Origin of the sequence: Brevibacillus panacihumi W25, from assembly GCF_000503775.1 — a bacterium.
In the GTDB taxonomy this organism is placed as follows: domain Bacteria; phylum Bacillota; class Bacilli; order Brevibacillales; family Brevibacillaceae; genus Brevibacillus; species Brevibacillus panacihumi_A.
Genome location: NZ_KI629782.1, coordinates 1979265 through 2036935, shown reverse-complemented (window position 1 = coordinate 2036935; position 57671 = coordinate 1979265). Strand labels below are relative to the sequence as shown.

Annotated in this window: 50 protein-coding genes, 1 pseudogene and 1 riboswitch (2 of these 52 cut by a window edge); of the genes and pseudogenes, 45 read left to right on the top strand and 6 right to left on the bottom strand. The window is 45.6% G+C overall.

Annotated elements, in window-relative coordinates; genetic code table 11:
- From T458_RS39065 to T458_RS38935, 28 genes are all read left to right on the top strand, one after another.
- Window positions 1-103, top strand: the final stretch of a protein-coding gene (locus tag T458_RS39065) for a hypothetical protein (RefSeq protein WP_023556489.1). Its footprint begins 1355 nt before the window's first position; only the last 103 of its 1458 coding nucleotides appear in the window; its start codon lies beyond the left edge, outside the window; it ends in the stop codon at window positions 101-103.
- Window positions 100-1893 carry an Hsp70 family protein gene (locus tag T458_RS39060; protein WP_023556488.1) on the top strand — a complete coding sequence of 598 codons (1794 nt, stop codon included), beginning with the start codon at window positions 100-102 and terminating at the stop codon, window positions 1891-1893. Before T458_RS39065 ends, T458_RS39060 begins: the two co-directional genes overlap by 4 nt.
- 6 nt (window positions 1894-1899) lie before the next feature.
- Window positions 1900-3621, top strand: coding sequence for a HEAT repeat domain-containing protein (locus T458_RS39055; RefSeq protein WP_023556487.1), 1722 nt, complete (start codon window positions 1900-1902; stop codon window positions 3619-3621).
- On the top strand, window positions 3618-4949 hold the full coding sequence (locus tag T458_RS39050; protein ID WP_023556486.1) for a coiled-coil domain-containing protein: 1332 nt from the start codon (window positions 3618-3620) through the stop codon (window positions 4947-4949). Before T458_RS39055 ends, T458_RS39050 begins: the two co-directional genes overlap by 4 nt.
- A 90-nt stretch (window positions 4950-5039) precedes the next feature.
- Window positions 5040-6878 (top strand): nuclease-related domain-containing DEAD/DEAH box helicase, encoded by a 1839-nt coding sequence (locus T458_RS39045; RefSeq protein ID WP_023556485.1) that lies wholly within the window; start codon window positions 5040-5042, stop codon window positions 6876-6878.
- Window positions 6879-7139: 261 nt separating this feature from the next.
- Window positions 7140-8435 carry an IS110 family RNA-guided transposase gene (locus tag T458_RS39040; protein WP_023555147.1) on the top strand — a complete coding sequence of 432 codons (1296 nt, stop codon included), beginning with the start codon at window positions 7140-7142 and terminating at the stop codon, window positions 8433-8435.
- A gap of 407 nt (window positions 8436-8842) precedes the next feature.
- A complete protein-coding gene (locus T458_RS39035; protein ID WP_023556484.1) occupies window positions 8843-11659 on the top strand; it encodes an AAA family ATPase in 2817 nt (938 codons plus the stop codon).
- Window positions 11660-12171: 512 nt separating this feature from the next.
- Window positions 12172-12942: a formylglycine-generating enzyme family protein gene (locus tag T458_RS39030; RefSeq protein WP_023556483.1), complete on the top strand. Its 771-nt coding sequence runs from the start codon at window positions 12172-12174 to the stop codon at window positions 12940-12942.
- Between the two features lie 136 nt (window positions 12943-13078).
- Window positions 13079-13555, top strand: coding sequence for a MarR family winged helix-turn-helix transcriptional regulator (locus T458_RS39025; RefSeq protein WP_023556482.1), 477 nt, complete (start codon window positions 13079-13081; stop codon window positions 13553-13555).
- A gap of 64 nt (window positions 13556-13619) precedes the next feature.
- Window positions 13620-14813: an ArsA family ATPase gene (locus T458_RS39020; protein ID WP_023556481.1), complete on the top strand. Its 1194-nt coding sequence runs from the start codon at window positions 13620-13622 to the stop codon at window positions 14811-14813.
- Window positions 14810-14995, top strand: coding sequence for a hypothetical protein (locus T458_RS39015; protein WP_023556480.1), 186 nt, complete (start codon window positions 14810-14812; stop codon window positions 14993-14995). The genes T458_RS39020 and T458_RS39015 overlap by 4 nt, the downstream gene beginning before the upstream one ends.
- Before the next feature lie 22 nt (window positions 14996-15017).
- Entirely contained in the window at window positions 15018-15377 is a 360-nt protein-coding gene (locus tag T458_RS39010; RefSeq protein WP_023556479.1) for a DUF6463 family protein, read from the top strand.
- Window positions 15378-15420: 43 nt separating this feature from the next.
- Window positions 15421-16101, top strand: a complete 681-nt coding sequence (locus T458_RS39005; protein WP_031305655.1) for a hypothetical protein — start codon at window positions 15421-15423, stop codon at window positions 16099-16101.
- A 96-nt stretch (window positions 16102-16197) separates the two neighbouring features.
- Window positions 16198-16581 carry a hypothetical protein gene (locus T458_RS39000; RefSeq protein ID WP_023556477.1) on the top strand — a complete coding sequence of 128 codons (384 nt, stop codon included), beginning with the start codon at window positions 16198-16200 and terminating at the stop codon, window positions 16579-16581.
- 100 nt (window positions 16582-16681) lie between these two features.
- Complete coding sequence (locus tag T458_RS38995) at window positions 16682-18007, top strand: phytoene desaturase family protein (RefSeq protein ID WP_023556476.1); 1326 nt, start codon at window positions 16682-16684, stop codon at window positions 18005-18007.
- Window positions 17907-18911: an RNA polymerase sigma-70 factor gene (locus T458_RS38990; RefSeq protein ID WP_354702683.1), complete on the top strand. Its 1005-nt coding sequence runs from the start codon at window positions 17907-17909 to the stop codon at window positions 18909-18911. The genes T458_RS38995 and T458_RS38990 overlap by 101 nt, the downstream gene beginning before the upstream one ends.
- Before the next feature lie 261 nt (window positions 18912-19172).
- The gene (codB, locus tag T458_RS38985) at window positions 19173-20447 is read left to right on the top strand and encodes a cytosine permease (protein WP_023556474.1); all 1275 of its coding nucleotides are present in this window, start codon (window positions 19173-19175) and stop codon (window positions 20445-20447) included.
- On the top strand, window positions 20437-21705 hold the full coding sequence (locus tag T458_RS38980; protein ID WP_023556473.1) for a cytosine deaminase: 1269 nt from the start codon (window positions 20437-20439) through the stop codon (window positions 21703-21705). Before codB ends, T458_RS38980 begins: the two co-directional genes overlap by 11 nt.
- 202 nt (window positions 21706-21907) lie before the next feature.
- Window positions 21908-22063, top strand: coding sequence for a YezD family protein (locus T458_RS56445; RefSeq protein WP_290367273.1), 156 nt, complete (start codon window positions 21908-21910; stop codon window positions 22061-22063).
- 81 nt (window positions 22064-22144) lie between these two features.
- Complete coding sequence (locus tag T458_RS38975; RefSeq protein ID WP_023556472.1) at window positions 22145-22861, top strand: phosphoadenylyl-sulfate reductase; 717 nt, start codon at window positions 22145-22147, stop codon at window positions 22859-22861.
- Window positions 22862-22876: 15 nt separating this feature from the next.
- Window positions 22877-23944 carry an inorganic phosphate transporter gene (locus T458_RS38970; protein ID WP_023556471.1) on the top strand — a complete coding sequence of 356 codons (1068 nt, stop codon included), beginning with the start codon at window positions 22877-22879 and terminating at the stop codon, window positions 23942-23944.
- A 29-nt stretch (window positions 23945-23973) separates the two neighbouring features.
- A complete protein-coding gene (gene sat, locus T458_RS38965) occupies window positions 23974-25122 on the top strand; it encodes a sulfate adenylyltransferase (protein ID WP_023556470.1) in 1149 nt (382 codons plus the stop codon).
- 12 nt (window positions 25123-25134) lie between these two features.
- On the top strand, window positions 25135-25734 hold the full coding sequence (cysC, locus tag T458_RS38960) for an adenylyl-sulfate kinase (RefSeq protein ID WP_023556469.1): 600 nt from the start codon (window positions 25135-25137) through the stop codon (window positions 25732-25734).
- Window positions 25735-25763: 29 nt separating this feature from the next.
- Window positions 25764-26540, top strand: a complete 777-nt coding sequence (gene cobA, locus T458_RS38955) for a uroporphyrinogen-III C-methyltransferase (RefSeq protein ID WP_023556468.1) — start codon at window positions 25764-25766, stop codon at window positions 26538-26540.
- Window positions 26541-26561: 21 nt separating this feature from the next.
- Complete coding sequence (locus T458_RS38950; protein WP_023556467.1) at window positions 26562-27293, top strand: sirohydrochlorin chelatase; 732 nt, start codon at window positions 26562-26564, stop codon at window positions 27291-27293.
- A gap of 21 nt (window positions 27294-27314) precedes the next feature.
- Window positions 27315-29105, top strand: a complete 1791-nt coding sequence (locus T458_RS38945) for an assimilatory sulfite reductase (NADPH) flavoprotein subunit (protein ID WP_023556466.1) — start codon at window positions 27315-27317, stop codon at window positions 29103-29105.
- Window positions 29106-29131: 26 nt separating this feature from the next.
- Window positions 29132-30850, top strand: coding sequence for an assimilatory sulfite reductase (NADPH) hemoprotein subunit (cysI, locus tag T458_RS38940; RefSeq protein ID WP_023556465.1), 1719 nt, complete (start codon window positions 29132-29134; stop codon window positions 30848-30850).
- 185 nt (window positions 30851-31035) lie between these two features.
- Window positions 31036-31788 carry a metallophosphoesterase family protein gene (locus T458_RS38935; protein WP_031305651.1) on the top strand — a complete coding sequence of 251 codons (753 nt, stop codon included), beginning with the start codon at window positions 31036-31038 and terminating at the stop codon, window positions 31786-31788.
- A gap of 118 nt (window positions 31789-31906) precedes the next feature.
- Here T458_RS38935 and T458_RS38930 read toward each other — a convergent pair whose 3' ends face one another.
- Window positions 31907-32089: a small acid-soluble spore protein H gene (locus tag T458_RS38930; RefSeq protein ID WP_023556463.1), complete on the bottom strand. Its 183-nt coding sequence runs from the start codon at window positions 32087-32089 to the stop codon at window positions 31907-31909.
- A 437-nt stretch (window positions 32090-32526) separates the two neighbouring features.
- Here T458_RS38930 and ppsA point away from each other — a divergent pair, with 437 nt between their 5' ends.
- On the top strand, window positions 32527-35142 hold the full coding sequence (ppsA, locus tag T458_RS38925; RefSeq protein ID WP_023556462.1) for a phosphoenolpyruvate synthase: 2616 nt from the start codon (window positions 32527-32529) through the stop codon (window positions 35140-35142).
- Between the two features lie 63 nt (window positions 35143-35205).
- Here the strand turns inward: ppsA and T458_RS38920 are convergent, their stop codons facing one another.
- Window positions 35206-36093, bottom strand: a complete 888-nt coding sequence (locus tag T458_RS38920) for a LysR family transcriptional regulator (protein WP_023556461.1) — start codon at window positions 36091-36093, stop codon at window positions 35206-35208.
- Between the two features lie 309 nt (window positions 36094-36402).
- Between T458_RS38920 and T458_RS38915 the strand changes: the two genes are divergently transcribed.
- The 4 genes from T458_RS38915 to T458_RS38900 all read left to right on the top strand — a co-directional run bounded on the left by T458_RS38915 (window position 36403) and on the right by T458_RS38900 (window position 40901).
- Window positions 36403-37707 carry an FAD-dependent oxidoreductase gene (locus T458_RS38915; protein ID WP_023556460.1) on the top strand — a complete coding sequence of 435 codons (1305 nt, stop codon included), beginning with the start codon at window positions 36403-36405 and terminating at the stop codon, window positions 37705-37707.
- 24 nt (window positions 37708-37731) lie between these two features.
- Complete coding sequence (locus tag T458_RS38910) at window positions 37732-38793, top strand: tripartite tricarboxylate transporter substrate binding protein (RefSeq protein ID WP_023556459.1); 1062 nt, start codon at window positions 37732-37734, stop codon at window positions 38791-38793.
- A gap of 123 nt (window positions 38794-38916) precedes the next feature.
- Window positions 38917-39360, top strand: a complete 444-nt coding sequence (locus T458_RS38905; protein ID WP_023556458.1) for a tripartite tricarboxylate transporter TctB family protein — start codon at window positions 38917-38919, stop codon at window positions 39358-39360.
- Window positions 39361-39380: 20 nt separating this feature from the next.
- Window positions 39381-40901 (top strand): tripartite tricarboxylate transporter permease, encoded by a 1521-nt coding sequence (locus tag T458_RS38900; protein ID WP_023556457.1) that lies wholly within the window; start codon window positions 39381-39383, stop codon window positions 40899-40901.
- Window positions 40902-40985: 84 nt separating this feature from the next.
- Here T458_RS38900 and T458_RS38895 read toward each other — a convergent pair.
- Window positions 40986-41679, bottom strand: a pseudogene (locus T458_RS38895) (HTH domain-containing protein).
- A 111-nt stretch (window positions 41680-41790) separates the two neighbouring features.
- Here T458_RS38895 and T458_RS38890 point away from each other — a divergent pair.
- From T458_RS38890 to T458_RS38870, 5 genes are all read left to right on the top strand, one after another.
- The gene (locus tag T458_RS38890) at window positions 41791-42270 is read left to right on the top strand and encodes a GyrI-like domain-containing protein (RefSeq protein WP_023556456.1); all 480 of its coding nucleotides are present in this window, start codon (window positions 41791-41793) and stop codon (window positions 42268-42270) included.
- An 86-nt stretch (window positions 42271-42356) separates the two neighbouring features.
- Entirely contained in the window at window positions 42357-42821 is a 465-nt protein-coding gene (locus tag T458_RS38885; RefSeq protein ID WP_023556455.1) for a hypothetical protein, read from the top strand.
- A gap of 73 nt (window positions 42822-42894) precedes the next feature.
- Window positions 42895-43077: riboswitch (Lysine riboswitch) on the top strand.
- 154 nt (window positions 43078-43231) lie between these two features.
- On the top strand, window positions 43232-44083 hold the full coding sequence (locus tag T458_RS38880) for a transporter substrate-binding domain-containing protein (protein ID WP_023556454.1): 852 nt from the start codon (window positions 43232-43234) through the stop codon (window positions 44081-44083).
- A 113-nt stretch (window positions 44084-44196) separates the two neighbouring features.
- Window positions 44197-44928: an amino acid ABC transporter permease gene (locus T458_RS38875; protein WP_023556453.1), complete on the top strand. Its 732-nt coding sequence runs from the start codon at window positions 44197-44199 to the stop codon at window positions 44926-44928.
- Between the two features lie 20 nt (window positions 44929-44948).
- Window positions 44949-45689 carry an amino acid ABC transporter ATP-binding protein gene (locus T458_RS38870; RefSeq protein ID WP_023556452.1) on the top strand — a complete coding sequence of 247 codons (741 nt, stop codon included), beginning with the start codon at window positions 44949-44951 and terminating at the stop codon, window positions 45687-45689.
- Between the two features lie 135 nt (window positions 45690-45824).
- Here T458_RS38870 and T458_RS38865 read toward each other — a convergent pair whose 3' ends face one another.
- The gene (locus T458_RS38865) at window positions 45825-46373 is read right to left on the bottom strand and encodes a GNAT family N-acetyltransferase (RefSeq protein WP_023556451.1); all 549 of its coding nucleotides are present in this window, start codon (window positions 46371-46373) and stop codon (window positions 45825-45827) included.
- A gap of 237 nt (window positions 46374-46610) precedes the next feature.
- Between T458_RS38865 and T458_RS38860 the strand changes: the two genes are divergently transcribed.
- Window positions 46611-49709 carry a hybrid sensor histidine kinase/response regulator gene (locus T458_RS38860; protein ID WP_023556450.1) on the top strand — a complete coding sequence of 1033 codons (3099 nt, stop codon included), beginning with the start codon at window positions 46611-46613 and terminating at the stop codon, window positions 49707-49709.
- 90 nt (window positions 49710-49799) lie between these two features.
- Window positions 49800-51863, top strand: a complete 2064-nt coding sequence (locus tag T458_RS0128705) for a 5'-nucleotidase C-terminal domain-containing protein (RefSeq protein WP_023556449.1) — start codon at window positions 49800-49802, stop codon at window positions 51861-51863.
- A gap of 102 nt (window positions 51864-51965) precedes the next feature.
- Here T458_RS0128705 and T458_RS38855 read toward each other — a convergent pair whose 3' ends face one another.
- Entirely contained in the window at window positions 51966-52904 is a 939-nt protein-coding gene (locus tag T458_RS38855) for a GGDEF domain-containing protein (RefSeq protein WP_023556448.1), read from the bottom strand.
- A 42-nt stretch (window positions 52905-52946) separates the two neighbouring features.
- Window positions 52947-53804 carry an EAL domain-containing protein gene (locus T458_RS38850; protein ID WP_023556447.1) on the bottom strand — a complete coding sequence of 286 codons (858 nt, stop codon included), beginning with the start codon at window positions 53802-53804 and terminating at the stop codon, window positions 52947-52949.
- Between the two features lie 409 nt (window positions 53805-54213).
- On the opposite strand from T458_RS38850, the gene T458_RS38845 reads away from it, so the two are divergent.
- The 5 genes from T458_RS38845 to T458_RS38825 form a co-directional block, all read left to right on the top strand.
- Window positions 54214-54528: a hypothetical protein gene (locus tag T458_RS38845; protein ID WP_144083829.1), complete on the top strand. Its 315-nt coding sequence runs from the start codon at window positions 54214-54216 to the stop codon at window positions 54526-54528.
- A gap of 14 nt (window positions 54529-54542) precedes the next feature.
- The gene (locus tag T458_RS38840) at window positions 54543-54962 is read left to right on the top strand and encodes an NUDIX domain-containing protein (protein WP_023556445.1); all 420 of its coding nucleotides are present in this window, start codon (window positions 54543-54545) and stop codon (window positions 54960-54962) included.
- A gap of 147 nt (window positions 54963-55109) precedes the next feature.
- A complete protein-coding gene (locus T458_RS38835) occupies window positions 55110-56168 on the top strand; it encodes a DUF418 domain-containing protein (protein WP_023556444.1) in 1059 nt (352 codons plus the stop codon).
- Window positions 56169-56225: 57 nt separating this feature from the next.
- Entirely contained in the window at window positions 56226-56927 is a 702-nt protein-coding gene (locus T458_RS38830; RefSeq protein WP_023556443.1) for a response regulator transcription factor, read from the top strand.
- Between the two features lie 5 nt (window positions 56928-56932).
- Window positions 56933-57671, top strand: the 5' portion of a protein-coding gene (locus tag T458_RS38825) for a sensor histidine kinase (protein WP_023556442.1). Its footprint extends 698 nt past the window's final position; only the first 739 of its 1437 coding nucleotides appear in the window; the start codon lies at window positions 56933-56935; its stop codon lies off the right edge, out of view.

Below are 57671 nucleotides of genomic sequence, written 5' to 3'. Positions count from 1 at the left end.
AGGGGATGTCGTTCGTGTAAGGCTGGTCAAATACGGATGGTCCCTCAATGGGGAGACTGTGGTAAGTCCGTTGGCGGCTATTGTGAAGGAGGAAGAAAAATGAAACGCTATGTAGGAATAGACTTGGGCACCACCAATTCGACAATTTCCGTCGCTCATCTGACAGTGAGAGGTGACATCGATTCGAAAACGCTGGAAGTAAAACAGGTTGACGAGAAGGGAAACAATTTAACACAAGATAGGACCCTTCCATCGGTTCTGTATATCGACGAGCAAAACAACCCATATGTAGGCAAGTTCGCAAAAAGGATGGCAGGTGTCTATCCCAAACGTGTCATCCGGGAAGTAAAGCGGTATATGGGTGAATCCGTCAGTTGGACGATGAATGGCACAGACATTCGTCCTGAGATCGTCTCTTCATACGTGCTAAAGCTGCTGCGTGCGCAAGTCGAGGAATATTACTCCGGAGAAAAAATCAAACGTGTGGTCATTACGGTTCCGGCTAATTTTAACTTTCAGCAGGAACAGGCTACCCGGACAGCAGCGGTATTGGCTGGATTTGATAAGGAACAGATCCATACGATACCGGAGCCGACCGCAGCATTGATTGACTTTTTGAACGAAGAAAAAAAACTGGACGCCACTGCCAGAAGGCTACGTTTTGACGGAAAAAAGAAAAATCTGCTTGTTTTTGACCTGGGTGGAGGAACCTGTGATGTATCTATTCTTCAAGTAGAGGAAAGACCTGACGGAGGTATTGATATTCAAGAGTTGTCGATATCCCAATATACCGAGTTGGGAGGCATTGATTTTGATAAAAGAGTGACCCAATATTTGCTCCAAACGAAGTTGCTAAAAAATCATTTAAAGTTGAAGACACAGGAATTCATGGCCAGGTATGATGATAATGTCAAGTTGAGGCTGCAAGAAAATTTGCTCGACTTCGCGGAAAAGGCAAAAACCTTCTTTTCGACACGGATCGAAAACCAGCTGCGAATCTCCAATCGTGAATATTTTGATTGCAAAGATGAATTCAATCATTTGGTTTACAAGGAGATGCTCAATGACCAACTGCCAGAAGAACTTGTAACCCTGTTAAGTATCACCAAGGAAGAGTATGACAAAGTAATCGAGCCGTTGATGTACCAGGAGAAGGCAAAAGCTGGTCATTCCAATATTGAGGGACCAATCCTCAATGCGTTGAAATCGGCCAAGCTGGGCGAGATGAAGAGAGAGGACATCGATGCGGTTTTCCTTGTTGGAGGAATGACTTTCTATCCTACCATTCAAGAACGTCTGTTTGATATTTTTGACCGCAGGATCAAACCGATTCGAACGATTAACCCAATGCATTCAGTAAGTCGCGGTGCGGCTGTGTACCACCATATGCTGGACAAGATTCAAATTCGCTCAAGTGACCAACTTACGAAAGCAGAAGACAGCTTTATCATTCCAGAAGTAGTTGTCAGCAACATTGTTCCGAACCATATCTTCATAGATGTAGTCGGAAGTGATCCTGTTGCCCTTTTGGAAAAGGGGACAAAACTCCCTTTCGAACGCTTGATTGAAGACAAGTTCTTCGTGACAGGGCCAAGTGACAGGGAAGATGTAAATGCGATGCAGTTGGATCTCTTTACGGCTGAAAGCGCCAAGTCCTTGAATATGAAAAAACTGAAGTCCGCAGTGATTAACTTCAAGAAGCCGGTCAAGAAGAACTCCAAGCTGGTTCTGAAGGTGGTTTGCAATCAGGAGCGGGAAGTAAGTGTGAAGGCATGGCTGAAAGAGGATGAAACAGAGGTAATCGATGTTAACATTGGCGCACATGAGTTTACAGATGAGGAAAAGGATTCAATCAGAAATCAATTGGAGAAGATCAATCAAATTAAGAGGTGATGATTTATGGCTATACATGAAAGGATATCGTCAGATCTGCTTCATCAGATGAGCAAGCTGAAGGATGAGTTAGCAACCCTTCCTCAAGCAGTTCAAGAGAAGCATCTATCCGATGACGAACAATTGTCTATTAGGGAAGAGTTGTTGAAGCAGGCAGAAATGGAAGAAGAAAGCGACGATTTTGATGAAGATATACTGGGTGGAATCGGCAGTCCCAAATATATAGATGGAATCGAAAAAAAGGTGGAAGTGGAGTATCTCGGGCGCGTTGGCTATATAGACATTTCCTTCGAGACTTTGCAGACCAATCTGACGGAGGAAGAGTACGGCAAAATCGTCCGATGGCTGGAGGAAATGGCGTATGACGACAACCCACAGACAAGTGCCAATGCAGCCAAGGAAATAGAGAAATATGGTGACGAAGTAATTGAGGTTGTTTTTCGGGAGTGCCGGAAATTCGATCTTTCTCATCAACAAAAGCGGCAACAGTTGGTCCAACTGCTGGCACGTTTGACAAACCGAAGTTTAAAAGGCCGAAGAATCATCAAAGGGATCCTGCAAAAAGCGACGACTCCCCAGCACATTAATGTCGCACTTATGGTTTCCGGAGCTATCTATGATAAGGAAGTGGCGGATGAAATCTTACGGCACGCCAAGAATCCTGACCATTTTGGGATTAGTGTGGATGCCCTGCTAAAAATCCGAGCTAAAGAAACAGTGAAACCGCTGCTGCAGATCATTCATGACATTGACACCGAGAAAAAGGAGCTTCTCGACGAAGCGATACAATATGCTCATCGGTTCGGAGAGTTCGGTCCTTTTGCAGTCAAGGATGTTTGCGAGGCGCTGATCAATTGCAGCAAATTCAGAATCCGTCCCATTTTCACTGTTGCTGTTCGCTCGTTCCGGGATGATGCCGTGCCCCATCTGCTGGAAATGCTTGAAAAGGAACATGACGATCTGAAAATTGACCGCATTTCCAAAGCGTTGGGCGGACTGGGAAGCCCCTATGTAACCAATATGCTGATGGAGGCTTACGACAAATTTCCGGGGAAACGAGTCCACCTGATCGACGGGTTAAGCCATACAAAAGACCCTCAGGTTTTGCCGCTTTTATTAAGAGAATTACAACAAACAGAAAGCTGGAAGCTTCGTCAAAAATGCTTGTTGGCGATGGCCTTTTTAGGAAATCAGGAGCACATCCCGCTTCTTCGCCAATACACATCTTATAAGAAGGACAAGATTTATCTGTATGCTTTGTTCGCATTGGTTTGCTTACATGATGACGCAGCGTTTGACCAGTACATGAAGCTGCTTGTACATGGGGATCAGGAAGAGCAATACGAGTTGGAGAAATTAACAGCCAAGATGCCGATGAATGCACTGGTGAAAATCTCCAGAGGGTTGTCAGCGTATAACGATTCCGAGTTGCTTTCCATTATCACTGCGCTCCAACGTCCGAATGTTTTGCCGCGTGAACTGGCAAATACCCTGAAAGAAATCCTTTCCCGTACCACGAATGCAACGTTGCGACTGGAGATCTACCGATTGATCGGATTGCATGTCAATACGAAAAAGGAGATTCTTCCGCAACACATCCTTTATAACGCCAGACAAAACGAGGAAAATCCCCGAGTTAGGCGTGAGTTGGAACAAATTATGAAGAATATGAAGCAGGAAAAAGGACATGTGGCCGTGAGCCGGGAAAATGGGGGGCTTTTTGAATGAGCAAGAAAAGCGGGAAGTCACGGAACAAAAATTATCCATATACGGTTGTGGAGGGAATTGATAAGTATGTGGATGCGGCATTGCTTGCCGAAATGCCAGACTTGACTTTATATACGGGATTAAAATTAGAGACCAAGTTATTGAAGAAGGTGGGAATTACCACATCGGAAATAACCCGTAAATCCATGACAAGGAAAGAAATTGTCCAAAGGGTATATCCACACTTGTTTGAAGGCTATAATTTTTACAATTTATGCGTCTCTTTTTGGATGGATTTTGTGGCATCAGATATCATTGAGCGCATCGAAAAGGAACAAAATTGCGCCATCAAGGAAATAGCATTGGAAGACTGGGAAGAAATCATGGATTGGGCGATCCAAGAAAAAATGAAAGTATCGTCCATGATCACACTGTTCCGTTTCGTTGATTCCCCTGTGCTCCACCCGCTTATTCCGGCATTGATTGAAAAATACCCAAAAAAATATTATCAGGAGACTGGCGTAAAACCAGGGGAAGAGTTTCAGTTAGGAGAGCTAGAATTGAAAACCCTTGACGAAACGGAAGAGGCATTGAGCGAAGGAAGAACTGAAGAGAGCGCCTCAGATCAGGAGCTGCTTTCTGGGTTGGATGAAGCAGTTAAAGTGATGGGCCTGTTGAAGCAGCGCTTGTCTTCCGTCGGGGAGGATTATCGCAGCAAATATGAGGCGGCTCATGAACAGATAAATAACCTGACAAACCAAGTAACTAATCTTAGCAAAGAACTAAAAGAGAAAGAACAACAAAACGAAATGCTGCAGAAACATAATGAGGCATTACAAAAGCAAAACAGAGATGCTAAGAAAAATGTGGAGGGATTGGAATCCCAGCTACAAACACAAAAGAAGGAATCAGGTCGCTTAGGGACATTGGTAGGGGAGATCAGAAAAGAAAAAGACGATCTTCAACAGGAAAATAGACAACTTCAGAGTAAGGTTTCTACCTTAGAACAAGAGAAATCCGTTCTCACGAAGCAGATCGAGCAGCAGCTAGAGGGGGAATGGAGTAAGAAAATGCTCGTCTTGAGAATGGAGAAGGAAAATGAAGCACAGCAGTTTGAGAGAGAAATAAATAGTCTGAGTAGACAGGTGGAAGAACTGGAAGCACAACTGCAGCCGCAACGAACCAGAATTCTCTGCTTGGAGGAGGAACTTCAGGAACTGAGGCAAAAATACGACCAACTGTTCCAACAGCCTGTTCATGTTCCTGAGCCTATCCAAGATGATGGAGAGGACCTGGAGGATTTTTCATTGGACATTTTTATCGATAATAAACCAATGCAAATCAAATAATGGATTCGATTTTGGGCTCCCCTCAGGGTCATCTCTTAGGGAGCCCGTTTTTCTTGTGTTTTGCCATAAGATTTTATTGGGGTGATTGGAATGTTTGAAAGAAAAGGGGTAACTGTTGTTGAGAATCCCAATACGAGAGAACCTATCACAGAGGGAGAACAATATTTCAAAGATAGAATATGCTCAACCCCTTTATTTGACGGCTGGACGCTATATGAGCAGCCAATCGTGAACTCGATGCATCCAGATTTCATCTTATCTCACCGAGAAAAAGGTATATTTATTATCGAGGTGAAGGATTGGCATTTGGATATTCCTAGATACGGAAGCGATGGACTGATTCGTGGAGAAAATGGCCGTGATATAAAGAAAAATCCCGTATTTCAGGTAAAATCATACAAAGAATTAATCCTGAGGTATGAGATCCATGAGTTTGTAAATGCAACTGAAAATTATCAACAGCAAGCCCAAGCAATGGTTACACCAATTATTTATTTCCATGTTGCTAAAAGAGATAGAGCACTAGACTTCTGCGGATATCCCAATCCAAAAGAATGTCTCATATGGACAAGATCAGACCTCGATTACTTATGTCAAACATCTCACAGAAATGATGATATGTATCCACCCTGTTTATTCTATCAGCGTTCTACTTTTGCAAAAGGACCAGATCAATCCATGCAAAAGCTTGTAGATGGTCTGGATCATATATTACGGCCCAGTGACTATGCTCGCGAAAGATCAAATCTGATTGTATTAACAAGAGAACAGAGAAACTTGGTACCAATCAGGAAAGGCAGTATTCGTCGCTGGGGCGGAGTAGCCGGGTCTGGAAAAACGTTGATTCTAGCATCAAAGGCAGTAGAAGCAATAAAATCAGGTCATAATGTTCTGCTTTTAACTTTTAATATCACGTTGAGACATTACATTCGAGATTTATGCAGTCAACAGTTTGGTGAAGGTGACAGAAGATTATTGAAGTCACACCTTACCATCTCACATTTTCATGGATTCTTAAAAATTTTGAGTGCGGAATTGGGTATTCAACCATCAGGCGGTACAGTTGAAGAGTATACAAAAGAAGCTATGAACCACATCGTTGAAGGTATTACATCTAATCATCCCTGGTATTTAAAGTATGATTGTATTTTGATAGATGAGGGCCAAGATTTCACTGGTCAATGGATTATCTTCTTGAAGAACTTTTTCACCGCTCAGGGTGAGCTGCTGGTTATGTATGATCGGGCTCAAAGCATATACGAGGATAGGGGGATGTGGATTACTGACGCTAACCAAATCACTGGAATAGGTTTTAGGGGGCAAGTTGGTTATTTGAATGTGACACAGCGTCTGCCTGAAAATATAGTCTATCAGATTAAAAGGTTGGAATATGTGTTGGGATTGGAAGGTCAAGAACAGTTTCAGTTGCCGAATGCCCAGATCGACTTATTTACTCGGCTGCAATGGATAAATGTGCCGTTATATGAAAATCGCTTTCCCATTATTCAGAACCAGATAAATCAAGTACTCTCAGATAGAATTAGTACCATAGATGATATTACGATCATAACGATGAAAGAGGAAACGGGAATTGAAATTGTTAATCAATATAGAAAGAGTTTTTATGCGGTTTCACATGTTTTTGACATAAGTGGTCAAAGAGATAATAAAAATCGCAGAAACGAGAAGTGGAAATTCCAGCCTGGTAAGGACCGTTTGAAAATTTGCAGTTACCATAGCTATAAAGGTTGGGAGAGCTCTCATATTATTTTGTTGCTAGAAGGGATCGGTGAAGGGGACAAACGAATAAAAGAAATGACAAATGCATTATTCATTTCTCTTACACGTGTCAACGCGTTTTCTAATTCTAGAAGTTTCACATGTATTAATAATTGTATCGACTTTCAATATTTATCGGATTACTTTTAAAAAAAGTCTGTTCAAATCTTGGTAGAATGGAGTCGAAAAATGTATTACAAACGGATTAAGCTGATTTTAATTCCACTCATGTTTCTCATATTCATAAAAGTTCTACACGGATAACATATTGTAATAAATGTGCTGCAAAATTAACAACAAGGAGCCATTCCTGTAATGAATGAATTTGGGGTTTGAATAAAAAAAGCACCTTCTGTAAACTGGGAAACGTTCCGTCCAAAGAACAATTACCCGTACAGGAGGTACTCCACAATGAAGTATAAGCAATCGAAAAAGCAGAATCAACGTATTCAACAAATTACCGAATTAACCCTTGTTGTCGGTGCAGATATTGCCAAGAAAACGCATGTTGCCAGAGCTGTCGATTTCCGCGGAATCGAGATTGGTAAGGACTGTGTGTTCGGCAATGACCATTCTGGCCTGACGAAACTCGTTTCGTGGATGAAGGAGCTTCAGCGGCAATACGCCAAGACGGATATCATCTTGGGCATTGAGCCAACCGGACACTACTGGTTTCCACTGGCCGAATTTCTGCATCGAGAAAACATCAAAGTCGTTATCGTGAATCCTCATCACGTCAATAAAAGCAAAGAACTTGAAGACAATTCACCGACGAAGAATGATTACAAGGATGCTAGGTTAATCGCTGATTTAGTTCGCAATGGCAAGTACAGCGAGCCCAAATTGCCTACGAGCGTTTATGCCGATCTTCGTATTCTCATGAACCTTCGAGAGAAGGTGATGGTGAACTTCGGTCAAGTCCAACGGCGTATCCAGAACTGGCTTGATCGCTTCTTTCCGGAGTACAGCCTTGTGTTTAAAGATTGGGAAGGAAAGGCCTCGCTCATCACGCTTCGTGAATTTCCGACGCCACAGGAGATTGTATCGCTTGGCGCGAGTACAATCGTGAACCGATGGAAGGAAGACGTGAAGCGAGCGGTTGGCTCCAAACGTGCAGCGCAACTCCTACAAGCTGCCACAAACTCAATTGGACTTACCGAAGGGCTGACGGCGGCGAAAATCGAGCTCAAGGCCTTACTGGAACAATATGAACTATTCTCAAGGCAACTTGAAGAAATCATGGCGCAAGTGGAAGCATTGCTTGCACAAATTCCAGGTACAAATGAAATGCTGACAGTACCAGGAATCGGCGTTGTTACGCTGGCGGGCTTCTTGGCTGAAGTTGGTGATCTTAGCGGTTATGACCATGGGCAGCAGATCATCCGTCTTGCTGGATTTAACCTCAAAGAGAACAGTTCCGGCAAGAAGAAGGGCAAGTCCACGATTACCAAGCGTGGACGATCCCGACTAAGAGCCTTGCTATTTCGGGCGATGATGCCGATGGTCGCCAAAAACGCCGAATTCAAGGCGTTGCACCATTACTTTACGAAGCGAAGTCATAATCCGCTCAAGAAGAAGCAGTCTATAGTGGCACTCTGCGGGAAGCTCATTCGCGTACTGTACACACTAGGCACGAAGTGCATTCCGTACAATGCGTCCGACGTATTAGGACCTGTACGCCAGTCCCAAATACAGATGGTAGCTTAAATTCAAACGATATTCTCGTTTCTCACAAGAGCTTGGAAGTAAACCAATGACAACAGAAGCACGGAGCAGCCGCAGGATCTATTCCGTAAGGGCAACGACCCAGTAAAGGAGCAAGAAGCGGCGTCCACACCTTGAGAGGCAGAACGAAGGAATGTAAGGGCGAAGACCCAGCGTGACATGGGAGGGTAAGCCGTCAGGGGAATGGAGTGGATATCCAAATGTGCGGTCATACGATTTACCAATAGATTGGAAAAAAGATTCGAATCTTTATTCCCGCCACCGGCTCATCCAGAAAAATATTCCATAATTACATGCTTCGCCCACTTCTCTGGAATGTTGATGGTTGAAAATCTAAGAATGAGTGAGCAAACGCGAGAAAACATTAATTTATAGTGGGAGGAATTGCAATGCTGAACACTCCATTAATAGACTGGGCAAATGAGTTACACACAGTAGGTTTAACAGGATGCTTAACTAATAAGTATAGTTCCGCTTCGATTAAAAAGTATTTATCAGGCCAAACTTTTATCGCACCTGAGATTATGATCAACAATAATGACGTATCCATTTCAAATGCCCAGCAAACCCATGTTGCTACGATTCAGATGATTGAGCGATTAAATGTGTCTAAATTTCGGTCAAAGGGCCGGCTTCCGTATAATGTAATCGATTTTCGTCAGGTGAATTTGATTTGGGGGAAGAATGGAAGTGGAAAAACTTCCATTTTGGAAGCGATTGAGCTTGCATTAACGAATCAAATTCGCAGTCTGCAAGATGTAAAAGATAAAACTTTTCAATCTATGCAGACTGAAGTTAAATGCAGAACACAAGATCAAAAGTCAGGTGTATCCTTCATATCCGGTCAAAAACCTGCCTTCTATAAACAGCTAGAAACCTCATGGTATGGTACTTCAACAGGCTCATCTAAATCGACAATTAATGATCAATTCTTTCGTTTTAATTATTTTGATGTCAATTCGGCTTACAAGTTTGTCATGGAGGAAAGTCTGGATCCGGGTAAGAAGAAGGATCCTGATTTGTTAGATAAGTTCTCCCGGCTTCTTTTTGACGAATCATTAATAAGCATGGAAAAAAATTGGACAAGGTATGCCCAAGAGTTTCGAGAACTCCTCGAGGAGAAAACGGCAAGGATTTCAGACATAGAACAAAATATTGAGTGGTATCTACAATCTCTGGAGGATGCGGAAAAGCAAAGGGAACAAAAGGTTGACGATCGTCAATTTAAGGATATTTTACGTAGAACTAATTGTAAAACTACTTATCACGGTACAAATCATATGGTCTCTGTTGCACAGAGTGTTGAGAACGTAGTTGAATGTGTAGAACGTATAAAGCAGAGCCTACATGAACCGTATTTAGAGACCATTGGAGGAATTATAGAGGAGAAGGAGCGGATAATAAAGCAATATGCCCTAGAAGATAGTAAAATCAAATCTCTTACGACTGAGAAGGACTCTTTGTTTGATAATTTGACTCAGCTCAACACAATGAAGCATCGTGCAAAATTGCAAGTGAAAACGATTGAAAAGGAGACTGAAGACTGGTTAAACACAAAAGAAGTTTGGAAACAAGTTCAACATATTGTAGAGAACCCCGATTTGGTTATCAAGTTTCGGGAAACTACGGACATAATTAATGGTTTGCAGGCACTTAGGCTCTTTAGTGAGACACTTCCTAATTTTGAACTGATTAATCATGTTCCTCTAATTACCCTGGAAGAAGAGCGCAAAATCGAGTTGAAAGATCAGTATAGTTTAATGGTACTAGAGTTACAACAGGCAAATGGCAAAGAGCAGGAACTGACTGCGATATCAGCACAATTAGATGAGATTCGGGCGAAGCTAAATGCACTGGGCATCCAATACTTGAATCATACGAAAGATGAACAGTGTCCACTATGTGGTGTTATTCATGATTCACCACAGTTACTTATGAATAGAATTGAACAACAGAATCAGAGTATTTCCCAGGACTTACTGCAACAAGTTTTCACGGAAAAGGAGAAAATTAAGCGAAGAATTTCTGAGGTACAGGTTCTGTTGCAAGCAGATGAATTAGCTCGAATGATTAACGGATTTCTGATAAAGAACCCGGCCCTCCTTTATTTGATCGATCCACAATCGACATCGGGCAACGGAAATAATCTTGAAGCACTATTTCAGCAGTGGTACCTGAATATTGATACCATGCAAATGCTGGAAGAGTATCGATCCATACTAGAGAATATGGAGTCAAAAGGATTTTATGAGGCAGTAATCGAACAAGCAGATCTCTTCGCTCGTTCTAACTCTTTGTATATGGCATTTTTTCAAGAAAGCAACACTCAAACATTCGGTACTTTCATTGAGGAGAAGTTAATCATTTTGACGAAACGACTTCAATTCGAGATGAATGCTGTTGATCAGAATAACGAATCTTTAAATCAGAAAAATGTTAGAATAAGCCAACTGATCGAGGATATACAAAGATCAGAGAGCACTCTTTCACAGATTGAATTACGAAAAAACAAGATCGAACAACAATACATCGCGATACAGGTGATTCTTAACCATTTTCAGTTATCTCAAGTCACACCATTAGCCAAGTGGTTGGTAAGCTTCGAGGAATTGAGAGTGATGACAGAACGCTATCAGAAACAGTTTTCCCACCAGTATGATGATGTTAATTATTACAAACAGCGTATAGCTGACAGGAAAGAGGTACTGGAACAACTTCGAGCGGAGAGTGAGCGGGTTAAATCAGCTGTGGGAGCTTTTGAAAAGATGAAGCCGCTATCCACGTACACTTTTGATGTTGTTGGACGCCACGTAGCAGAAATAAATCGATACTACAAGCGGTTAGTTCAACCTTCCGAAGAAATAATGATTATAGTTCAAGGGAATGGTATTCATTGTAAAAGAGATCAGGAAAGCGATGTTCTTCTTCCCTATGAACTAAGCACCGGACAACGCATTGCTCTGACATTATCCGTTTTGTTTGCTCTGCATTTTGCTTCACCGCAGGCACCACGATTTTTGATGTTCGACGAGGCTGCAGCTCACTTAGATGTTGAACACACTGGTCGCTTGCTAGATTTACTAGAGGAGTTTGCAAAGGAAGGTGAGCAGATTCTGTTCACTACATCTAATTCAGATGTAGCTAGCGCCTTTAGAACGAAATTTGTTAATTATCATGATGAAGCATTTATCGAGATTGCATTATAGTGAACTTGTGTAAATAACAATTAAGAAAAATCGATATTAAAGTTGTTGACGGATTGTTGAAGAACTCCGTCATCAACGAACAAATCAAAACCAAACAGATAAATATCAGAGCATTAATATCCCCTATATATCAAGGTTTTGGCTATCTATGACAGATTGAATCAAAACCACTCAGGTTCCCGCATACGGGGAATGTGGAGAGTGTGGCTCTGCTTGCAAAGCAAGATGTAACCACAAAATAAACCTTTCCCAGAACGCCAGAGCAAAAAATCGGGGGAAAAGCGGAATCCAATCGGATCAAGCCTCTCCCCTGTTTTTGTATCAAGATTTTATTCTCACAAGCATAATGTTTTGGTTGAAAAACTGGAGTCAAAAATGGAGAAAATGCGGGAGTTGGAACAAGACTTTATTTTGACGGAACAAAGGAATAGATGAGATGTGACCGTAGCTCAGAATACAGCGTGGTGAGTCTAAGGAAGAAGATCAAATACTGAAATAGACAGGAGGTCAATATGATAATCGGAAAGCACGGAAGTGACAGAGAGCTTTTTCTAAAAGATCTAATGAATTTGATGGTACCAATAGAAGGTGGAACCGTTGAATTACGCGATTATATTAATATGAATAAATGGCTTAGCTCTGATTACACGTTATCAGATCCTGGAAGAGGAAGTGATAAAAAAGTTATTACATGGACTGAAACGATCGAACCATTCTATGTAATGAAGTATCCGGTAACACAGCAGTTGTATCATTTTGTCATGCATGAAGAAGAAGTAGAACCGAATGTGAATAACCTGCCAATTACGGAGGTTTCGTGGTTAGATTCGCTTGAATTTTGTAACGCATTGTCCAGAATACTTGGCAGGACTGAATGCTACACAATCACAAATGAAAGTGAGAACACGATATATAACAAAAACGCCAATGGCTTTCGACTGCTATCAGACGCTGAATGGCAGTATGCGTGCAAAGCGGGAACCAAGGGATATCGGTATGAAAGAATTGATAAGATTGCATGGTATCAAGAAAACTCCAATGGATTAGCTCAACAAGTTGGAAAACTGCTTCCTAATCCATGGGGGCTTTACGATATGATTGGCAATGTTTGGGAATGGTGCTGGGATCTATATGATACTGAACGATATGGGAATTATAGAGTCTTCCGGGGAGGCAGCTGGGCTGAAGTTGAAAACAATTGTGGTTCTACGATTAGAAGGAAAAGCATGCCTGATTTCAAGGTAGATGACCTTGGCTTTAGAATCGCACTTACAAAACGATGAGAACACGACATCGAGCATGCAGGGAAGAGATGAGACAGTATCGCTCTAAAAATAATCGAGTTGACATTACTACGAAAACGTACTAAATTGGATTCAAACACTTACTACGAATTCGTACTAAAAAGGAGCTGCCGGTATGCATCAGTTATATGATCTGTTTCTCAAGACCGGTTTGCGCCCATTCGCATTTATGACCGACATGTTGCAGCTTGAACAGAAAGTGACGCGTTCGGATCTGGCGACGCTGCTTATTCTGCTCTTTCGAGGGGACCTGACGATGACGGAATTGGCGGCCGAGATGGGGGCGCCGCTGAGTTCGATGACAAGTATTGCGAAGCGGCTAGAGCGAAAAGGCTATATCGCCCGAGCGACATCTCCAAAAGACCAACGGGTCAAGCTCGTGATGCTCACACAAGAGGGTCTTCGACTTGCGAAAGAATGGGAGCGCATCATGCTGGCGATGCTGGGCAAGCTGGAGGCGGCGTTTACGCCGGAAGAGATGGAGCAATTTACGCTACTTTCGTTTAAGGCCATCAAAGTATTCCAGGACGAAGAACCTGTAAAGCTTCAGGAGATAAAGAACCGTCCGGTAAAGATCAATATCGACGAGTGACCGATCCAAACGGTCTCTTCATTTCCGTATTTACTACGAAATCGTACTAAAAGGAGCAATGGTTATGAGAATCATCATCTACACGGGTAAAGGCGGCGTCGGCAAGACGAGTATAGCCGCAGCGACAGCGGTGAAAATGGCAAAGCAGGGGAAACGAACGCTCATTCTTAGCACTGACGCAGCACATAGTTTAGCGGATTCACTGGACATGCGGATCGGGCCGGAGCCAGTCTCCATCAGTGAAAACTTATGGGGGCAGGAAGTGAACAGCCTGCGGGAGACGGAGAAAAATTGGGGAATTGTCCAAGGTTGGCTAACCGCATTGCTCGACAAAGCACAGCTTACCGATATTGCCACGGAGGAAATGCTCGTGTTTCCAGGCATGGAAGAGCTGTTCAGCTTATTGCAAATCAAGGAACACACGCAAAGCGGAAACTATGATGTGATCGTCGTTGATTGCGCCCCGACCGGAGAGACGCTGCGGTTGCTCAGCTATCCAAATGTATTGAACTGGTGGCTTGAAAAAATGTTTCCGAACGAACGCAGGCTGATCAAGCTCGTTCGGCCGGTCGCCAAGTTCATCAACAACGTAGATCTTCCCTCAGATGATGTGCTTGACAGCGTTGAGCAATTGGCACGCAGCTTGGAGGAACTGCAACGGATCGTTCTGGACCCGGAGATGACATCGGTGAGACTGGTGCTGAACCCCGAGAAGATGGTGCTTGCCGAAGCGAAACGATCCTTCACGTACTTGAATTTATTCGGATTCAATACGGATGCGGTCATCGTGAATCGGGTGCTGCCGAATGAGGCGGGAGAAGGATTTTTCGCATACTGGCGGGACATTCAAAAGAAATATGAAGAGGAAATTATCATGAACTTCCAGCCGCTGCCGATTCTCAAAGCGCCCATGATGCCAAAGGAAGTCATCGGATTGCCTGTTCTCGAAGAATTGGCGGATATCGTTTTTAAAGATCAGAATCCTTCCACTATTCTTTATCGAGGCAGAACAGAAAAGATCCGAGAAGAGGATGGCGGAATGGTTCTGGAACTGTCGATTCCCTTTGTGGAGAAGTCGGATTTGGATTTAACGCAGACGGGCGACGAACTGACGGTAAACGCAGGTGCCTACAAGCGGAAGGTGATTTTGCCAAGACCGCTTATAGGCCGGCAGGTTACAGGTGCGAAGTTTTCAGAGGACCGGCTTCTCATCCGTTTTGGGGAGCGAAATCTGGCAGAAGGGAATGAAGAGCAATGAGAAGCGATGAGCTTCGAATAGAACGGCTGTTGGAACATTTGAAGCAACACCAGGCGGGGAAGCATGCAAGAAACACCGTTAAGGAAGGGCTGCTGGCTTCTCGTGCGGTCATCGACAGCCTCATTGACTTGTTAGAGGAACCAAGCAGCACGCCATGCGCACGCAAAATTGATATTTCATAAATCGAGAGAGGATGAGGAATAGATGGTGAGTGGGATCAAACGTCATGTCGGGCTGACGCTTATGCTGACCGGATTGTTTCATAATATCTTGGGGCTGGTTGGATTCATGACACAACTGCAGCCAATGGTTGCTGAGGGTCTATGGGATACGGTGGGGAATGGGCAATGGGATCGCGCAACCGCATTCTGGTTCTTGATGCTCGGCTTCATGCTGATTCTTTTCGGCTATACGGTGGATTGGCTCATGAAAAAGAAAGGGATTGCCCCGCCTGTTTCTCTCGGCTGGATGCTATTTGCCTTCTGCTTGATCGGGGTTATCGTGATGCCGACTTCGGGTTTTTGGCTTGGCTTGCCTCAGGCGTGGCTCTTATTGCGAAAGTGAATGGGACAGTCGATTGCCAAATCAAATAAGAGGGTGCTATGTGGTGAATCACAATCTCGATTCGTCGTTACCTAGTGGGTGGAAAGCCTACGCCCACTTTACAAAGACGTCAGGATGGGCGGCTTATGCGGGTTGCGTCTGGGCCCTCCTGTATGCGGTCTTTGTCCGATTCTATCAGGCCGCAGGAGGAACAATCGGTCTTTCGGCTCCGATTGTTGATACCACTGGCGGTATCTATATAGCAAGCTATGTCGTGGGTGTAATCATCATGTTGTGCGGATTTGTCTTATTAGGACTCGTTAAACCTTGGGGGAAGGTTGTCCCTTCATGGATACCATGGCTCGGCGGAGTCAGTATCTACCGGGGATTTCTGTTATTCCCCACCCTTCTCTGCTCTGTCTTTTTACTCGCTCATGGAGCAGCCGGAATCATTACAAGAGTCCTCTTTTTGGCTGGCTTCATAAATTTGAAAATGCCGACATTTAGCGGCGAAGTGGATATGCGTATCGATGCATTATGGGACTTGTTCGTGTACCAACCATGGTTTTTCATCATGGGAGTATTGGCTGGCTTGTCGGCAGCGCATTATGCACAAGCGAGAGACGTTTCGCTTTCTGCTTTGAAATGCGGCACACTCCTTTTCTTGTTTTTAACAATCCTCGTTACTGCGATTTTTGTAGCAGCCATCGTGTTTGACTTTGTCGAAAAATTAAGCTTTTTTTAAGGCGTTCCTTCCTAAGATGTTACGTAATGGTCTTTGCTTGTTCAGACGGTGACATCTTAGTTGATCGGGAACACAAATCTAGGGAGGTGCATGGACATGAATGGGCATGATGTAGCCTTAGTAGTGGCTGGAATCATCGGAAGCGGCGTGGCGCTGGTACACGGCATTCTGATCCAGCGGCTCATGGTCAGGCCGTTGGCGAGTGCGGAGTCTTTATTTGCCGAGGCAAGAGTCAGATGGATCGTGTCATGGCTCTTGCAATTCAGCACGTTCAACTGGTTTCTTGGCGGGCTCGCTTTGATTGCTTCCATCTGGTTCGGGCCTGACGCAAGGCTTGTGACGGGCCTGCTCGTTGGCAGCTCGTATCTGTATGGCGCTTTCATCAACTTTAAGGCAACGCGCGGTCGTCATCCCGCCTGGATGCTCTACACGGTTGCGCTCGGTTTGATTGCCTTCGGCGTCAACGGATCGGGCGGTTGAGCCCACGACCAGATACCGTAAGTCGCCAACCAACACGATTTTGTCACAAAACCCTCCCTCCCTTTCGTCTTTCTTATAAAAAGGAAAAGGGGAGAATGGCATGAGAACATATGATGCAGCGGTAATCGGCGGAGGGCTTTCCGGATTAACAAGTGCGATTTATTTGGCAAAAGCCGGTTTATCCATAGTTTTGTTGGAAAAGTCAAATCAGTTGGGCGGTCGTTCCGTTACGGTAAAAAAGAATGGTGCCATGCTGAATTTGGGTCTTCATGCGCTCTATAAAGGGGGGGCTGCTGAGGAGGTATTAACTGAACTGGGAATCCCGGTCAAAGGAGCGACAGTCCCCGCAAAAGGCGGCATCGTGTGGAATAACAAACTTTTCCAACTACCTGGAAATCCTTTCGCGATTCTCACATCCAACTTGTTATCTGCTTCTGCTAAGTTGGAAATCGTTCAATTTGTGACACGACTAGCGAAAATCGATACAAGGGCTTTACCACCGATCAGTTTTCGGGAATGGGCGGAAAAGGAAATCCGCGATCCCATGATACGACACCTCATTTACGCTGTATGCAGAACCAATACGTTTGTACCTTATCCTGAGCTTCTATTAGCTGCTCCTGGGATCAGAAGGTTGCAACTGGTATTTAAAGGAAACCAAGTAGTATATGTAGATAGAGGTTGGGGCCAACTGGTTGAAAGTCTTCGGCAGGAGGCGATCCGAGCAGGTGTTGCCATTCTGTGCGGAAAACATGTATCTGAGATTGAGCATGATGGTAGAGTAAGGAAAATCCGTTTTCATGATGGCGAAACACTGGAAATCCCATATGTCCTCGTCGCGGCAGGGCCGGGCGAAACCTTCAAGCTCGTGAAAAACGCGGAGCATACATCGCTCAAGGAGTGGCGGGATCGGGCGAAGCCAATCTATGCTGCATGTCTAGATGTCGCGCTCCGCAAGCTGCCCTACTCTGATGATCCAAAGCGTCATTTCACCTTCTTCTTGGATCAACCGATCTTTATTAGCACTCCATCAGTCATTTCCGATGCAAGTGAAGATGGTTCCGCCATTATTCATGTCTGCAAGGACATCGGCTTTGGCTCTGACAATCCCAAAGACGACGAAAGTCATTTGGAGCGGGCTTTAGACTTCATTCAACCGGGATGGCAAAAAGAACTTGTGGCAAGGCAGTTCTTGCCAAAAATTACGGTTGCCCATGATTTTGATTCCATGGATCGAATTGGGAAACGCTACGGACCATCTGTCCCGGAAGTGCACGGATTGTACGTTTCCGGGGATTGGACGGGTCGATGTGAAGTATTAGTGGATGCGGTTTTTGCCAGCGCGAAGCGGGCTTCCGAGGAGATCCTTCGAGAATATAACAACATGGGAGGGCGTGCATACCGTGGAAGTGGAAGAGTTGTATAAAAGTCTGCGGCCTTCGCTCATTTCTCTTGCTTATCGCATGATGGGCAGTATGATGGATGCTGAAGATATCGTTCAAGAAACGTTCCTTTCGATAGAAAAGGTTCCATCCGAGATGGTGAGGAATCCCAAGTCTTATTTGTTCCGGAGTGTGAGCAACCGGTGCATAGATCGGTTACGGGCGCAAAGCAAGCATCGTGAAGCGTATGTAGGACCTTGGCTTCCGGAACCGATTATGAGTGAGGGGAACGGACCAATCGACCCTTTGGAAGGATATATACGGAAAGAAACGATTTCGATGGCGTACTTGCTCTTGATTCAGCAGCTTTCATGGACCGAGCGGGTTGTCTTTCTGTTGCGAGAGGTACTTCAATACGAATATGAGGAAATAGCGGAGATAGTCGACAAAAGCCCTACAAACTGCAGGCAAATCTTCCGTCGTGCCAAAAGGAGCTTGGGCGAAATTCCTCAAGTGAATGTCGGCATGGAGCGGGAGACAACCCATGTGATTGAACAGTTCGCGCAAGCCCTTTTGAGTGGGGATATGAAAATACTGCTCGAAACGCTGACTTCGGACACGATCCTATATATGGATGGTGGAGGCAAAGTGAAAGCCCCTTTGCGTCCGCTGTATGGCCATGATCGAATCGCTCGTTTCTTTATCGGTATTTTCCCGGAGTTCCCTGCTGATTTCACTTTTCAGCTTTGCGAGATGAATGCCCAGCCCGGATTGGTGTTTTATGCAGGTGAGCAACTCTTTGCTACGATTTCCTTCGATATTCAAAATAATCGGATCGTGAACATGTATGCTGTTTTGAATCCTGATAAGCTAAAAAGTGTCTTACGCTCTGGGGTTCCATTGATTTCTTCGCTTTATGAAATAATCCCGCATAACCAAAAACTTTAAGATGACAGCCAAACATTTTTATGCAATAATTTAACCTAATTAAATACTGGTACCTTTAATTCAGTCCAGAGAGGCTGACAAGGACAGCGGAAAAAATGATCATTGCTTTGGGTAGCCTGTGCGAAGGATATCCCATGTTCATTTATGTAGAAAAAGCTTCTTGTCAGGTAATTGGCAAGAAGCTTTTTCATTTCCTGACGTCTTCATCGAAGTTCTCTTCGGTACCAGTTCTTAATCAACTAACCTAATGGGGGAATTGGTATGTCAAACGTTGATAAGGAATTCTCGTTTCAGGCAGTGCCTCAGGCAAATCGGAATGGGTTTTGGAAGATTCTTGCGGTCATGCTCTCCTTCACTTTCTTTTCAGCAAGCATGTGGTCTGGAGGGACATTGGGTAACGGGTTGACACTTGTCCAGTTTATTGGGATTGTAGTAACAGGTAATCTCATCCTGGGTCTATACACCGGTTCCTTGGCTTATATTGCAGCCAAAACGGGGTTATCCACCCATCTGTTGACGAAGTATGCATTTGGCGATAAAGGCTCCTATCTATCTTCCTTTTTATTAGCGACAACCCAAGTAGGGTGGTTTGGTGTCGGTCTTGCGATGTTTGCGGTTCCCGTTGAAAAGGCGACGGGGATCAATGTCTATGTATTAATTGCGATTTTGGGCTTAATGATGACGGCATCGGCTATTTTTGGAATGAAGGCTTTGACCGTATTGGGATTTGTCGCCGTTCCCGCGATTGCGATCTTCGGGAGTTATTCCATGTTCAATGCAGCTGAAAAAATCGGGGGACTTCAAGGCTTGCTCGCCTATGAACCAACAGAGACAATGGGCATTGCAGCAGCATTGACGATTTGTATCGGCTCTTTCATTAGCGGTGGTACGCTTACGCCTGACTTTGCCCGTTTTGCCAAGACATCCCGTTCGGCAGTGACGGCGATTGTGATTGCTTTCTTTCTTGGAAACTCTCTGATGTTTTTGTTTGGTGCGGTAGGGGCTATTGCTTACGGGATAGCGGATGTCTCGGATGTTATGTTTCTACAGGGGCTCATTATCCCTGCCATCATTGTCCTGGGCTTAAATATTTGGACGACAAATGACAGCGCGTTGTACGCTTCCGGGTTAGGCTATGCCAATATTACGAAGATCTCGAAGCATAAAGTGGTAGTCTTCAACGGAATTGTCGGTACGATCGCAGCGATGTGGCTTTATAATAACTTTGTTGGGTTTTTGACGGTTCTGGGCTCCACGCTGCCATCGATTGGAGCGATTATCTTAGCAGACTACTTTATTTTAAAACGTGGGAAATACGAACCATTTGAAAAGATGACATTTAAAGCTGTGAATTGGGTTGCGATCCTCGCGTGGGTAGGTGGAGTTGGGATTGCCCAATTTGCGCCAGGCATTCCTCCCATCAATGCATTAGTAGGGACTGCGATTATTTATATCATCGTGATGAAATGTCTGCCTCAGAAAAAAGCATCCATGAGTCAAATAAATGAAAAGGGCGGGGTAATCAGTGATCATTAAAAACGCAAAGCTTAGAGGGAAAGATGGACTTTGGCACTTGCTAGTGGAAGAAGGCAAGTTCGTTAAAGTGACGCAAACACTTGGAGATGTGGAAGGAAAAGAAGTTATTGATGTGAACGGTTCTCTCGTCCTTCCTCCGTTTATTGAGCCGCATATCCATTTGGATACAACGTTAACAGCCGGCGAACCGGAGTGGAATATCAGCGGGACCTTGTTTGAAGGGATTCAAAGATGGGCGCAACGCAAAGAAACATTAACCAGGGATGATGTGAAAACAAGAGCGAAAACGGCCTTAAAATGGCAAATTGCGCAAGGGATTCAGCACGTCCGTACACATGTAGACGTAACAGATCCTGAGCTCACAGCTTTACAAGCCATGCTGGAAGTAAAGGAAGAATTGGCACCCTACGTAGATATTCAGCTTGTTGCTTTTCCACAAGAAGGCATCCTTTCCTATCCGAACGGGGTCGAATTGCTTGAGGAATCTTTGAAGATGGGCGCAGATGCAGTAGGCGGTATTCCGCATTTTGAATTTACGAGAGAGTATGGCGTAGATTCATTAAAAATCGCCTTTGACCTCGCTGAAAAGTATAATCGATTGGTTGACATTCATTGCGATGAAATCGATGATGAGCAATCCCGCTTTGTTGAGGTTGTGGCAAAAGAGGCATACGAACGTGGAATCGGCACGCGCACAACAGCGAGCCATACAACGGCAATGGGCTCCTATAATGATGCCTATACGTATAAATTATTCCGCCTGTTAAAGCTTTCTTCCATCAATTTTGTCTCGAATCCACTTGTGAATATTCACCTTCAAGGCAGATTTGATACGTATCCAAAACGCAGAGGCCTTACAAGAGTAAAAGAGTTGACGGAAGCGGGACTCAACGTTTGCTTTGGCCACGATGACATCTTTGACCCTTGGTATCCACTGGGAACAGGAAACATGCTTCAGGTCTTGCATATGGGCATCCACGCTTCGCAATTAATGGGCTATGAGCAAATTGTGAATTCCATTGATTTCATCACGAAAAACAGTGCCAAAACACTGCACATTGAAGAGAAGTACGGCATTGAGGAAGGCAAACCAGCTAGTTTCATCGTCTTGTCTGCTGAAAATGAATATGAAGCGATTCGCAAGCAAGCGGTCGTTACGTACTCCTTTAGAAATGGAAAGCTGATTGCCAAAACAAATCCAAGTGAAACAACCATCACGTTGGATCAAATGGAAGAGAAAGTTCAGTTTAAGAGATAGGGAAGGGAATGGGACTCAAGCGCAGCATATGCTTGAGTCTTTTTTTTATTTCAAGGTGATCATAAGTCGTAAAATTTTGTCGAGAAAAAGGTACAAAAAAATGTAAATCCGCAATTTACATTAAACCCAGCGGTATGGTAGGATTAACGCATGCCATTGAGTTGGTGCAATAACGCATTTCTTTTGAAAGGGGACGAATTCACTGGATGCATCTGAAAGACAAGAACTCCTAGCCCATCTTGAGAAAATGCTGGAAACGTTGAAATTTGGCTCTGTCACATTAGTCATTCAAGACGGAAAGATTGTGTTAATCGAAAGAAATGAAAAGGTTCGTCTACAATCAAATAAGCATCGCTGACTAGATAAACTAGAGGCGGTCTCCCACGAATCATTGTAGGAGGCTGCCTTATTTTGTTGTCAAAAGAGGGAGGGCTTTATCATGACAGTCCAGATTACCTATGGGAATTGGCATCAAATTTCGGAGACGTTCCATCATGGCGATTCCACCAAAGGGGCAAGTTCTGTTATGAACTGGGCTTACAGTACTTATTCAATGGATGAGATTGTGTATGCATCCAGCTTTGGTGCTGAAGCCATTGTTTTACTTGACCTCATACAGCAAGTAAAGCCTGATGCACACATTGTTTTTTTGGATACGGGATTACACTTTCCTGAAACGTATGCGGTGATTGACCGGATTGAAGCCCGTTTCCCAACACTAAGAATCGAGCGGAAACAGCCGGCGTTAAGTCTTGATGAACAAGCAGCACAGTTTGGATCTGACCTATGGCTACATAACCCCAACCAATGCTGCAACATACGAAAAGTCATTCCATTACAGGAAGCGTTAGCACTGAAAAAAGCGTGGATTTCTGGTCTTCGCAGAGAACAGTCACCAACAAGGGCAAACACAGAATTCATCAATCAAGATCACAAATTTAGGAACGTCAAAATCTGTCCGCTTATTCACTGGACGTGGGAAGATGTCTGGACGTATATCAGGGAACGAGGTCTCCCGTATAACACCTTACATGACCACCATTATCCGAGCATTGGCTGCGGTCCCTGTACACAGCCTGTCGGAACTGGCGGTGACTCTCGCGAAGGGCGCTGGATGGGGAGCGGCAAGACGGAGTGTGGTCTCCACATTCGGTAAAAGGAGGGAATTCTTGTGCTCACGATGATTGCGATTACAATCGGATTATTTTTTGCCATGAACATCGGTGCTAGCGGTGCGGCGGCTTCTATGGGCATTTCATATGGAGCAGGTGTTGTCAAAAAAAGAATGTCCCTGCTGTTATGTAGTGTCGCTGTTTTTTTAGGAGCCTGGCTTGGAGGAGGTGAAGTAGTGAAAACCATGGGCAGCGGGATTGTTCCAAACGGCATTTTTTCGGTGCCTATTGCTCTCATTGTTTTAGCTTCTTCCGCTTTGTCCTTATTTATCGCCAATATCTTGGGCATCCCCTTATCTACAAGTGAAGTAGCTGTCGGATCCGTTGTTGGCGCGGGAATGGTTTATCAGTCGATATACGTTGGAAATCTCGTCTGGATTATGTCCTTTTGGCTGCTAACACCGATTGTTTCATTTTTGATCGGTATTTTTGCTTCCTTATTGTTAAAAAACAAAAGGCTGCAAAGGTGGATGAGAGCGCCGAAATCGGTTCCGATTTTGTCAGTTCTTGTGGTGTTTATGGGGTTCTTTGAAGCCTTCTCTGCAGGAATGAACAATGTAGCAAATGCGGTTGGGCCGCTTGTTGGTGCGAATATTTTATCTACTGAAAAAGGAATTTTCTGGGGAGGATTATTCGTTGCTATCGGTGTCCTCTTGCTTGGTCATCGAGTCCTCGAAACAAATGGGAAAAAGATAACGGCGATTAGGCTGGAAGAGGGGTGCATCATTTCAGGTACGGGTGCAGGGCTTGTGACGGCTGCATCCATTTTTGGAATTCCCGTTCCGCTCACGCAAATTACGACTTCATCCATTATAGGTATTGGATTTGGCAAGCACGGAAAGGCCGTGTTGAAAAAAAGCATTATCGTTCAGATGCTAACCGTTTGGATTGTTTCACCCATTGTATCGATGATACTGGCCTACACCTTCATCCAATTGCTGATCGAACATGATGTGTACCCGATTATCGTGATGGCTGGCGTTTTCATATCTGTTCTCGGTGTCCTGTCGTTAATCAAAAGGCAAAGTCATTCGATGATCGTACCGCAAGAGGCAGCAAAAGAGTAAAAAATATCCAGAAAAGGGTTTGATTTACCATGTCATTATTACCGAAACCGCATGGAGGAGAACTTGTCCAGGCATTTGATCCATTTTTTGATGCATCTCAGATTCAAAAAGAACTAGAAATAGATGCGATCGCATTAAGTGATCTTGAGTTGATTGCCGTTGGGCTATTCAGTCCGCTAAAAGGATTCCTCGGAAAAGCTGACTATGAATCTGTTGTTGCCAATATGCGTCTTGCAGACAACACAGTTTGGCCTATTCCGGTGACACTTCCGGTTCGCTATGAATCAGCAGAATCACTTCAAGCGGGAGAACAGGTAAAACTCGTTTTTAATCAAGAGGTTTATGGAGTGATTACGGTATCTGAATGGTTTGAACCGGATTTAGATAAAGAAGCACTCCATGTTTATAAAACGAAGGAGCTGGCTCACCCGGGTGTGAAACGCCTATATGAAAGAGGACCGGTTTATGTAGCTGGCCCAATAAAGCTCGTTAAAAAACCGGAAAAAGGAATTTTTCGTGATGTATGGCTGGAACCAAGCGAAACAAGGGCGCTGTTTGGAGAAAAGGGATGGCGAACAGTGGTTGGATTCCAAACGAGAAATCCGATACACCGGGCCCACGAGTATATCCAGCAGGCTGCTCTTGAGACAGTCGATGGCTTGTTCGTCAACCCGCTTATTGGGGAGACAAAGTCAGATGATATTCCTGCTGATGTTCGCTTAAAAAGCTATCGAGTGCTATTGGAAAATTACTATCCTGCAGATCGGGTACAACTCGGTGTTTATCCTGCGGCCATGCGATATGCCGGGCCAAGAGAGGCCATTTTTCATGCAATTGCGCGTAAAAACTTCGGCTGCACTCATTTCATCGTCGGACGCGACCATGCGGGAGTAGGTAATTACTACGGAACCTATGATGCTCAGCACATTTTTCATGAGTTTACGGAAGAGGAATTGGGAATCAAGCCATTGTTCTTTGAACACAGCTTCTATTGCAATAAATGCCAAGGGATGGCTTCCGATAAAACTTGCCCTCATGACAAGGAGGACAGAATGATTCTATCGGGAACAAAAGTGCGGGAAATGCTCCTCTCCGGAACGCTTCCGCCACCTACTTTCAGCAGAAAAGAAGTCATTGAGGTACTGATTGAAGGGATGAAAGAGTTAAAGACGGTGTGAGGAGGCAAAGAAATGTCGATAGCAACAAATGTAACATGGCATGCGGCTGCTGTTACCAAGCATGATCGGCGTACAAAAAATAAGCATAAGAGTTGTGCGGTATGGTTTACTGGCCTGTCAGGGTCGGGGAAATCCTCCATTGCCAATGCTTTATCCAGTGAATTGCACCAGATGGGGGTTCGAGAGTACGTCCTGGACGGAGATAACATCCGTCATGGACTAAACCGTGACCTTGGCTTTTCAAATCATGACCGAACTGAAAACATTAGAAGAATTGGCGAAGTGGCAAAATTGTTCGTGGATAGCGGGGCAATCGTTACCACTGCGTTCATCTCCCCATTCCGCTCAGATCGCAATCAGGCCCGTAACTTATTTGACGAAGGAGAGTTTATTGAAGTCTTTGTCGATTGCCCGTTAGAAGAATGTGAGCGGCGTGACCCGAAGCGGCTTTATGCGAAGGCTCGGAGCGGTGAGATTAAGGATTTCACAGGAATCCATTCCCCGTACGAGGCGCCGGAACAACCGGAAATTACGATTCATTCTCAGTTCGTAACAGTGAATGAAGCTGTGGAGGAGATAGTAACATATCTTCGGGCAAAGGACATTCTCTAATCAAGTAGACAGAAAAGGATGATTGTACCATGGCCGGCAAAGTTTATTTAGTAGGAGCGGGTCCAGGAGATCCCGATTTAATAACGGTAAAGGGGTTGCAATGCCTGCAAAAAGCTGATGTCATCCTTTACGATCGGCTTGTAAATCCTGAGCTTTTAAAGCACGCGAAAGACGGAGCCAAACTCGTTTATTGCGGCAAACTTCCAAATTATCACACGATGACACAAGAAACCATTAATCATTTTATATTGAAATACGCGAAAAAGGGCAATCGGGTCGTTCGCTTAAAAGGGGGAGATCCCTTTGTATTTGGGCGTGGAGGTGAAGAAGCGGAGGAATGCATGAAGAATGACATTCCGTTTGAAATTGTGCCTGGCATCACGGCGGGAATGGGTGCTTCGGCGTATGCAGGAATACCTGTAACACATCGATCGTTAAGCAAAAGCTTTGCCATTATCACAGGACATCAAGCTGGCGACATATCGGACGAACACCAATGGCATCATCTTGCAAGGGGCGTAGACACGCTTTGTATCTATATGGGTGTAGCCCAGCTGCCAACGATTACGAAACAATTAATGTTTCATGGCAAATCACCGCAGACACCGATTGCCCTTATCCATTGGGGGACTTTAAGCGTCCAGAAAACGGTAATCGGCACGCTTGAGTCAATAGAAGAAAAGGTGAAAGAAGCAAAGATTGAAAATCCAAGCATGATCATAATCGGCGAGGTCGTTCGTCTTCACCATAAACTGAACTGGTTTAAGGATGAAATGATTCCCAATTTGCCTGTCGTACATGGATGAGCGCAAAAGGGGTCCCGAGCTATGAAATCGATTCTGTACATTGGCCATGGAACTCGATCGCAAAAAGGATCTGAAGAAGTAAGAAACTTTATCCAAAGGGTAATGGGAAAGATTAACATTCCCATACAGGAAATCTCATTCCTAGAGCTTACCCAGCCACTCATTGTGGAAGGCTTTGAAAAGTGTGTAAGTAGAGGGGCAACTCAAATCACAGTGATACCACTATTTCTTTTAGCAGCAGGCCATATAAAAAAAGATATTCCGCAAACAATTGCGTCTTTGCAAGCAAGATATCCTGATGTAGTGGTGGAGGTCAAGGAGCCTTTCGGTGTACAAGAGGCCCTATTTGATGTAATGGCAGAACTCGTTTCGGACGCTGCGGGTGATATTGTTTCACGGGATCAGTTATTAATTGTGGGTAGAGGAAGCAGTGACCCTAGCATTCACGTTGACTTTATGAACATTGCCAATGGAATAAAGAAGCGGCTCGGAATGGAACACGTATCAGTCTGTTATCTAGCCGCTGCAGATCCTATGTTTCGCGAGAGGTTGGAAGAAATAATCAACATAGCTGACGGTAAAATCATCGTCCTGCCTTATTTGTTATTTTCAGGTCTTCTTTTAGCTGAAGTCAACCAAAGGGTTCTCCAATGGAAAAAACGAGGGAAAAATATTTTCCATACGGGTCCATTAAGCAATCATGAATTAATGGAAGAGATCGTCGTTGCCCGTGCAACTGGCAGAATGAAATAGTTCTTTGTGAGGTGAAAATCGTTGCAGCTTAAGGTTATGAACAGTCCGTTCAATCAGGAGCAAGCCGATATTCTTAATGGGCTTTTGCCAACTTTATCAGTGGGGCAAAAAATTTGGTTGAGCGGTTATCTTGCTGCGGGCCAATCTGCTTCTGTTTTAGAAATACAGGAAGTACAGAAAGCGGGTCCAAAAGAGATCACTATTTTATACGGATCTCAGACGGGTAATGCCCATGGTCTTGCAAAAAAGTTCGGGAAGGTACTGGAGGAAAACAGGTATCACGTTACCATTTTATCAATGAACGATGTGAAACCAAATAACATGAAGAAAATTCAGTACTTGCTAATAATTACAAGTACCCATGGTGAAGGGGAGCCGCCAGATAATGCCCTTTCCTTTCATGAATTTCTGCATGGAAAGCGTGCGCCGAGGCTTGATGATTTGCATTTCTCTGTTTTATCGCTTGGAGACAGTTCGTATGAGTTCTTCTGCCAGACGGGAAAGGAATTTGATGTAAGGCTTGCAGAGCTGGGCGGGAAACGGCTTTATCCTCGGGTTGATTGTGATGTCGATTATGATGAAACTGCCGCGGATTGGATGGAAGGTGTTCTTCTTAGCTTAAAAGAGGATGACAGGGAATATGCTGTGCACACTGCTGCAGCTACAGCAGAAGCTATCGATTCAGCCTATTCTAGAACAAATCCATATAAAGCAGAAGTGCTTGAAAATATAAATCTAAATGGACGCGGCTCGAATAAAGAAACCCGCCATGTGGAATTGTCATTGGAAGGTTCCGGCCTCATTTATGAACCGGGAGATTGCGTTGGAATCTATCCTGAAAACAATCCCGTCCTTGTCGACCGACTAATAGAAGAATTGATTTGGGATCCTGAAGATCCAGTAACGGTTAACAAGGATGGGAATGTTCTTTCGTTTCGAGAGGCGCTCCTCTCGTATTATGAAATAACAGTGTTAACAAAACAGCTTGTTGAAAAGATCGCGCAACTTTCAGCGAATGATCATTTGCGAGAGCTTTTATCCCCCAACAATAGCGTGAAATTAAAAGAATATCTGGAAGGCCGTGATTTACTAGATTTCATTCGTGATTATGGTTCATGGGGCGAATCGGCTCAAGAGTTCGTCTCTGTTCTTCGAAAGATACCTGCACGTCTTTACTCCATCTCGAGTAGTCTGCTTGCTAATCCAGATGAGGTTCATGTAACGATTGGGACTGTTCGATATAAGGCGCATGGAAGGGAGCGGGAAGGTGTCTGCTCTACATTTTGTGCGGATCGTGTGCAACCGGGAGACTTGCTGAATGTTTATATACAGCATAATGAAAACTTTAAGCTTCCGGCGAATCCGAATACACCGATTATTATGATTGGTCCGGGTACAGGTGTTGCTCCATTTCGTGCCTTTATGCAAGAGCGCGAGGAATTAGGTGCGAAAGGAAAGTCATGGCTCTTCTTCGGTGAGCAGCATTTTGTCACGGATTTTCTCTATCAGACAGAATGGCAGAAGCTGTTGAACAAGGGGGTCCTTACGAAAATGGATGTAGCCTTTTCACGGGACACAGAGAAGAAGATATATGTACAGCACCGCATGCTTGAACATAGCAAAGAATTATTCAGATGGCTGGAAGAAGGGGCAGCCGTATACATTTGCGGTGATGAAAAAAACATGGCACGTGATGTTCATTCTGCCTTTATTGAAATTATTGAGCGGGAAGGCGGCATGAGCCGGGAAGAAGCGGAAGGTTATCTTACCAGTATGCAGCAGCAAAAACGTTACCAGCGTGATGTGTATTAAGCAAGGATGGAGAGGAGTGTTCCAAAATGGCGAAACAAATCATAAAGGCCCCTGAGGGTAAACCTAGCGATGTTGAACGGATTAAAGACGAAAGCAACTATTTGCGCGGTACGCTTAAGGAAACGATGACCGAACCAATCAGTGCTGGTATCCCAGATGACGATAACCGTTTATTAAAATTTCATGGCAGCTACCTGCAGGATGACCGGGATTTGCGAAATGAGCGGCAAAAGCAAAAGCTGGAACCAGCCTATCAATTTATGCTGCGCATTCGTTTACCAGGTGGGGTTGCGACGCCGGAACAGTGGCTCGTTCTTGATGAACTGGCCCAAAAACACGGGAATGGCACTTTAAAATTAACAACACGCCAGACATTTCAAATGCACGGTATTTTAAAATGGAACATGAAAAAGACGATCCAAGAGATTCACCATTCCCTTTTAGATACCATTGCGGCGTGTGGCGATGTAAACAGAAACGTCATGTGTGATCCGAATCCTTATCAGTCTGAAATTCATTCTGAAGTATATGAATGGTCGAAGCAAGTAAGCAATCATTTATTGCCCCGAACTACTGCCTATCATGAAATATGGCTTGATGATGAAAAAGTAGCTGGTACGCCAGGTAGCGAAGAAACAGAGCCAATGTATGGAAAGCATTATCTCCCGCGGAAGTTCAAAATCGGCATAGCTGTCCCGCCTTCCAATACGATCGATGTTTTTTCACAGGATCTTGGCTTTATTGCGATTGTGGAAGAGGGGAAGCTAACAGGTTTTAACGTGGCAATCGGCGGTGGAATGGGCATGACGCATGGGGACAAAGAGACGTATCCCCAGCTTGCGAAAGTAATCGGCTCCTGTAAACCTGAGCAAATATGCGATGTATCTGAAAGGATCATTACCATTCAAAGAGACTACGGCAACCGTTCTGAACGGAAAAAAGCACGGTTTAAATATACGGTCGATCGGTTAGGTGTAGAAACGATGAAAGGAGAATTGGAAAAACGCCTTGGATGGAGATTGGACGAAGCAAAATCTTATCATTTCACTCACAATGGCGACCGTTACGGCTGGGTAGAAGATTTTCAGGGAAAATGGCATTTTACGATGTTTATAGAAGGTGGCCGGGTAGCGGATTTTGATCATTTCAAGCTGAAAACTGGATTGCGTGAGATTGCCAAAGTCCACACTGGCGAGTTTCGACTAACAGCGAATCAAAACCTGATTATTGCCAATGTATCGGGCCGAGAAAAGGATAGAATAACAACGCTTATTGAACAATATGGTTTAACGGATGGTAAACATTTTAGTGCGCTTCGCCGTAATTCAATGGCTTGCGTGGCGCTACCGACATGCGGTTTGGCGATGGCGGAGGCCGAACGCTATTTGCCTGTACTTATTGATAAAATCGAGGAAATTGTCGATCAAAATGGCCTGAGGGATGAAGAAATCACGATCCGCATGACAGGATGCCCGAATGGCTGTGCCCGCCATGCCCTTGGTGAAATTGGCTTTATTGGTAAAGCGCCTGGCAAATACAATATGTATATTGGAGCAGCTTTTGACGGCAGCCGTTTAAGTAAAATATACCGGGAAAACATCGGCGAAGTAGAAATATTGAATGAACTAAGGATGCTCCTTTCCCAATATGCGAAAGAACGGCATGAAGGAGAACATTTTGGTGACTTCGTGATCCGTACCGGTATCATAAAAGAAGTGACAGACGGTACGAATTTTCATGATTGATTGATCAGCAACTATCGATTATTCGGTGGGATAACGCCGACATACTTGTATTAGGCAGTGGTCGGTCACTCTGTATTTGCCGAACAACCCCCCCTTGATTGTAAAAATCACATTAATCAACTATATCAATGATACTCCACTTTTTGGAAAAATCATGCCATAATTAAATAAAAGTGGGGTGAACGATCGTGAACAACGAAAATGCTATAGCCGTCATTTCTGATATTCATAGCAATGTCTATGCGTTGGAAGCTGTACTCCGTGATATTGATATACGTGGAATAAAAACCATTGTCAATCTAGGAGATACCTTGTTTGGCCCGATCGATCCGATTCAAACAGCTGAAATTCTCATGAATCGTCCCAATCTGATTCACATCATGGGAAACTGTGATCGATATTTGTTACAAGATGAGATGAATTCCATTACGTTTCACTATGTAAAGCCGCTACTCACACAGGAAATACTTGCATGGATTCAGTCCTTTCATAGAACCTGGGCTGACGAGGAGCTGTTCTTCTGCCATGGAACCCCTTTCTCAGATGATAAGAGTCTCATCGAGGAGGTTACACCGCATGGAGTCGTGGCAAAGAGTGTCGACATCCTCATGTCTGAACTTGCTCCTGTCCCGCAAAAGCTCATTTTTTGCGGACATACGCATGTTGCCAAATCAGTCTGGTTGCCAGACGGAAAGTTCATTGTGAATCCTGGAAGTGTCGGCCTTCCCGCATACTACGAGGAACAACCCTACCCCCACTCTATGGAAGCCATGACACCTCATGCTCGATATGCGATTGCAAGCAAACATCATGGATCATGGCAAATGGAACATATTTTGCTCCCTTACGATTATGAGTTAGCCGCCCAAAGAGCAGAGCGTAATGGACGAGAAGACTATGCCTATGCCATCAGATCCGGTAGAGCGCTAATCATCTGATGAGCGAATGCCTGCATTCAAGTTTGGCAGTGTTTACTCGCTCATAACATCCTGGTGGGCAAATAATTTGCCTGTAGCCAAAGTTCCGAAGAGGAACGAGGTCTACAGGCTTTTTTCGTTACCTATGTTCCACCAGGCTGCTCACAGGAACGCTTTGCTCACGTTCTGGTTCATCCAGGGGAAAGACTCTGGCCATTTCCGTCTCTTCATCGACATGCTGAATATAGACAGGGACTTCGTTCAAGGTGACCTGGGTCATGACGGGAGAGTTGACGATCTCTTTGGCGCGTTGGGTATTCATGGGGAAGACCTCCTGGGAATAATGTTGTCCCAAGTATTATTTGCCAGGTACGGGCAAGTATTCCTATGCCGAGCATGGCCGATCCACATAAACACGACTCCCCTTACTCGAAACGATTCCACACGACTGTCTCCTCGATTGGCAGCCTGACTGCGAGCGGGCCGGCTCTGCTGCCTTGCCGACCAAAAGCCATCATTGAAGAAATAAAACGAGGAGTGAGTCTGTAGTTCAGCTTAAAACACAAAATAAAAAAAGAACCTGATACCGTGTCAGGTTCTTTCGCATTGCATATCAAACGGATGCGATGATATAATCATACCACGGCTCCGAATTACTTGTGTGTGCATAAATATCCTATCTTACAACTTAATAGTACCATGGCCGGTGAACTCTTGTCAAATGTTTTTTCCAAATTGGCTGGTTAGGGGAGATAGTGAATGAGTTCTTTGGTTCTCGGTTTCGAGGAAATGAAAAAAGCGCAGCTTTTGCTCGTTGGCGGAAAAGGACTGCATCTAGGGGAATTATCAAATCTGAAGGGAATACAAGTCCCGGATGGATTTTGTGTGACAACGGCAGGATATCAAAAAGCCGTCGAGCAAAACGAAGCTCTATACGTATTGTTGGATCAACTGTCCATGCTTACAATGGAAGATCGGGAACAACTTATTGAAATCAGCAGACAGCTTCGACAAACCATAATGGAAGTTGAAATTCCTTGCGATGTTGTGAACGAAGTATCGGACTTTCTTTCCAGGCTTGGCGAAGAACACGCTTATGCAGTGCGTTCCAGCGCCACCGCTGAGGATTTGCCGCATGCCTCCTTTGCAGGTCAACACGACACCTATTTGCATATCATCGGCAAGGAAGCGATTTTGCAGCATATCAGCAAATGCTGGGCTTCCCTATTTACGGATCCCGCGGTGACCTACCGCATGCAAAATGGAATGGACCACAGACAAGTATCTATGGCTGTTATGATTCAAAGAATGGTTTTTCCTCAGGCTTCTGGGATTTTGTTTACCGCTGATCCGGTTTCTTCCAATCGAAAGCTGCTATCCATCGATGCCAGCTATGGACTAGGAGAAGCGCTGGTCTCTGGCTTGGTATCTGCCGATTGTTATCAAGTGCGAGATGGAGAAATCATCGATAAGAGGAGAGCAACCAAAAAACTGGCGATCTACGGGCAAAAGGAAGGCGGAACGATGACCCGGCAGATCGATCCCGATCAGCAAAAGGCTCAAACGCTTACTGACCCACAAATTTTGCAGCTGGCACGCATCGGAAGAGAGATCGAAGCTCATTTTGGCTGCCCGCAAGATATCGAATGGTGTTTGGCTGACGATACATTTTCTATTGTGCAGAGTCGGCCAATCACGACACTTTACCCGATTCCCGAAGCGAACGATCAAGAAAATCACGTGTATGTATCAGTCGGCCATCAACAGATGATGACCGACGCCATGAAGCCATTGGGATTATCCTTTTACCTGTTGACAACCCCAGCGCCCATGCGCATAGCTGGCGGAAGGCTGTTTGTTGATGTTACCCCTATGCTTGCCTCGCCTGTCAGTAGAGAAACCTTGTTACATTCTCTGGGCAAATCCGATCCGCTCATAAAAGACGCGCTCATGACCATCGTAGAGCGTGGAGATTTTATAAAACCATTACCAAATGATAAGAAAGCTCCGAGTCCCAGTAAACGCAATACAGATATGTCGTCTCCGGGTTCTCACACACAAATCGAATCCGATCCGGCAATCGTTTCAGATTTGATCGCACGCGGTCACACATCGATAGAAGAGTTAAAACAGACCATCCAAACAAAATCAGGACCAGAATTGTTTGATTTTATTCGGGAAGATATCCAGCAATTAAAGAAGATTTTATTTGACCCGCACAGTTTGGGTGTCATTATGGCTGCGATGGATGCTTCATCATGGATCAACGAAAACATGAACAAGTGGTTAGGTGAAAAAAACGTTGCAGATACGCTTTCTCAATCTGTGCCAAACAATTTTACCTCGCAAATGGGTCTGGCTCTCTTGGATGTCGCAGATGTAATTCGTCCTTATCCAGAAGTCATTGAATATTTACGACATGTAAAGGATGATCGCTTTTTGGATGAACTGGTTACGTTTGATGGCGGACAGGAAATTCAAGACGCAATCTATGCTTATCTCAGCAAATACGGAATGCGATGTGCCGGAGAAATTGATATAACGAAAACGCGTTGGATCGAAAAACCAAGTACACTTGTCCCCATGATTCTTAGTAACATCAAAAACCTCGAGCCGAATGCCAGCCATCGGAAATTTGAGCAAGGACGGCAGGAAGCTTTGAATAAAGAACAAGAACTAATAGAACGATTGAAGCAATTGCCGGATGGTGAGCAAAAAGCGAAGGAAACAAAACGAATGATCGATCTCATTCGAAATTTCAGCGGGTATCGGGAATATCCAAAATACGTGATGGTGAATCGCTATTTTTTATATAAGCAGGCTTTGCTGAAAGAAGCCGAACAACTCGTAAAAGCCAATGTGATTCATGAAAAAGAAGATATCTACTATCTCACTTTTGAAGAACTTAGCGAGGTCGTACGCACCAAGCAACTGGATTACCAGATCATCAGCAAACGAAAAAACGAGTACCAATACAATGAAAAACTGAATCCGCCGCGTGTGATCACGTCTGATGGTGAGATCATCGCAGGCAAGTACAGACGGGGAAATCTCCCGGACGGAGCGATTGCAGGTCTGCCTGTTTCTTCAGGAGTGATAGAAGGCAGGGCACGTGTCATCCTGCACATGGAAGATGCTGATCTGGAAGAAGGAGATATATTGGTCACCTCCTTTACAGACCCTAGCTGGACACCGTTGTTTGTGGCCATAAAAGGCCTCGTCACCGAGGTTGGTGGGCTGATGACCCATGGAGCGGTGATCGCGCGTGAATATGGTTTGCCAGCTATTGTAGGAGTGGAGAATGCGACCAGACGGATACAGAATGGTCAGCGAATTCGCGTGCATGGAACAGAAGGCTATATCGAAATATTGTAAGAGCTGAATCCATCAAATAGAGCCCGAGCGATTGGCAACGTCAATCGCCCGGGTTCCTCACCTTTATTGAAAGGAAACCGAATTCAAGATATAATCCCGAAAAGCAATCACGGCAGGGGGATGGTACGTATGCTTCAGCAAGGCGAGGACGGTTGGCTTTTTAATCGATTTCGTCAATCGGATGGTAGAAACCTTATCGTTGTCGCTCGATTTTACCCCTTTGGAGGAAACAAGGGAAACGCCCATATCTTTGCTCACAAGGTCAAAACGGGCATACAAACTGCTGCTTTCGCAAACGATATCCGGTTCAAAATTGGCGTCTCGACATGCTTGCAGAGCCAAATTGTATGCACTATGCATGCGGCTCGGGAAAATAAATTTTTCTTGGGCTGCTTCAGCCAAGTCGATTTTGTCTCTCTCGGCAAATGGGTGATTTTTGGGGGTCACCAGGACGAGTTCATCATCGATCAGCTCGTATATTTCGGTAATATTTTGCAGGTTCATCTCTAAAGGAGGAGTAATGATCGCGATATCGATTTGGAACGTTTGCAGCATTTCCAACAGCTTATAGCTTCCCTCTTCCACGATCATAATGTTCAAGCCAGGATGATCTTTCTGAAAGTTACCAATGATACTCGCGAGATTGCCCATGGAGTTAATCGCACCAATTTTGATCTTCCCTTTTGCCAGCCCGGCGTATTCTTGCATGCGATTCTTTGCCCTCTCGATATCGGACAAGATTCGTTTGGCATAGAAGATAAACTCTTCTCCGGCAGGTGTGGGCCTGACGGTTCGGGTCGTGCGATCAAACAGTTTCACCCCGAGTTCTTCCTCCAATTTCGTCACTTGTTGGGAGAGTGTTGACTGGGAAACACAGATCTCCTCTGCCGCCCGCGTAAAATGATTGTGCTTGGCTATTTCAATGACGTATTGCAACTGATGCAGCTCCATCAACACACCAGCTTTCTATTAATCGATATTACTTATGAATACTTTGATTATACAGATTGATCTTTATAAATAATAGCGTAATATTATTCTTAATTGATGGAAATTTTAAATAAGATTGAATACTAAGGATGATAAGCGAACATTCATCACAAAAATGAAAACGCTTCATAAGAGCTGACAGGATCGCGGCAAACGGACAATTTTGCTTTCAATCAGGAGGTGGCTTTACAAAATTCAGGCAAGGGATAGGGAGCGTGAATGATCCCTGAAAATGACTACAAAAGGTAGAGACATGAGGTGGCACACAGAATGTTTGAATCGGCGGTAACAGAGTTGGGTTTCAAATTCGGCGGCGATCTGCATACGGAGATCCTGGTGATGGGTGGCGGTTTCGCCGGGATAGGGGCAGCCGTAGGAGCAGCAAAATGCGGAGCAGAGGTGCTTCTCATCGAGAAATACGGTTTTCTCGGCGGAATGGCTACTACCGCCGCAGTGAGCACGATTTGCGGCGCTTATTCGGCAGATAAAGAGAGCAAGATTATCGGCGGGGTAAGAGACGAGCTGTTCCTGGAGCTGGGCAAGCTGGGCGGAGCGAAAGAAGGGCTGGATTTCGGACAGCATCGGGCGGATACGTGCGACCACCACTTGCTGAAAGTTGCCATTGACCGCTTGCTGGCTCATTACGAAAACATCCAGCTCCTGCTGCATACACAAGTCATTGGTGTAAAAAAGGAAAGCGGCAGCATCCAATACGCCATTATTACGAACAAAGAGGGAGTCTTCCGCGTATTTGCCAAAACATTCGTGGATTGTACGGGAGATGCGGATGTAGTGCCAATGGTGGACGCTCCTTATGTTATCGGCAATGAAAAGGGGCAGGTTCAAGCAGCGACGACCATTTTTAAAATGGGGGATGTCGATCTGAAGGAAGCAACGGCATTCACCCGTCAGCAGTACAAGGATCTGGCGCAGGCAAGCATTGACAAAGGCGAGTATGCGTTTACCCGAACGTCAGGGGTGTATATGGAATCCGCGGTGGGAAATTCGATCATTGCCAACTTGAATTGGATCTCTTTTTCTGCCATCGATGCCAAACAAATGACAGAAGCCGAAATAGAGGGCAGAAGGTCCAGCATCGAGTACAGTCAATTTTTACGAGATAAGATTCCGGGCTTCAAGGATTCTCATTTGAGTGAAATTGCTACTCAAATCGGCGTCCGGGAATCGAGGAGAATCGTTGCCGAATTTGTCCTGACAGAGGAGCATGTGATGCAGGGAGCGACGTTCGAGGACGGGATTTGCTGGGGGGCTTGGCCAGTCGAATATCATGATGCGGTCGAGAACAAAACCATCAAAACCTATTTGAAGCAAAACTACCAGATTCCCTATCGGACGATGATTCCCGGAAACGTCGATAACCTGCTAGTGGCAGGGAGATCGATTTCGACCACGCATTTTGCCAATGCCTCTACCAGAGTGATGTCCATCTGCATGGCAATCGGACAAGCGGCAGGCGTTGCGTGTGTGATAAGCATGCAGGATCAGGTACTATTAAAAAATATCGATACAAACAAATTAAAGAAACAATTACGCGAGCAGGGTGCAATTATTTAGATAATCTTGAGGGGGAGAATTTTCATGTTCAAACAAAAAAAGAGTTCTTTATGGAAAAAGGGAGCAGCCTTTTGTCTAGTAGCGAGCATGCTTCTCGTGTCCGCATGCAGCAGCGGTCAGGGACAGAGCGGCCAGGGGCAAAGCGAACAGCCGCAATATCCGACGAGACAAATCGAGGGTATCGTACCTTTCGGTGCAGGAGGCGGGACCGATCTCGTGGCGCGTGCGATTGCCACTGTCGCCGAAAAACAGCTGGGTCAACCGGTTAATATCACGAACAAACCGGGAGCTACAGGTACAGTTGGAACCAAGTACGTCTATGACAAAGATGCAGATGGCCATACGTTGCTGTTCTCTGCAGAAAATCCGACTGTCTATGGTGTTCTGAAGCTTTCGGAACGCAGCTTTGAGGAATTCTATCCGGTTCATATCATGGGACGCGGTTTGGCTGCCATCACCGTACACGAAAATTCCAAGTACAAGACGATGACAGACCTGATGAATGATGTAAAGGCTAATCCAGGCGACATCAAAATGGGAACCACTGGTCCAGGCGGACTTTCCTATATGGTAACAGCGATGATCAGCCAGAGTGAGAACGCCGAATTTAACATGGTTCCTTATGATGGTGAAGGCCCGATCGTGACAGCGCTGCTCGGCAACCATATCGACGTATCGATCGTCAGCCTGTCAAAAGCGATTGAAAATGCAAAAGGCGGGAAAGTCCGCGTCCTGGCTGTCGTCAACAATGAGAAGGCAGAGGAGCTGCCAGACGTACCGGCTATTACCGAGGAATTGCCGGATATGGCGAAATTCCTGCCGTGGGGACCGTTCTACGGCGTGTGGGTGAAAAAAGAAGCTCCTGATCACGTCAAGCAATCGTTGGAAAAAGCATTTGCAGAAGCGTCCAAGGATGCAGATTACCAAGCATTGTTGAAAAACTTGGCGATCATTCCGATGGGCATCAGCGGTGCGGAAGCCGAGAAGTTCTGGCGCGACCAGCAATCGATCTCAGCTTGGCTGCTGCAAGATACAGGCGCAGCGAAAGTAAGCCCTGAAACCTTGAATATCCCAAGAAAACAATAGTTGTCCAGAAGCCTCTGGCTCCCAAGCCATTATGCAAAGAGGGGTACACGCTATCCCTCTTTGCATATGTGGCGGTGATCGGGAATCAGGCTGGCAGCGGGACGATTGGAAAGGAGCACGCTTATGTTGGCCGATCGTGTCGGAGGATTGATAAGTATCATCTTTGGTGGGCTTTCCCTTTACGAAGCTCTACGATTGTACCCGACTAGCTTGAGTTTTTATGTCGGGGATCATATCATGCCGGGCGTGATTGGCATAGGCTTGATCGTTCTCGGATTACTCGCAGTCTTTGTAAAAGGGCAAAGTTTCAAGGTAGAATATCCTGACCGTCAAATGATGCTGAAAATAGCGGGCATCTTTGGCGTTTTATTGGGTTATTGTGTGCTGCTCTATTATCTAGGCTTTGCCATCGCCACTTTTCTCATTTCCATCGCATTATTTCGAATTATCGGTTCCTACAATTATCGTAAATCGGTGCTCTTCTCCGCAATTCAGACGGTGTGTGTTTACGCTATATTCGTTTACTGGCTGAATATGCCGTTCCCTGGTGGGATATTCAACTTTTAATGTAAGGGGGTGACTCACAAATGGAAACATTAAGCTTACTTCTAGACGGATTTTCGGTTGCCCTCTCACCCACGAATATCATGATGGCGCTGTGGGGAGCATTGATTGGCACATTGGTCGGCATGCTGCCGGGCCTTGGACCGACTTCCACCATCGCGATCCTCTTGCCGGTCACTACGGTACTGGGGCCAACAGAGGGGATCATCATGCTGGCCGGGATCTATTACGGCTCGATGTACGGGGGATCGACCACTGCCATATTGCTCAATATTCCAGGTGAAGTATCCGCTGTTCCCACATCGCTGGATGGGTATCCCTTAGCCAAACAAGGCAGGGGTGGACCGGCGCTTGGCATTGCCGCGATCGGCTCCTTTGTTGCCGGTACGATGGGTGTGATTGGCCTTGTTTTTTTCGCTCCCCTGCTTGCCGATCAAGCGTTGAAATTCGGCTCGCCCGAGTATTTTGCACTGATGTTCCTGGCGTTAACGGTTATCGTCAATCTGGCCGGCGCTTCTTTGATCAAAGGCTTGATCATGGGGCTCTTTGGCTACCTGCTGTCCATGACAGGGATCGGACTTACCGGTGGCCAGGTGCGCTTCAGCTTCGGGATAGAGCCGTTAGAGGCAGGCATTGATATCATTAGTGTCGTGATCGGTCTCTTCGCTATCTCGGAAGTCATCAAAGGAATGGAAGAGAACACGAAATCGATTGCTGTGGGAAAAATTACCAATATCTACCCGAAGTTCAAGGAAATACGCGAAAATTCCGGGGCGATGTTCCGTGGAGGATTAGTCGGTTTTTTCCTGGGGCTTTTGCCGGGATGCTCTGCCGCCGTCACCACTTTTTTGGCCTATGACCTGGAGAAAAAAGTGTCAAAAAACCCGGAAAGATTCGGACATGGCGAAATGAAAGGGGTCGCGGCACCTGAAGCGGCCAATAATGCAACCAGCTCTTCGGGATTCATTCCCCTGTTAGCATTGGGGATTCCCAGCTCAACCACGCTGGCTGTTTTGTTGGCTGGCTTCATGTTAAACGGACTGACGCCGGGACCTACTTTGTTTGAAGAGCATAGCGAATTTGTATGGGCGGTTATTGCCAGCATGTTCGTCGGCAACGTCATGCTGCTGGTCTTGAACCTGCCGCTGATCGGGCTGTGGGCCAAATTGACAAAAATCCCTTATGGCATTATGGGACCTGTGATTTTGATCCTCAGCTTTGTCGGGGCTTATTCGATCAATAACAGCTTGTTCGATGTATTTGTCGCCATCATCTTCGGTGTGATCGGCTACTTTTTGCAAAAATATCGTTGGCCGGTCGTTCCATTGCTTTTGGCCTTTGTGCTGGGACCGATGTTTGAAAAGTCGTTTATCCAGTCTATGGCGATGTCGAAAGGAAGCTTTGCGATTTTCTTCACAAGACCTATTTCGCTGACGATTCTGTTGTTGGCCCTCGTGCTGTTCGTCGTATCCATTGTGATGATGAAGCGGACAAAATCGAGGGTGAAGGATGCAGTGGGATCAGATGTGGAGATCACGGAGTAATAAATAGATTGAGGCTTGGTACAATGGGGATGCGACGATTCGCGTCCCCGTTTTTGTCAACCGGGAAGTTCTAATCGGCACGGCTTATGGGCAGAATAATCGTAATCTCTCTTGCAGACCCTCCAACACTTCTTTTGGCACTTCTCTGACCTTGATATCTTCTCCCAGGAATAGGAGCCAATTTGTGATTTCTGTCACTTCTTCGGAATTCGCAACATTGATAAAAGTCTTTAGAATGGCTGTGGTTTGGTAAGGATTCGTATAGGAAAGGGAAGCTTTTAAAGGATGGTATTTTTTAAACTGTGCAATCGCCTGTGGACCAAGCTCCAGGACAAGGTTCATTTCTTCTTCCTGCTTGCTTAGCTTTTCGACTATCTTTTTTCTGCTTACTCTTTTTTTCGCAGGGTATGGTTTGACATCGGTGAGATTGTCGACAGGGAAAATCCGCCTTTTCTCATCCTGTAAGACAAAGCCTTCGATCAGCCAAACACCTTTTTCATGATAGAGATGCAAGAGATATATGGGATAGGACATGATGTCCTTCTCTTCTTTGACGGAAATGAGCAAATAGCGATCCGACAGAAGGATTTGGATGAGTTTAACCCCCAACCCTCCCCACTTCGGCGACAAGCGGCATCCCCATGGCTTCAATTTCCCGGATATCTCGAATCGCTGTCGAACGAGAGATGTTAAATTCTCGCATGATTTCAGATATGGTAAAGTGGGCCCGGTTGTTGATATACCGCATGATAATATTAATCCGTTCAACTTTTTTCATCGGGACCTCCTAAACAGTATCATTTTTTGACATGATTCAAGACTATTATAAACTCATCAAGAGAAAAAGACATACGATTTCATCCATTTACGAAAGAGGAGGGCTTTAAACATGGCAGATTTTACTTTGGAAGAAAAAGATGGCTTTACGGTTTTAGGGATTGGAATGGAGCTTCAGAGCGATTACAGAGACTTTGCTGGAATAACCAAGGAGAAAGCAGACTTTTGGTCGGCTATCAAGCAAGATGGAAGGCTAGACACGTTAAAGACCGTCGCCACAAACGACTATATCTTTGCCGTAAACGAAGCGGTAAATAGCAAGATGATGCATTATGCTGGCGTCATGACAGAGGCAACGCTGCCAGAAGCAACCAGAGTGATCCAATTCCCCAAAGGAGAATATCTGGTGGTGAAAGGGGAAGGGAAGACGTTTGATGAGTTGAGCAATATGCTTACGGGCATTGCCTTTGGTCAAGTTTTGCCAGAAGCAAAAGATTTTGCCTATGTCGGCGGACCAAATACAACGGTCGACATGGGGATGCGGGACGGCTTGGTAGTCGGTGAAATCTGGATTCCGGTTGTTAGGAAATAAAGAGGGAAAGCGAATGCTTTCGATGCGAGTTTTCCCCGAAGTAGGTTCTAAGAAGTAATTCTCGAAAACTTTTAGGAGGGTTGGAGTTGTCCTATATCGTTGATTTTAAAAATGTGTCTACGGTTGGTTTGGAGTCTTCCCCTGTAGCAGAAGCGCTTGCTGGGTTGCGTGCGAATGAAGCCCGTTACTTTATGAACAAATACAAGCATGAATTTACGGTTGTACCAGCCAGCGAAAGCCAGGAGACCCTTGATTATGTGAATCGGGTTTTGAAAGAAGAACGCGGTATTGAGTTTTCGGCCAAACCTTTGGAGACCTCGCGCTTTCAAGTGGAAAATATCCAATTTGCCTACGTCTTTTATGAGGATGGTCTGGGACTCAATGTCATGTATACGGTTGATGACCCGAAGAAGCGGGCTGTTGGCTTTAAGCTTTCCGAGGGGATGGAGGTACCGAAGGAGCTGGAAGAGAAATTTAAGTTTGCCAGGCAGAAGTCGAAGCTGGCTGGAACCATTCGAGGTTCGTTTTTTGTCATCAAAGGAGAATACTAAAGGACTCCAATCTTGACGCCCCCCTCAAAAAATAGTATACTGATAAACAAATTTAATAAGACCTCACTTTTTACAGTGAGGTAGAGGCGCGATATTTAACAGTCCTTGGTGGAGTGCGAGAAAACGATGAGGCCAGGGAGAAGGAAATGTCGCCGAAGCTTGTAATATGCTCGGTATTACATGCTGGGTCTGCAGTTAATAGCTGCAGGACTGTCTCAATAAATTCCCCGATTTATTGAGTTGAGCTATCTCATTTGGGTTAAAAGGGAGGTTTATGGAAGAACTATGGAAATAGTGCGGCCTGAGACTTTCTCAGGTCGCTTTTTGTTTTTCTACAAAGTCCCTGTCACCGTTCGGGGGCGACGAAGTTTTCCTACTATCATCAGAAAAATCAAAAGGAGAGAACAATCTTGAAAAAACAGTCATCATTTCTCGCTATCTTTCTATCAGCTATGATCCTCTTAACCGGGTGCGGGACAAGCACCAGCAGCAGCCCGGCAGCAGATCCAGCACAAGCACCTGCTGGAGATTCTACTTTTAAAGTCGGTCTGGAAGCGGGTTATGCGCCATTCAACTGGACGCAAATGGACGATTCCAATGGCGCCGTCAAAATCGATGGAAGCTCCGAATTCGCGGGTGGCTACGATGTAGAAATCGCCAAGAAAATCGCGCAAAGCCTAGGAAAAGAATTGGTCGTCGTGAAAACAGAATGGGACGGTCTGGTTCCCGCTTTAACCTCTGGCAAAATCGATGCGATCATCGCGGGTATGTCTCCAACTGCTGAGCGCAAAGAAACCATCGACTTCTCCGACAACTACTACAAATCCAACCTGGTGATGGTTGTGAAAAAAGGCAGCAAATACGAAGGTGCGACTTCGATCCAAGACTTCAAAGGAGCGAAGGTAACGGCACAATTGAATACCTTCCACTACTCCGTGATTCCGCAAATCGAAGGAGTGGAACAGCAGCCGGCGTTGGACAACTTCCCTGCGATGCGCGTAGCTCTGGAATCCGGCGTGATCGATGGTTACGTGTCTGAGCGTCCGGAAGCGGTGAGTGCAGCAGCGGCGAATCCGAACTATGTGATGGTAGAATTCAAAGACGGCTTCCAAACCTCCGAAGATGATACGGCTATCGCGGTAGGTGTAAAAAAAGATAGTGAATTGACTCAAAAAATCAATGAAGCATTGGCTGGTATCTCAGAGGAAGAACGCACCCAAATCATGGATGCCGCTATCAAGAATCAGCCAGCAGCACAATAACAGAATCGAGAAACCGGCTGCATCACGATGCAGTCGGTTTTAACTGCTAAGAGACGAGATTCCCTCCCAAGCCTGACGTTAGCAAAAAAAGGACGATGAAATGGAGGACAAACATGAGTTTTGATTGGATGATCAGAATACTTTCCGAGAACTGGCCCATGTTCCTGCGGGGAGCGGGGACCACACTGTATATCGCCTTGATCGGTACCATATTGGGGGCAGTGATCGGGCTATTGGCTGGGGTGATCCGCACGATTCCACTTCCGGAACGTGGAGCCAAACGAATCGGTCTGAAAGTGATTAATGCTCTTTTCTCCACGTATATTGAATTCTTCCGGGGAACACCGATGATCGTGCAAGCGATGGTGATCTATTACGGTTCTGCTTTAGCCTTTGGTATGGATATCGATCGGTTGTTTGCCGCCGTCTTTATCGTGTCTATCAATACAGGCGCGTATATGGCAGAGATCGTTCGCGGCGGCATTGTTTCCGTAGATAAAGGCCAATACGAAGCCGCGCAAGCGATTGGGATGAACCATCTGCAAACGATGTTTCACGTTGTCTTGCCACAGGTTATTCGCAATATTTTGCCGGCAACGGGGAATCAATTCGTCATCAACATTAAAGATACGTCTGTACTGAACGTGATTTCCGTAACGGAGCTGTATTTCACGACAAAATCGATCTCGGGGAACAACTTCCGGTATTTTGAAACGTTCTTTGTGGCTTGCGCGATTTACTTAATCATGACGGTGATCGTCTCCAGAGTACTCCGTTACCTCGAGCGCAAACTGGATGGCCCAGAGAATTACTCGATGACGCAAACGCATCTGGAAGCGCGATAATGAGGGAAGGAGGAGTGACAATGGACACCATCATTGATATTCAGCATTTGAACAAGTCTTTTGGAACCCATCAGGTACTCCGGGACATTAATTTTTCCGTGCACAAAGGGGAAGTCGTCTCGATTATCGGGTCCTCGGGATCTGGGAAATCCACCCTTCTTCGCTGCATCAATCTCTTGGAAAAGCCAAGCGGCGGTCAAATCATCTATCGCGGTGAAAACATCCTGGACGAGAAGCATGATATTTTCGCTTACCGCAGACATCTCGGGATGGTGTTCCAGCAGTTTAACCTGTTCAATAACCACAATGTATTGAACAACTGCGTGGTGGGACAAGTAAAAGTGCTGAAGCGCTCCAGGGAAGAGGCGGAGAAGGTAGCGATGAAGTATTTGCAGGTCGTCGGGATGGACAAATACATCAACGCAAAACCAAAGCAGCTGTCTGGCGGACAAAAGCAGCGGGTGGCCATCGCCAGGGCGCTGTCCATGGACCCGGATGTGATGCTGTTTGACGAGCCAACTTCTGCTCTTGACCCGGAGATGGTCGGCGAAGTGCTGAAGGTCATGAAGGAGCTCGCCGGATCTGGTCTCACCATGCTGATCGTGACGCATGAGATGGAGTTTGCGAAGGATGTCTCTGATCGTGTGGTGTTTATGGACAAGGGCGTCATTGCAGAAGAAGGAAGTCCAGACCAGATCTTCAATCATCCGACGCAGGAGCGGACGAAGGAGTTCTTGGCGCGTACGATGAAACAGGCGTAGGGTTGTGAAGCGCAGGATTTTGCGGGTGTCCGGATAGTGCTGCATACATGAGAAAATGGGGCTAGCCGATTTTTTGGCGCAGCCCCTTTTTTGAAATCAGGGAACTCAAAACCTGGATATGGACATCAGAAGCACTTATTCTTTCGCCAAGACCTCCTTAAGCGGCGTGCATTCTTCCCTTAACAAAGACAAAAAATCCAAATCATGATACTTCCCCCGTGCAAAAAAAGCTCGTCTCATGGTTCCCTCAAAGACAAACCCGCATTTTTCAGCAAGTCTCCTGGCGCCTGCATTTTCTTTTGCTGTACAGACCTGAAGGCGCTGTATGGGCTTTAAGTCAAATAAATAAGAACAAAACAACTGTAGCGCCTCCGCAGCATACCCTTTCCCTCGATCTTCTTTTTTGTATATCTGGAGGCCTACTTCATAGCCTTCGCTGTCACCGATTCCCTTGAAAAATGTTGTACTTCCCAATAATCGGTCAGATTTATCTACGATGAGCATTCTACCAAAATCCTTTTCCCAAAATCCTGCATCCGCGTAATATTTTTGAATCTTGGTTTCATGATGCAACTCGACTCCCAGATAGTCGCCTCTATGTTGCAAGTCATTCATCAAATGAAGCATCTCTGGCAAATCCTCATCATGGATCATTCTCAGATTTACGTTTTTTCCCGCCAGCATCGATATGCCCCCTTATTATCAATTGCCTTTTTTTTTGACGCATACTAATTATTCGGCGACAAGATCCAGGAACATTTTTTAAATTTTCATAAAAAAATTCACGGTGTTACACGCTACCGACCGTTTCTCTATGGTAACTTATAGGTAGCTACCCTCTTACATATCTTGGTATGTCAGGGCTTGCAATTTCATGAAGAGAGGGGCGATTCTTGGCGAATGATTCGCTAAATAGACCACATGAAAAAAAGCCAAATTCTATTATTGCTAGTGGCAATCGTCATCATTTTATCCAGCTCGCGCATGCTGTGGATGGAAATTTTCCACCATGAAAAACAGTCTGCCATTCAGAATGGTCAACTCGATTTGCGTGATTGGAATGCAGAAGAAGGTGACATTCTCATGCTTGATGGTGAATGGGAGTTTTATCCCTCCCAATGGTTGATGGACGGTGGTCGGCAACCAGTATCAGGCGGGGATGTGCCAACGCTTATTCAGGTTCCGGGAGGATGGAATGAAGCTCTTGATGCGGAAAAGCCAACTCCATACGGATATGCTTCCTATCGCTTGCGTCTTTATGTAAATCCGGAGAAGGACCTTAACTATAGTATTCGGGTACCCAGCGTGCGATCTTCCTCAGAATTGTATGTAAATGGGCGACTGCTTGCCAAATCCGGGCGAGTAGCAACCGCAAAAGAGGAATATATAGCGAAGAACCTGCCTTATTCGACAACCTTCACGGTGGATGAGAACGGAGTAATCGAACTGGTGATTCAGGCGGCAAATTATAGGGATAGTCGAGGCAGCGGCATTATTCGTTCCATCAAATTTGGTTCTGAAGAAGCGATTGCCAAGGAAATGAAAGTCTCCATTTCGATGCAGCTTCTTGCGGTCGTGATCTTTCTTGTGCATGCTGGCTATTCGCTGATTTTGTTTTTACTGGGAAATCGGGAAAAGAAGCTGCTTTATTTTTCATTGCTGACACTATGTACTGCACTTTCTAATGTATTTAGTAATGATGAGAAGCTGTTTCATCTATTGTTTTACATCGGCTACGATTGGGATTTTCGGATATCAAATGCTGCTCTCTTAATTAGTTTCTATGCGCTGCTGGAGTGTACCGATCATCGTGAACTGCCTTATTGGAGGAGGGTCTATCCTTTTTATGCGGCAATGAGTGTGGGGACTGCGGGCATTACGTTGTTTTTGGCTCCTGATCAGATCATCATGCTCTTCCCGGTGTATTTTCTATTGGTCAGTATTGCAACAATGATCACGATTATTGCCATCTTGAAAAGAGTCATGAAGGATATCAAGAGCCATCTCCTGCTGCTCATCTCCATTCTGGCGCTGATACACCATTTAGTTTGGATTTTGATCTGGCGGGAAAGTGGCTTGAGTGTGATCAACTATCCGTTTGATCTGATTATTTCGATGGGATGTTTTGCTTCTGTATGGTTTCACGATTATTTTCACATGCATGCGAACACGAAGATGCTTGCTGCTACTTTGCAAAGAATGAATGACCATAAGGATCAGTTTTTGGCAAACACGTCCCATGAGTTTAAAAATCCGCTTCACGGCATTTTGAACATGTCCCAATCGGTATTAAAAAGGGAGCGACATTTGCTGCAGGAGAGGAGTATCAAAGAGCTTGAAACGGTTTTAGCGGTCGGACGTCGGATGACATTGATATTAAATGATTTGATAGATGTGATGAGCTTGCGGGAAGGCAACCCGCGTATACAGAAAAAAGTCATTTTGATTCAGCCAATCGTGACCGGAGTTCTCGATATGCTGCAATATGATACGGAAGTAAAGCCTGTAAAAATGGTGAATCAAATTCCTGATGATTTTCCCCCCGTGCTTGCAGATGAAAATCGGGTGATTCAGATCATCTTCAATTTGCTGCATAATGCCGTGAAATTTACGAATGAAGGGGAAATTTCGATTCAAGCTTTTGCAAAGGACGGAAGAGCGTATATTGTGGTTACCGATACCGGGGTTGGGATGGATGAGGAGATGCAAAAGCGCCTCTTCCGTCCGTATGAGCAAGCCAGCTACAGTGAGACCATGATTGAAGGAGGATTTGGGCTAGGGTTAAGCATTAGCAAGCAACTGGTTGAGCTTCATGGGGGGACGTTGGAAGTATCCTCTGTTTTGGGAGAAGGCTCAGAATTCAGATTTTCATTACAGCTGGCAGATGTGAAAGCGGAGGAAGAAAAAGATGTTCTGAAGACAATCGAACAAGCAGCATTGCCATCTATGCCACTTCAGCTTGATCGGGAAGAAGTGGAAAGCCCGCCAGCTGAAACGCAAACAACCTTCCCAGAACTGAACCGTCATCGTCCGCGAATATTAATCGTTGATGATGATCCCGTCAACCTTCAAGTGCTTGAAGCGATAATGCCGCCAGAGGAATACGAGATCTCGATGGTTACGAGCGGGAAGGAAGCGTTGGCGATCCTGGATACGCAGGAATGGGATCTCGTCATCTCTGACATTATGATGCCGCAGATGTCTGGTTATGAGCTGACACGAATCATTCGCAAACGGTTTGCACATACAGAGCTCCCTGTTTTGCTCCTTACTGCGAGAAGCCAACCGAAGGATATTCAAAGCGGCTTTTTAGCGGGTGCAAATGATTATGTGACAAAGCCCGTGGAAGCATTGGAAATACGATCGCGAATTGATTCGCTGACAGCGATCAGACAGATGGTTCGGGAACAAGTGCGATTAGAAGCCGCATGGCTGCAAGCGCAAATCCAGCCACATTTTATATTCAATGCATTAAATGCGGTAACCGCTTTAAGCGACATTGATTTGAATAAGATGCGTAGCTTGCTGGATGAGTTCAGCAATTATTTGAGGAATAAATTCGAATTCCAAAATATGGATGAAGCAGTTCCGATCGAGAATGAACTGGGTCTAGTGCGCTCTTATCTATACATTGAAAAGGTTCGATTCGAAGAAAGGCTGCAGGTTGTGTGGGAGATCGATGACTGCGAGGATTTGCACATCCCATTTCTTACGATCCAGCCTTTAGTGGAAAATGCGATTCGACACGGCATTATGAAGCGAGCGCGAGGAGGCAAAATTCTGATTCGGATTTCCGTCCATGCAACGCATGCAGAGATATCAGTAGAAGACGACGGGATCGGAATGGACGACGTTCAATTGCAGCGAATATTGGAGAGAAAAGCAGATGGAAGGGCCGGAGTAGGATTGATTAATACGGATCAACGATTAAAACGCCACTTCGGAACAGGACTTCGTATCCAAAGTACACCAGGTGCGGGGACAAAGGTTTCTTTTCATGTTTGCAAACGCTCTCCCTAAATTTCATATAGCGTTAACACGGCCTTAACAGAGCTATGGGACCATCGTATATGTACATATTTTTACCTACAAGGAGCTGCTGTGATTACCATGAAAAAGAAACTAGTCGGCAGTATTGCTGGATTGGCGCTCACTGTATCGTTGGGCGCATCCGTATACGCTGCACCTGCAAACGTATTTCAAGATATTCAGGCATCCCCCTATCAAGAAGCGATCCGGTTCCTGCACGAGAAGGGGATAGTAGTCTCCAACGACAAGTTCCATCCGCAGCGGAATATAACCAAGGCCGAAGCGGCCGCCATGCTGGTTCGCGCTTTTAAGCTGCCGCGCATTCATTCTCAGCCGGCTGATAACCCGAGCCTTAAGAAATCGTTCCGTTACGAAGATCCGCTGGGGGTTATTGACGAGTCGTTCACGATGCCGTCAGCAAGCGATATTCAACATCACTGGGGCTCCGAATATATCGAAGGCGTACTGAAAATTCGCGCAGACGATATGAACGGCGATTTGTACATGCCGAATCAGGCCATATCCAAATCCAAATGGATCGAGATGATCGTCCGTACGGTCTATGGCGTCGAGCAAAATGTGAATCTCTCGGATAAGGCGCTCGAGCTTGGCATCGCTACGAAAGAAGATGCAAAGAGCGAGGAACTGATCACGAGAGAAGAAGCAGCGGACATACTGGCCAAGCTGATCGCAAACCCGGACTTTACGGTAATAACCGTATTCGCCACTTCAGACATTCATGCCCATCTCGAGCCTTACAAGCCGGGAGAAGCGAAGCGCGAAATCGGCGGACTGGCTCATATGAGCAAAATCATTAACGACACGCGTGCGATCCAGCCGAACACGCTTCTCGTCGACGGTGGAGATGCTCCTTACAATACCAATATCGGCAATCTGTTCGAGGGCAAGTCCACGATCGATGTCATGAACGCGATGAAATACGATGCGATGGTTCTGGGCAACCATGACTTCGACTTTCCGTTTACCGTCCTTGAGAGCAATGCCAAGCGTGCGACCTTCCCGTTTTTGTCGGCGAATACACGTTACAATCAAGCGAATCCCGATTTTTTAAAGCCCTATGTGATCAAAGAGGTCGACGGTGTAAAAATCGGGATTATCGGTGTAACCGATGACGAAAGCCATTTCTACACACATCCGAAAAACGTCGAGGGGATCAGCTTTCAAAATGAATTTGAAGCTGCCGAGCAAGCGGTGGATGCCGTGAAGGACCAGACGGATGTCGTGATAGCGCTGGCGCATTTGCACGGCGACAACCCGATTCTGCCGACAAAAGTAAGCGGGATTGACGTGGAGATCGGCGGCGGACAGGATGTAGTCGAGTTTCCGCAAATCATTGGAGAGACGTGGTTGATTTCTCCCGGCAAACACGCCGAGGTGTTGAACCAGATCAACCTGAATATGATGAACGGCAAGATGCTCGGCTTGAACTTCGCCCATATTTTCATCACGGAAAATTTGGAGGAAGATGCAGCAGTTGCAGCTATTATCGATGATTATCGCGGGAAACTGGATGACAAGATGAAGGAGGTCGTGGGCAAGACGAGTGTCTCCCTGGATGGCGAGCGCCAAACCGTACGCCTCAAGGAATCGAACCTAGGCAATGCGGTAGCTGACAGCTTGCGGGAGATGACGGGAGCGGACATCGCTTTGCAAAATGGCGGGGGTATCAGGGCCAGCATAAACGCAGGCGACATCACGCTTGAGGAAGTGTACGCGACTCTGCCGTTTGACAACACCGTCGTTATGGTAGAGGCTAGCGGACAGACCGTGTGGAACGCTCTGGAGCACAGTCTTTCCTGGTATCCGAACGCAGCCGGCGGGTTTTTGCAGGTATCCGGACTGACCTATACGTTCGACGCCTCCAAGGAAGCGGGCTCGCGTCTCGTTGACGTGACGGTCGACGGCAAGCCGATCGACAAGACGAAGATGTACAAGGTTGTAGCCAACGACTTCCTGACCGGCGGCGGCGACAAATTCACGATGCTGAAGGACGAGACGAAGCTGCTCTCGAAAACAAAAAGCTACTTGCGAGACGCTTTCTACGAGTATTTGCAAAAGCATCCGACCATCTCTCCGGAGCTTGAGGGACGGATTACCATCTTGAACGCCCCCAAGGCGGAATAACGGGACTGTCCCCCTAATCCGAGACAAATGAAAACACCTTCAAGAGAATGCAGCCATGTCGTACGATATGGAGGCAGCTTGGAGGTGTTTTTTCTGCATCGATCAATTGGCGATCGTGACGCTCCCCGGGCGGGATTTGCATATTTTTTTCATTCGAGTCGCCTCTTCGACGATTTGCTCGATGCTCTGAAAAGGGCGGTTGCGGTTTGTCACTACCGCGATGGATATCGATACGAGCGGAATAGGGCCGAAATGGCCGGAGCGCGACTCACCGATCACGTAATTGTTTGTCATGTCTTCGGTGTTGTAAAATTCCTGTTTCAATTTTTCGAATCCTTCGATGACCTTGCTGCAAGGCACCTGATAATTGTGGTGGTTTAATATGGCGATAAAATCGTCTCCGCCGATATGTCCGAGAAAGGTGTCATGACCTGAAAACTGCTCACGAAGCAAGTCCGCGGTCGCTTGAATAAGAGAGTCGCCGCTTTTAAAACCGTAGCTGTCATTGAATGACTTGAAATGATCCAGATCGATGTACAGCACGCTGCACTCCTTCAACCGGGTCGATTGCTGAAGCCTGTCCTCGATGATCCGGTTTCCGGGCAGGCCAGTGAGCGGATTGAGGAAAATCGCCATTTCCGCCCGGATATTGGCCACCTCCAGCAGAACACGGCGGATGCTGACGAACCCGTACAGGCGGCTGTCGTGAATGACCAGCATGCCGTCGTACAGTTCCTCCTCGACGCGGTTCATCGCCCGGATGCTGACATCCGTAATCGGCTCATCGAAATCGACAACGAGCGGACTGCTGTTCATCACGAGTGTGACTGGGCGGCCCATATACAAATTATAGCCGTATTCTGTGCCAAGCAACTGATAAAAACGGGTCCTCATCAGCAGCGCAGGCTTTTTGTCTTCCCCCACCACCGCGATTCCTTCCAGCTTGGGATTATGCTTAAACAGATTGTTGACTATGCCGCAGGTTGTCTCGGGTGAGACGGTCGGAATCATTTCCGCAATATCGCCGATTTTCGTCAACAAAACGTCTGTCTCCTCTCCTCAAAACATTCACGGAAACCTTGATCACGAAAACAGTAAAGAAACGTCTGCCAATTCCGTGGCTGGTTTTTTGATTGCGTATCCCTGACCGTATTGGATGCCTTCTTCGCGCAGAAACGCTATTTCTTCCATCTCCTCGATTCCTTCGGCAATGATGTAAGTGCCGGAGTCTGCTGCAAATTCCTGAAGCAATTTCACGACATGCTGCTGATTGGGATAGAGGTGAATGTGTCTGACCAGGGATTTGTCGAGCTTGATGAATTCCGGCTTCAGACTGACGATTGCCTTGAGGCTGTTGTAGCCAGAGCCAGCGTCGTCAATGGCGATGCGAAATCCCTGAGAGCGGTAGTGGGATAGAATGCGTTCAAATGCTACGTAATCATGGACGGCCTGTTTTTCAGTCAACTCGAATACGACCTGCTGGGGAGACAAGCCATACCGTGCCAACAGTTGGATCGTTTCTCCGCTCCGATAGTTCGAGTCAGACAGCACCTGCGGGTGAATATTGACGAACACCACTGTGTCCTTCGGCTTTTCCGCTTCATTCAAGGCCGCACTCAAGCGTTTGAAGGAGAGATCCCGGCAAAAACATTCAAACGCAAAAACCTGATCCGTATAGCCGATAAATTCGTAGAAAGATTCGGTATCGGGAAACAAAGAAGAAATCGGGGGACGGTTTAGCACCTCATATCCGAGACAGCTTCCTTCCTGCAAATTCAAAATCGGTTGAAAAAAAGTGGTCAATGTTTGGGTGCGAATGATTTTCTGCAGCTCGTAGTATCTTCTGCAGGAAAGGAGGTATTGCTGGGTTGCATGATAGAAGTAGGTCGTGTAGTGATACAGACCGCTTTTATCCGAAGCGGGTAATAGCGGTGTTTTCATTGAATCCCATCCTTTGTGCCTATGAAATCGAGACCGGGATTACGTGGGGTTCGGCTCTATAGTCCAATCGTACCATTTCCGTCATACTACCAACGTTAACGGAATGTAAAATACAAGTTAAAACGTTGTTAGGATTCTGAAACGGTCGCGGCAGCAACTCGTAACGGACAGGAAAAAATTGACATCCAATAGATGCGTAATTATAATGAAGGGGTACAAACGTTCGCTTAAAACGTGTGAGGAGGAACCAAATCGATGGATATAACGAAAGGAAGAGCTTGATTGGGAAGCCCTATAAGAAATGTAGATTGGGTAGAAAAAAATGAAATGATGGATTGTTTGCTCAATCAAGAAGACAACATAACCACGCATCCAATGGATCAAGGATTTGAAGCTGAAGTCAAACATTTTGGAGAACCATGGCCGATATACGGTAATTGATTGGACGAACGGACAATTAGGCGACCCCAGATATGATTTTGCGTGGTCACTTACCCTGATAAAAATATACGCCTCGGATCGATATGCGCGCTTGTTTCGCTCCGCCTATTTCCTGGAAAACGACATTCAGCAAGAGGAACTGGAAGTATTCGAAGCGTTGGCATGCATGAGATGGATGTTGCTGAATCGGAACGGCGGTACACCCAAAGGTCCTGCTACCATGGAGAGGGTAAAAAATCTAATGGCAAGCAATCGATTCCTGCATGAGTGGGAGTTTCAATAAAGGAGGTTGCAACGATGAATAGCGTACTTCCCCGGTTGGGAGTCGGAGCAGTGATTAGAAACGATCAAAACGAGATTTTATTGGTATTGCGAAACCGGAATCCAGAAAAAGGAACGTGGAGCATTCCCGGAGGCAAGGTAGACCCTTACGAAAATCTCGAGGATTGCGTCATTCGAGAGATTAAAGAAGAGGTGAATCTGGACGTTGAGGTAAAGGGGTTGCTTTGTATGGCACAGACCATTCGACCTGAAAATGAGGAACATTGGGTGTCAGCCATCTATGAAGTAGCCGTAAAGAGCGGGGAAGCCCGGAATATGGAGCCAGATGGGGCAATTGCAGACCTGAAATGGTTTCGCATGGACCAACTCCCTGCTAATTTAGCTTGCTTCACGGTACCTGCGATCGAACATTTGGTCAACCGAAGAATTCAGTGACACGAAAACAGCAAACCTCTCTAGGGGGGTTGCTGTTTTCGTTTTTTTAAGGTTTTGTTAAGGTTGCGATTAAAACAGTGTAAGGTGCAGGGGTCTATAATACCTCATATCAGAGGTAGCAAACGAAAGAAAAAGGAGCATAAGCAAATGAACCCATCTATCCCTCAAAAAGAGAGGATCACTGCATTAGACATCATTCGAGGTCTAGCGCTGTTCGGAATCCTGTTTATCAATATTAAAGGCTATATCATCCTGATGGAAGGAACTGAGATTCCTGTTTATACAGGAATCAATGAAGTGATCGACACCTTGATCCTCATATTCGTGGAAAAGAAGTTTTTCTCTATTTTCTCTTTCCTGTTTGGGGTTGGCTTTACTATCTTCGCCTCACGTGCCGAGAAACGCGGGGATAAGCCGTTGCGGCGCTTTGCCCGTCGCTTGCTGGCTATGTTGCTCATCGGGATTGTTCATTTTCTGTTCTTTTGGGGAACAATCCTGCCATTTTACGCGTTGCTGGGCTTTTTCCTCCTGCCTTTTTACCGAGCGAGGGTCGCGACAGTCAGTAGGTGGCTCGCGGGGATTACCGGTGTATACTTGCTCGCGCTTATTGTCAAACTCACTGGGGGATTAAGCTCCTTCTCCAATGTGCTGGACAACATTGGCGCAGATTCTACCTTGATCTTCATTATGTTTCTGGCCGGTTTCCTTGTAGCAAAAGCAGACCTGATCAGGCGAGTCAGTGAATGGAAAAAGCAGATCAGATCGGTCGTCATGGGAGTGGTTCCAATCGTCGCGGGCTTTTCCATCTGGATCTGGTATGCATCTCAGAGTGGAGCAGAAAATGTGAAGCTGATCGTTTCTTTGAGCACCATTCCGGCAGTCTTGTTTTATGTAAGCTCCCTGTTTTTGCTAATGGAGCATGAACGTATTCGGTCCTTTTTCCAACCCGTTGCGAGAGTGGGACAGATGGCTCTTACCAATTATGTGGCGCAAAGCTTTCTAGGATCGCTGATCATCTCGCTCATGGGGCTTGAGACCGTCTCTCCTGTCAATGTTGTGTTGATCGCCTGCCTGATTTTTTTCGTACAGATCATCTACAGCAATCTCTGGTTCAAGTTCTTTGCGATGGGGCCATTGGAAAAAGTCTGGCGCTTTATGACCTATGGCAAACAAAAGGCGAAAAAAACCAACTCCCTGCAAACTTGATAATGGGGGAAAGGTCATGCATACTCTCACATAGAGCATTGGAGGAGGCAAGATTGCATGTCTGGCAAAAAAGTTTTGATTATAGACGATGAAGCTGATATTTTAAAGCTCATTCAAACAGTTCTCATCAAAGAAGGAATTGAGCATGTCCTGACGTCTACGACAGCGGAAGACGGATGGATGCAATTTCAAGAAACGAAGCCAGACCTTGTTTTATTGGACATTATGCTGCCGGATGGAGAGGGCTATGAGGTTTGCAAGAAAATGAGGAGTATCTCCAAAGTACCCATTTTATTCATTTCGGCCAAAACGGAGGAGATTGATAAGATAGTAGGCTTTGCCATAGGCGGGGATGACTATATTACAAAGCCGTTCAGCCCTAAAGAACTGGCTTATCGGGTGAAAGCACAATTGCGCAGAGCCGATTATGCGGTGACTGACGCCATAGAAGAACCAATCCTAAAAGCGGGTCCTTTTGAATTGGATCCCCAAAAAGCAGAGTTGCGAAAGAATGGGCAGCTCATTGATGTAAAGCCGAAAGAACTCGGAGTAATGAAGTTTTTCCTCCAGAACGTCAATAAAGTGATCAGTAAGGAAAAGCTGTATGATACGGTCTGGGGGGAGGATTTTACGGGCATTGATAATACCGTCATGGTGCACATTCGAAGATTGCGGGAAAAAATCGAAGACCAGCCCTCTTCGCCCACGTATTTGAAAACCGTAAAAGGCTTGGGGTATAAATTGACTGTAGAGGATTAGGAACCATGAAATGGAAATTGACCGGACAATATTTGCTGTCGGTTGTTTTGGTTGTCATACTCGTCATTTTGATCAATGTTTTCCTCACGCTCGCTTTGGTGCTCGTGCAGATAGGTTTCGATATCCCGATTATTTTAGAGAAGGAAACATCTCCCGAGCAATTTACCAGGGAGTTTCAGGATCGGATCCACATCGTAGATGATGGTGTAACCATTACTGAAGAAGGAAAAAACGAGCTGCTTGCAAAGCATGCATGGATCCAGATACTGGATGAAAATGGAAGGGAAATAGCGGGCTATCGAGTGCCTGAAGGGGTAACGAAAAAATATACGCCAACAGATATCATCCAAATGTACAAGTATCAGGAAGTGAATGCAGATACGACCATTTTTATTGGGGAAAAAGATGGCGGAGACAGACGCTACAGCTATTTCATCGGGATCGAGAACCCGAATTTAAATCGATACGTCATCTCCTATGACAACCAGGTTTTTTTCCGGATTTCGAAAGTCGGAACCGTAATATTCATCATTGATATTCTCGTTGCTCTGTGGATTGGCTATCTCTTTAGCAAGCGTCTGACACAGCCCCTGTACACACTTATTGAAGGGATCAAAAACTTGGCACACCAAAAATTCCATCATCTGCATAAACCACAAGGAATCTACGAGCATGTTTTTGATCATGTAAATCAACTATCCCATCAGCTGCAGGCAAACGAGAAGGAAAGAAAGAAACTGGATC

Bases quoted from the DNA above. Each gene is read 5' to 3' on its own strand.
- T458_RS39045 (WP_023556485.1), top strand. From the start codon at position 5,040: ATGTTTGAAAGAAAAGGGGTAACTGTTGTTGAGAATCCCAATACGAGA.
- T458_RS38910 (WP_023556459.1), top strand. From the start codon at position 37,732: ATGTTCAAACAAAAAAAGAGTTCTTTATGGAAAAAGGGAGCAGCCTTT.
- T458_RS39030 (WP_023556483.1), top strand. From the start codon at position 12,172: ATGATAATCGGAAAGCACGGAAGTGACAGAGAGCTTTTTCTAAAAGAT.
- T458_RS38850 (WP_023556447.1), bottom strand. From the start codon at position 53,804: ATGAAAACACCGCTATTACCCGCTTCGGATAAAAGCGGTCTGTATCAC.
- T458_RS0128705 (WP_023556449.1), top strand. From the start codon at position 49,800: ATGAAAAAGAAACTAGTCGGCAGTATTGCTGGATTGGCGCTCACTGTA.
- T458_RS38915 (WP_023556460.1), top strand. From the start codon at position 36,403: ATGTTTGAATCGGCGGTAACAGAGTTGGGTTTCAAATTCGGCGGCGAT.
- ppsA (WP_023556462.1), top strand. From the start codon at position 32,527: ATGAGTTCTTTGGTTCTCGGTTTCGAGGAAATGAAAAAAGCGCAGCTT.
- T458_RS39000 (WP_023556477.1), top strand. From the start codon at position 16,198: ATGAATGGGCATGATGTAGCCTTAGTAGTGGCTGGAATCATCGGAAGC.
- T458_RS39060 (WP_023556488.1), top strand. From the start codon at position 100: ATGAAACGCTATGTAGGAATAGACTTGGGCACCACCAATTCGACAATT.
- cobA (WP_023556468.1), top strand. From the start codon at position 25,764: ATGGCCGGCAAAGTTTATTTAGTAGGAGCGGGTCCAGGAGATCCCGAT.
- T458_RS38900 (WP_023556457.1), top strand. From the start codon at position 39,381: ATGGAAACATTAAGCTTACTTCTAGACGGATTTTCGGTTGCCCTCTCA.
- sat (WP_023556470.1), top strand. From the start codon at position 23,974: ATGTCATTATTACCGAAACCGCATGGAGGAGAACTTGTCCAGGCATTT.
- T458_RS38995 (WP_023556476.1), top strand. From the start codon at position 16,682: ATGAGAACATATGATGCAGCGGTAATCGGCGGAGGGCTTTCCGGATTA.
- codB (WP_023556474.1), top strand. From the start codon at position 19,173: ATGTCAAACGTTGATAAGGAATTCTCGTTTCAGGCAGTGCCTCAGGCA.
- T458_RS38975 (WP_023556472.1), top strand. From the start codon at position 22,145: ATGACAGTCCAGATTACCTATGGGAATTGGCATCAAATTTCGGAGACG.
- T458_RS39010 (WP_023556479.1), top strand. From the start codon at position 15,018: ATGGTGAGTGGGATCAAACGTCATGTCGGGCTGACGCTTATGCTGACC.
- T458_RS38905 (WP_023556458.1), top strand. From the start codon at position 38,917: ATGTTGGCCGATCGTGTCGGAGGATTGATAAGTATCATCTTTGGTGGG.
- T458_RS39015 (WP_023556480.1), top strand. From the start codon at position 14,810: ATGAGAAGCGATGAGCTTCGAATAGAACGGCTGTTGGAACATTTGAAG.
- T458_RS38920 (WP_023556461.1), bottom strand. From the start codon at position 36,093: ATGGAGCTGCATCAGTTGCAATACGTCATTGAAATAGCCAAGCACAAT.
- T458_RS39025 (WP_023556482.1), top strand. From the start codon at position 13,079: ATGCATCAGTTATATGATCTGTTTCTCAAGACCGGTTTGCGCCCATTC.
- T458_RS39020 (WP_023556481.1), top strand. From the start codon at position 13,620: ATGAGAATCATCATCTACACGGGTAAAGGCGGCGTCGGCAAGACGAGT.
- T458_RS38865 (WP_023556451.1), bottom strand. From the start codon at position 46,373: ATGCTGGCGGGAAAAAACGTAAATCTGAGAATGATCCATGATGAGGAT.
- T458_RS38875 (WP_023556453.1), top strand. From the start codon at position 44,197: ATGAGTTTTGATTGGATGATCAGAATACTTTCCGAGAACTGGCCCATG.
- T458_RS38860 (WP_023556450.1), top strand. From the start codon at position 46,611: ATGAAAAAAAGCCAAATTCTATTATTGCTAGTGGCAATCGTCATCATT.
- T458_RS38830 (WP_023556443.1), top strand. From the start codon at position 56,226: ATGTCTGGCAAAAAAGTTTTGATTATAGACGATGAAGCTGATATTTTA.
- T458_RS38840 (WP_023556445.1), top strand. From the start codon at position 54,543: ATGAATAGCGTACTTCCCCGGTTGGGAGTCGGAGCAGTGATTAGAAAC.
- T458_RS38870 (WP_023556452.1), top strand. From the start codon at position 44,949: ATGGACACCATCATTGATATTCAGCATTTGAACAAGTCTTTTGGAACC.
- T458_RS39050 (WP_023556486.1), top strand. From the start codon at position 3,618: ATGAGCAAGAAAAGCGGGAAGTCACGGAACAAAAATTATCCATATACG.
- T458_RS39055 (WP_023556487.1), top strand. From the start codon at position 1,900: ATGGCTATACATGAAAGGATATCGTCAGATCTGCTTCATCAGATGAGC.
- T458_RS39040 (WP_023555147.1), top strand. From the start codon at position 7,140: ATGAAGTATAAGCAATCGAAAAAGCAGAATCAACGTATTCAACAAATT.
- cysI (WP_023556465.1), top strand. From the start codon at position 29,132: ATGGCGAAACAAATCATAAAGGCCCCTGAGGGTAAACCTAGCGATGTT.
- T458_RS39035 (WP_023556484.1), top strand. From the start codon at position 8,843: ATGCTGAACACTCCATTAATAGACTGGGCAAATGAGTTACACACAGTA.
- cysC (WP_023556469.1), top strand. From the start codon at position 25,135: ATGTCGATAGCAACAAATGTAACATGGCATGCGGCTGCTGTTACCAAG.
- T458_RS38835 (WP_023556444.1), top strand. From the start codon at position 55,110: ATGAACCCATCTATCCCTCAAAAAGAGAGGATCACTGCATTAGACATC.
- T458_RS38990 (WP_354702683.1), top strand. From the start codon at position 17,907: ATGCGGTTTTTGCCAGCGCGAAGCGGGCTTCCGAGGAGATCCTTCGAG.
- T458_RS38930 (WP_023556463.1), bottom strand. From the start codon at position 32,089: ATGAATACCCAACGCGCCAAAGAGATCGTCAACTCTCCCGTCATGACC.
- T458_RS38950 (WP_023556467.1), top strand. From the start codon at position 26,562: ATGAAATCGATTCTGTACATTGGCCATGGAACTCGATCGCAAAAAGGA.
- T458_RS38890 (WP_023556456.1), top strand. From the start codon at position 41,791: ATGGCAGATTTTACTTTGGAAGAAAAAGATGGCTTTACGGTTTTAGGG.